The sequence below is a fragment of the Pseudoalteromonas sp. S3776 genome (genome assembly GCF_005886915.1).
Classification (GTDB): Bacteria; Pseudomonadota; Gammaproteobacteria; order Enterobacterales; family Alteromonadaceae; genus Pseudoalteromonas.
In genome coordinates this window covers 1-57,064 of sequence record NZ_PNCU01000014.1, presented here as the reverse complement: position 1 = coordinate 57,064, position 57,064 = coordinate 1, and the positions used below count along the sequence as shown (strand labels likewise).

The window sequence follows — 57,064 nt, the reverse complement described above, 5'->3', positions numbered from 1 at the left end:
CTGATTTTTAATAGTAAAAGGAAAGGTAAGCGTACCGTTTATAGTGTCTTGTACATGCCCACGTGAGCTTGCTTGCTCAAATAAAATACCTATACCGCCGTTTACATCAGGGTAGGTTGAACCCTTGCCGTAATAAAAGTCGTCAAAGCTTTCTTCGGTAAAATAAAGGGCATTATTTTTGTCTAAGGTTTTAGCATGGTAATTGGCTATAGCTTTAGTAAGCGTTACGTTTTCATCTGGGGTGATTGGGTGCTTGCGACTAGCAATACCTGGTTGAAAAAAGTAGCTGCTGTTAGGGCCCATTTCATGAAAGTCGGTAAGGATATTTGGCTTCCATTGATGAAATTTAGCAATGCGTGCTCGCGACTCTGGGTGTTGTAGCAATAACCAATCGCGGTTTAAATCAAACCAATAGTGGTTTGTACGGCTACTTGGCCAGCTTTCTACGTGTTCACGCGTTTTTGGGTCGCTTGATAAGCTCATCCCCCGATTACTATTAGCCCAATTGGCAAAGCGAGCCAAGCCATCGGGGTTAAGTGAAGGGTCGAGCAAAATAACGGTATTATTTAATAGCTTTTCTATTTCTGGGCCTTGCGCTGCAGCAAGGTAATACGCAACCAATAAAGCGGCATTGCTGCCTGATGACTCATTGCCGTGCACACTGTATCCCATCCAAACTACAGCAGGCTCATTTTGTGTGTTTTTAGCTTGCTCACTGTTTGCTAAACGGGCTAAATGCGCTTGGCGAATTTGCTCTAAATTAGCGAGTTTTTCAGCGCTGCTAATACTTAGCATCACAAGCGGACGTTGCTCGTGTGTGCGCCCTATTACTTCAAAATTTATACGATTACTTTTTTGCGCTAATATTTCCATATAACGCACAAGTTGGTCGTGCCTTACATGCCACTCACCTACTTCGTAACCAAGTACGTCTTGTGGGGTGGGTATTGTTTTATCAAACTCTACATCTTGTTCAAAATAATACGAAAGTGGTTTTGCCATACTTGAAAAGCTAAGCATTGCCACCATTATAGTTACTATCCAGCGCATATAAATCACTCTAAAAATGTTTGTTATTTGCACGCTAGCATTGCTTAAAATAGATGCCAACTTTTTACGCTCAACACTAGCCGCAACACGATGAGCGGAGTATGATATGCAGTATCCGAGTAATTTAGTCAAGTATAGACGGTTTTATGATTTCTATTTCCGAAACAGCACAAGCGCATTTTGCTAAACTTTTAGCAGATCAAGCACAACAAACTAATATTCGTGTGTTTGTTGTAAACCCTGGTACATCACAAGCGGAATGTGGTGTTTCTTATTGCCCAGAAGACGCCGTAGAAGACAGCGATATTCGTCTTAACTTTAATGGTTTTGATGCCGTAGTAGATACAGAAAGCGCCCCTTTTTTAGAGGAAGCTGAAATTGATTTTGTTACCGACAAAATGGGCACTCAGTTAACGTTAAAAGCGCCTAATGCAAAGGCACGTAAACTAGGCGATAACGCATCGCTAAATGAGCGTGTTCAACACATGCTTGAAACCGAAGTAAACCCACAGCTAGCTAACCATGGTGGCCAAGTTAGCTTAGTTGAAGTAACCGCTGAAGGTATTGCTGTACTTCAATTTGGTGGTGGCTGTAATGGCTGTTCTATGATCGATGTAACCCTAAAAGAGGGCATCGAGAAAGAAATGGTTGCTAAATTTGATGAAATCACCGGTGTTGCCGATATTACCGAGCACCAAGCGGGCGATCACTCTTATTACTAAGCAATAATGTTAAAGCCGCTTATTTATCGCTTAGGGAGCAACCCTAAGTTGAGTTTAACGCGCTTTTTTCGCGGCTTAGCACTGTTTGTGCTAGCCGTGATATTTATTGCCCTTGGCTACTACACTCATTTTAGTTTGCAAATTATAGGCGTGGTTATTTTAATCCCTGCATTATTTTTTGCTGCATGGGGGTATAGCGGTATTTTTGCCAATCGTTTCTCACAAGTTTTAAAAGATATGGGGCCAAAAAATCACGACCCCGACCTATGGAAATGACGCGTTCGCTTAATCGAGTAGCTGATTCGTTGCTTTTAACTGCAAGTACTTAATAATTAACGTAACGCCGCGCATAAACATAAAGCAACTCATAGCCAGCCATAATGCATTATTTTGCCACTCTATAAACACCCAAAACACCCCAAAAAAGCCAACAGCAGCCGAAAGAATCATACTGTTACGCATATTTTTTGCCCGTGTAAGCCCTACAAATACGCCATCAAACAAAAAGCAGCTCATTGCTAACATAGGCAATACGATTACCCATGGTAAGTAATTTGTCGCCGCTTCTATTACTTCGGGCACATCAGTTAAAAGCTTAATAATAGCACTGCCAAACACAGCAAAAAATACGCTGTACAACACGCCAAAAAGCATTCCCCAAAACACACTTATTTTTACCCATAACCTGATATTATTAACGCTTTGCTGGCCTTTTGCTTGGCCAACTTTGGCTTCGCTAGCATAGGCAATGCCATCAAGCGCAAAGCTTACTAACATTAAAAAGTTAAGTAATACTGCATTTGCTGCAAGCGTTGTTTCGCCTAAGCGCGCACCATAAAAAGTCATAAAGCTAAAGCACAGTTGCAAAATTAAAGAGCGAATAAATATATCTCTATTTAAACTAAGTAGCTCTGTCATTTTGCTGATACTAAGCCAGTTTGGCACGCTTAGCGCCACGCCTTGCCTTTTAGCGAGCTTAATCACTAGTAACAACGCAAAAGCCAACGCGCAGTAATCTGCAATTAACGACGCCCATGCTGCTCCCGCTACTGCCCAGTCTAAATACACCACAAAATATATATCGAGCACTATGTTGGTAATATTGGTCACTAACAGCAAGTAAAATGGCCCACGTCCATAATGTACGCCAAGCATCCACCCTAGCAGCACTAAATTACACAGTGCGGCAGGGGCACTAAATATACGAATACTAAAATACTGATATGCTTGCGCTAAAACCTCGCTATTTGCGCCTGACAAAAAAGCGATTGCTTGTTTTATCAAGGGGGAGAAAGCAATAAGCGCTAACGCCACACACACAGCCAGCAATAAGCTACGTTTTAAAAGCGCAGCCAACTGTGTTAAGTTATTTTGCCCGTATGCTTGGGCTACTAACCCTGTGGTACTCATACGCAGAAAACCGGCGAGCCAAAATAAAATAGAAATAACAGTTGAGCCAAGTGCAATGCCCGCTAAGTAATGTGCACTACCTAAGTGGCCGATAACAGCAGTATCAACAATTCCTAACAGTGGGACAGTAATATTTGATAATATCATTGGTCCCGCTAGCAACAGCAAGCTTTTATGGTGTGCCTTATTATGTTTAAGAAATTGTTTCATTTAGTTTTAATTACTCTCATTTGTTTTTCAGTACGCGCTCATGCGGCGGTTATTCTACAGTATCACCATGTAAGCGAAACCCTTCCGGCTGTGACCAGTGTAAGCGCAAATACCTTTACCAAGCACATGAGCTATTTAAAAGAACACAATTTTAATGTTATAGCGCTAAATGAGCTAATAAACGCTATACAACAGGGCAAAAACTTACCTGAAAAAACAGTCGCTATCACCTTTGATGATGGCTATAACAACAACTACGAACAAGCAGCGCCAATTTTAGAAAAATTTGGCTACCCCTATACTATTTTTGTAAACCCTACCCTTATTGATGAAGGCAAAGGCTACGTAATGGGGTGGGAAAAATTAAAAGAGCTCGCTGGCAAGGGAGCGTTAATTGCAAATCATACCGCCCAACATGACTACCTGCATATCAAGCTAAAAAATGAGAGCGATGCGCAATGGCGGGCACGTATAAAACAAGATATTTTGCACTCGCAACAACGCATTAAAGAAGAAATAGGTCACGACTACAAATACCTTGCTTACCCGTATGGCGAGTTTAACAACACACTACAAGGGCTTGTAAAAGAACTTGGTTTTGTTGGTATAGGCCAACACTCAGGCGCGGTTAATAGTAATTCTAATTTTACACGTTTGCCCCGTTTTCCAGCCTCAGGCTTTTATAGTAAATTAGATACGTTAATCACAAAATTAAACTCACGAGCGTTTAATATAAAAAATCTAGACTACCAAGACAGTGTAACCTCGCAAAATCCTCCAACACTGAATATTGAGTTTGAAATGGGCGATTTTCATAAAAGCCAGTTTGCGTGCTATGTATCAAGTGTAGGGCAGGCTAAATTAACGTGGATAAACGACAGGACTGTAAAAATTGACTCGCCAAAGGCGCTAAATAAAGGTCGCTCACGCTTTAATTGTACCGCGCCTTCTATCAAGCATGCTGGTAGTTACTATTGGTTTTCACAGCCGTGGGTTATTCAGTAGTAATTACAACCTATATTTAAAACGGTACGTAACAAGCTATAACTCGTCTTACACCTTTATAGCTTGATGCAATAAGCGCTGCGTTACTTTATCAAGCGCAACAATTTCATTAGCGGCACCTAAATCTACTGCCGCTTTGGGCATTCCCCACACCACAGAAGAAAACTCATCCTGGGCAATGGTGTAACCCCCCGCTTGTTTAATACTTAGTAAGCCCTTTGCGCCATCGCTTCCCATACCGGTGAGCAGCGCTGCCACAATGTTTTTTGCGCCACACTCAAGTAACGAGTTAAATAATACATCTACCGCCGGTTTATGGCGGTTCACCGGTTCAGAATCATCAAGTTCGCAATATAAACTCACCCCTCTTTTTTTTATGCTTAAATGCAAACCGCCTGGGGCTATATACGCACACCCTGCACTAAGCTTGTCACCGTGCTGCGCTTCTTTTACGTTAATGGCACAAGTGCGGTCCATACGCTGGGCAAACGAGGTACTAAATACCGGAGGAATATGCTGAGTGATCACAATTGGCGGGCTATTTACTGGCATTTTTATAAGGACTTCTTTTATTGCTTCTGTGCCCCCTGTCGAAGCCCCAATAGCAATAACCTTGTTTAATAAAAATTGTGCATTGGTGGGCAAAGGCTCGCTCACTGTCGTGGCTTTTTTAAAGCTTCTTACCCTAGCACCTGCCGCCACACGCACTTTTTGCTGCACGACATACGCATATTGACTCATTTGCTGCTTAACATTCACAGTCGGCTTGGCAATAAAGTCCACCGCACCAAGCTCAAGCGCTTCTAAGGTGATAGGTGAGCCTTGCTGGGTTAATGTAGAAATCATCACAACGGGCATAGGTCTTAAGCGCATTAGGTTTCTTAAAAAACTAATGCCGTCCATTTTTGGCATTTCTACATCGAGGGTAAGCACATCTGGATTGAGCAATTTAATCATTTCTCGTGCTTGGTAAGGGTCTTCGGCACAGCCAACAACCTCGATATCGCTCGCCTGAGATAGTATTTCGCTCAACAAACGCCTTATCAGTGGTGAATCATCAATTATCAGAACTTTAACCATGAGGGCTCCTAAAACAGCTCTATGTTAGTCTCGGTGGCTTTATCTTGTTGCTTAAGGTTTTGCAGGTAGCGCACTTCGCGTTTTTCAATTGTATTGTTATGCAAATTCTTCAGCTTTTTTACGTGAACCTTGCCCGTATGCGGATGAAAAAAAATTTTCCGTGGCCACGGCCCTCCCATATCTTGTGCTACAAGATTAAGCGACTCTTCCTGAATATACGCATTGGCAAAGCTAATATTACCTATCCCAATGTCGGTCATGGCGCTAATTATTTTTCCGCCACCAAAGAGCTTTATTTTTAAATTTTTTCGTGCAGCGCCACCTTTTAACACTTCGTTGATCAGGTATTCCATTGCCCAATTTCCGTAGCGACAACTTAAACTATGTGCACTGTTTAACTCTAAACCTTTTTTTACCGGCAGCATAAAATGATTTACGCCTCCTATACCGGCTTTTTCATCATATACACACGCGGCTATACATGAGCCTAGTACTGTAGAAATAAGCTCATCATTTTTAGAGACATAAAATTCGCCAGGTAATATTTTTGCCACCACGCTTGTGCGCCCTGCATCCCAGTAACGTTTTATATGTTCAAACCCTGGGAGCACCGGCCTAAACTGTGCGTGCATTGTGTTGCTTTTGATACATAGTTTTCCCTAAATTTTTAAACTCAGAATGCTCTTTTCCCATACTCTCTGAGTGCCCTAAAAACAGATACCCATCACGATTAAGTGCATTTGCATAACGTTTAAACAAGGTGTCTTTTGTTTCTTTATCAAAATAAATAACCACGTTACGGCACAAAATTACATCAAAATGCCCTTTCATGGGCCACTCTTGTAAAAGGTTAAGGCGTTTAAAAAAAATGTGTTTATTTAGTTGTGGTTTCACTTTATATGTTTGCCCATCTTTGCTTTTTAAAAACCACTTTTTAAGTACATTGTTTTCTAAGCCATTTACATTAGCCGCGGTATAAATACCCGCTTGTGCTTTGGCTAATACATTAGAATCTAAATCGGTTGCTAAAATTTTTACATCCCACGAACTTGGGAATAAATCGGCAAGGGTTATTGCTAAGCTGTAAGGCTCTTCGCCTGTAGAGCAACCCGCTGACCATACGCGTACTCGTTTTGTTACTTTATTACTGCTAAGTAACTGCGGCACTATGGTGTTTTTTAAAAACTCAAAGTGGTGGGGTTCTCTAAAAAAGGAGGTTAAGTTAGTGGTAATAGCATTAATAAATGCGTCAAACTCAGCCTCTTTATTATTGTTTAAGTACTCTAAATACTGCGAAAAGTTTTTAAGTTTATGCTCTCTTACCCTTCTTGCTAAGCGGGAATACACCATTTCGCGTTTATGATCGCCAAGCACAATTCCGCATGCGTTATAAACCAACGTGGCAATATCTTTAAAATCTTTATCGGTACATAAAAATTCTTTCATTGTTATACCATCCCTTGTAAAGCAGGCTTGCTGGCATCTTAACTAGCAAGCCAATAGTGACTAAAACTCTTCCCACTCATCTGCTGAGTCTATAAAGTTTTCGCCTTTGGGTTGGGTATTTTTTAAATAGCCACTAGGTTGACGCGCTGGGGGCGCTGAGCGTTCAAAGTGCGTATTTGGCAATGTATTCATACCTTGCTGCCCGAGAGAGAAAAAGTGCAGTAATTGGCGCATCTCATTGGCTTGCTCAGCCATGGACTCACCGGCAGCAGAGGCTTCTTCTACAAGTGCCGCATTTTGCTGGGTCATTTCATCCATTTGCGCAACGGCTTTATTAACTTGCTCAATGCCTGCGCTTTGCTCTTCAGAGGCCTCGGTTATATCCGAAATCATTTGCGTAACACGTTGTACGCTTGAAACAATTTCTCTAAGGGTTTCGCCCGACTCATTTACAAGCACAGAGCCATCGGTGACTTTTGCAACGCTGTCTCTAATGAGCTCTTTAATTTCTTTGGCCGCTCCTGCTGAGCGCTGCGCTAGGTTGCGCACCTCGCCAGCAACCACAGCAAAACCTCTGCCTTGCTCACCCGCTCTAGCTGCCTCTACAGCCGCGTTAAGCGCCAGTAAATTAGTTTGAAAGGCAATTTCGTCAATAACACCTATAATGTCAGCAATTTTTTTGCTCGATTCGTTAATAGCCGACATACTCGTTACTGCTCTATTAACCACTTCTCCGCCTTGAATTGCTTTGTCGCAGGTTTCTTCGGCCAAATCGTTAGCAACTTTTGCGTTATCTGCATTTTGCCTTACGGTACTGGTCATCTCTTCCATACTCGATGCAGTCTCTTCAAGCGATGAAGCTTGCTCCTCGGTACGCTGACTTAAATCCGCATTACCTTGTGAAATCTCCTCTGCACCACTGGCAACAAGTGTGGCTGAGGAGTTTATGCGATTTATAACATCAGTGAGTTTATCTGCCGTGGTATTAGCATCTTGCTTGAGCTTATCAAACGAGCCTTGATACTCTTTCTCTATGCGCTTTGACAGATCGCCATTGGCCATTGCATCAAGCATTTGAGCGGTATCGCTAACGGCATCATCCACAATTTCCACTAAGCTATTTAAACCCTGCGCCAAGCGTAAGAAAAAGCCTTCTTTACCTGTTTCATCTACACGCGTATCTAAATCGCCTTTACCAGCATTACTCACTAACTGCGCAATTTCTTTTTCTATGGCGACTTCACTTGTTCTATCTTCCCACTCAACTACGGTGCCTATGCGTTCTTGCTCTGGTGTGAAAATAGGGCTTGCCACTAACCCAAAGGTTCGTCCACCTACTTTTATTTCAGCGCGATATGTTGTTGTAAGCTTAGCTAATAAGTTTTGCTGGTGGGCCGGGTTTTTGTGGAATATATCTATATTTTGCTTAATTAAATTAGTGCTATCAAAGTTTGGCAGCTCTTTTTTCAAATCATCTTCAGCAATACTCATCATCGATTTAACCGCGTTGTTCATATAAACAATCACATTTGAGGCATCGGCTATCATGGTGTTTGTTGCTACGGTATCAAGCGCCTGTTTTACTCTTAAGTTTTCTTGAGCTTCAGCGCGCTCTTGCTCTGCTTTTGCTACGCTATCGGTAATATCTTCCCACTCAACAATGGTGCCTAAGTGTTTACCTTCATGATTTATCCATGGTGTGGCAATCAAACTAAAAATAAGCCCTGCTAAACGTAACTCAGTTTTGTAAGGTTGCTTTAAGTTTTTTAATAGCTCGCGTTGATGAGCTGGGTGCTTATGAAAATCATCTACACAGGTGCCGATTAAATTATCGACAGAAAAACTAGGTAGCACACTTTGCAAGGCCGTTTCACGTGCTTTGAGCATTGACTTAACTTGATCGTTTACAAATACAATATTGAGATCTTTATCGGCAATCATTACATTGGCTTGGCAAACGGTTAACGCACTTGCTAAGTCCGCAGCCTTTTTAGACTCACGCTCTAGCTGTTTTTGCGCGGTGATATCACTTGCGTATTTAATCACTTTATAAGGCTTGCCATTTAAATCAAATATCGGGTTATAAGAGGCTTGAATCCATATTTCTTGTCCTTGTTTACCTATGCGCATGTACTCGCCCGAGTCGTATTCTCCACGCCCAAGCTTTTCCCAAAACTGTTTATACTCGTTTGTATTAGCGTATTCTGGGTCCACAAATAATTTATGATGTTGGCCTTTTATTTCGCTAAGTTGATAGCCTAAACCATTTAAAAAATTGTCATTGGCAGTAATAATTGTGCCATCAAGATTAAACTCAATCACCGCCTGAGATTTACTAATTGCCTCAAGCTGACCTTGCGCTTCAGCGGCCTGTTTTTTTTGCTTGGTAACATCTGTGGCAAATTTAATTACTTTTAGCACTTGGCCTTGGCTATCAATAATCGGGTTATAGGTCGCTTGAATCCATACCTCACGACCTCCATTTGCAAGGCGTTTAAACTCGTCAGAAATGAACTCACCGCCGCGTAAACGTTGCCAAAAATTTTTATACTCGCTGCTTTGTGCTTCGTCTGGTTCAACAAACATAGAGTGGTGCTGGCCTTGCACTTCTTCTAAGCGATACCCCATTGCATTTAAAAAGTTTGAATTGGCGGTAATTATTCTGCCACTCGGTTCAAACTCAATAACTGCTAATGATTTATTTAATGCATTAACGATTAAGTCATTACTTGATTCTGATTGCTTCGGATTACTAAACCATCCCATGCCCATCACCACCTTTATGTTTGTTTTTGTTGCTACATAGCACTGCGGCTATATATCCATTGTTCTTTGTAAGTCAATTAACGAGACCATTTTTTCACCTACGTTTACCAGCCCTGCCACATACTCACAATTACTCGAATCAGACAGGCTAGGGACGGGCTTGGCGTCTTGCTCTGCAATGCTGTAAACATCAGAAACCGCATCTACTGCGATGCCCATTACTTTTGAATCGTTTTCAAAAGTAACTTTTACAACAATAACAACCGTTAATGGCCCATATTCAGTACTTGGCAAACCAAAACGTAAGCGCAAATCTATTATTGGCACTATGGTGCCGCGAAGGTTTATCACTCCTTTAACAAAATCGGGAGCGTTAGGCAGTACGGTAATTTCTTCCCAGCTTCTGATTTCTTGCACGGTTAATATATCTACACCGTACTCTTCATCAGCCATAATAAAGGTTAGAAATTGCTTAACGCCTTGCTGTTGCTCTAAATCAATTTTGTTATTTAACTCGCTTTGTGCGCTAATCATGAAGCCTCCAGAGGTGTTTTAGAGTCTATGATTAGCTCTTGGCTACCTGGTTTTTTAAGCCCAGATAATTTTATTAAGCCGCTAATATCAACAATTAACGAGACACGCCCGTCGCCTAAAATAGTTGCTCCAGACACGCCATCCACTTTTTGATAATTCGCCTCTAAACTTTTTATTACTACCTGCTGCTGTGAAAGTAAGTCATCAACCAGCAAGCCCACTTTTTGGTTGTCGGTTTCAACAACCACCAGCAAGGTTTTGTCTAATGACTCTATGGCGTTTTGATGATTAAAAATTTGATACAAGCGTAAAATAGGGATGTATTCGTCACGAAGCCTTAGTACATCTAAGTCTTTACCCACTCGGCTTACTTTAGTGATATCAATCTGTAGCGATTCAACAATAGAAATAAGCGGAATAATATAAGTATGCTGGGCAACTTTAACTAATTGGCCATCTAAAATGGCAAGCGTAAGGGGCAGCCTAATTGTAAAGGTAGAGCCAACGCCAGGCGCTGAAGAAACCTCAACAGAGCCATTTAAAGATTGAATATTGCGCTTAACAACATCCATTCCTACACCACGCCCAGATAAGTCGCTAACCGCATCGGCGGTAGAAAAGCCAGGCATAAAAATAAGCTCGTTAATTTCATCATCGGTTAAATTACAGTCAGCGGTAATTAGCTCATTAGCAATGGCTTTTTCTTTTATTTTTTGCGTATTTAAGCCTTGTCCATCGTCCATTATTTCTATCACGATATTACCGCCTTGATGAAAGGCATTTAAGGTCACGGTGCCCACGGGGTCTTTACCTGCGGCAACCCGCTGTTCAATTGTTTCAAGGCCATGGTCGAGCGAGTTTCTGACAAGATGCACCATGGGGTCGGATATTTTTTCCATTACCGTTTTATCAAGCTCGGTTTGCTCGCCTAATAATTTTAACTCCACCTGCTTATTTAGTTTTTGCGCTATATCGCGCACTAAGCGCGGAAACCGGCTAAATACAAAGTTAATCGGTAACATACGAATACGCATAACATTTTCTTGCAGGTCTCGGGTATTGTGCGCCAGCTGCGCAAGGCCTTCTTGTAATGACGTAATGGTCGATTCGCTAATTTCTTGTTCGCTCAACTGATTTAACATGGCTTGTGTTATCACCAGCTCACCGACCATGTTTATTAATGAGTCTACTTTGTCTATTCCTACTCTTATGGATGTAGACTCCGGTGCTGATGTTGGCTTTTTATCGGCTATGGGTTTGCTTTTAGGTTTATCGGGTGCTTTTTTGGCATCGCTAATAGGCTGTGTTTGAGCTGTGCTGTGGTTGCTCTTTTCGTCCGTGTTTGCGGTGTGAGAACTGTCTTCATCAAATAACCCGCCACAGAGCTCTATTTTTATATCGGCATCATCCTCTACCCACTCAAACACCTCTTTAATGGCGGCTTCTTTTTCGCTGGTATTTAAAAAAAAGCGCCAGTGCAAGTAGCACTCGTCACTGCTTAAATCTTTAATATCTGGGATATCGTCTAAAAATGCCTGCGTTTCAAGCTCGCCGAGTTCAGCTAACTCGCTGATCATAAATAAAGGCTCGTTGCCTGTTTTAAAAAGGTGATGATGCGGTTTAAAATCAATTTGAAAAGTATTTACCTCAGCAGCAGCCGTCACTTCGCTTGCCTCGGTTGGGGCTGAATCGGCTTGCATTTCGAGTACAATTTCAAACTGTTTTTTTAAGGTCGTAGCGTGTGATAAATCAGGCTCTTGCTCAGCTTGCAGCTCACCAAGTAACCCGCGCAAGCAATCAACAGCTTTAAGCAATAAATTAACATGTTCGGTGGTTAGCTCGCGCTCGCCTTGGCGTATTTGATCGAGTAAGGTCTCAAGCACATGAGTAAACTCAGCGACAGAGTTAAAGCCAAAGGTGCCACTGCCCCCTTTAATTGAGTGCGCAGCTCTAAAAATAGTATTTATTGTTTCTAAGTCTTCTTCGCCGGGCTCTAAATTTAATAGCTCGGCCTCCATTGTATCTAGGCCTTCAAAACTTTCTTCAAAGAACACTTCAAAAAATTGACTTAAATCTATACTCACGCCGCACTCCTCAGTTAACGAATTACTTTTTTAAGCACCGCTAGTAACTGATCCGGGTTGAATGGCTTTACAATCCAGCCTGTTGCGCCAGCTGCTTTGCCTTCTACTTTTTTATCCAATCCTGACTCGGTAGTTAACATTAGCAGCGGCGTAAATTTATAATTAGGAAGACCTCTGAGTTCTCTGATAAGCGTAATACCATCCATAATGGGCATATTTACATCTGAAATGACCGCATCAAAACTTTGCTGCTTGGCAATCGCAAGAGCCTCGCTGCCATCTTTTGCTTCGGTAACATCAAAACCTGCGGTTTTAAGCGTAAAGCTCACCATTTGACGCATTGACGCAGAATCATCAACCGCTAAAATTTTCTTCATATAAACCTCTACCCTTTACTATCAAGTATTAAATATTGACTTAAGCCAAGTTGATTAATGGCGTTTTGAAGTGCATCACTGTTACCTACCCATACAATTTTATGATGTATGGTAAGTAGGTGTTTTTGCAAAGCACACAAAAGTTGAATTGACGCGGTATCGGCTGAAACAACCTCACTGACATCTAAACAAATATCGTTGTTGCTATTGAGTTCTTGTAATAAATCTTGGTGAAGAGTCTCTACTTGCATAATCGCAAGTTCGCTTGGAAGTTTTAGCATTTTTTCAGGACTTTCCCTGTCAATTCAATTCATAACAAAAGCTTAGCCTTAGTTATTAAAATTGCCATAAAAGGCTCAAAAAAATTAATAAAACTTTTAAAAGTGGCGCTAAAAAGCAAAAAAGGAGCCTAAGCTCCTTTTAAAATGCGTGAAAAGTTTAAAACTAGTTTTTATAGTAATCCGCTATTTGTTTAAATTCGCTAATGAGTTGAGTGGTATTAATAAGGGGCACATTTCCTTGTTGGAACTCAGGCTTAAATATGGCTCTTACCGCTCCATTTGCATCAACTAAAGCCACCGAAGCACTATGATCGACCGCATATTCTGATTCTTGTGAGTCACTAATGGCATAAATTAGGCCAAGCTCTCTCACCACCGGGAATAGGTTTTTGTGCTCACCCGAAACAGCTAAAAATTCAGGGTTAAAATAATCAATATACGCTTTGCGTTTTACCGGCGTATCGCGTTGAGGATCTACCGACATAAACCAAATTTGCAGTGGGTATTCGTTATGTAACTTTTTATACACACTATTTAGCTTCGCAAGCGTTAATGGGCAAATATCAGGGCAACTGGTATAGCCTAAAAACACTAAGTTCCACTGCCCCAAAAATTGCGCTTTGGTTACTAACTCACCGTTTTGGTCGTTAAGTGTAAAATCAGAAAGAGGCTTGGCTTGCTCATACACTAAGGCTTGCACATCGGGTGCACTATTTTGCTCTGAGCAAGCGACTAATAAAAACGAAAAAATTACAACTAAGCTAATCCGTAACTGCTTCATAAAGGGAGCCATTTATCTATAAATAAGATCACGAAGAGTACCATTAAATGCACAATTGAAAAGCGAAATAAGTCCATGGCATTACTATTATCAGGGGCTAGCTTTAGCTTAACCGCTTTATATAAAAAGAGTGCATTGAGCACACATGCGCCGACTAAATAAATACCGCCCGACATACCAATTAAATACGGTAACACGCATACAAGCGCCAGTAATATGGTGTAAGCCACAACACACGTTTTGCAAAAATCGATACCATGAGTCACTGGCAACATAGGAATTTTAGCGCGTTCGTAATCGCTTTTGCGTGCTATTGCCAGTGCCCAAAAATGCGGAGGGGTCCACGTAAATATAATCATTACAAGTAACCATGGTGCGGCTGCCATTTGATTTGTTTCAGAAACCCAACCCAATAAAGGCGGCATTGCGCCAGCTAAACCACCAATCACAATGTTTTGCGGTGTGGCACGCTTTAAAAAAGAGGTGTAAATAAAAGCATATCCCACTAATGCAAACAACGTAAGTACGGCCGTTAGGGTGTTGGCCCAAAGCATTAGCATTATAAAACCGGCAACCCCTATCACACCTGCAAAGCTTAATGCATGGGTTTTACTAAGCCGGCCTTTGGCTACAGGGCGGTGGCGTGTTCGCGCCATTTTTGTATCTATTTCGCTATCAACAACATGGTTTATTACCGCCGCAGCGCCAGAGAGCAACCCAATGCCTAATAAACTAATAAATTGTACTGCAATGCCTCGCCCTACATCAGGCGCCAGTGCCAAGCCAACCCAGGCAGTAAGTACCAACATAGCCACTACTTTAAACTTGCTAATAGCTAAGTAATCTTGCAGTAAATTATAAGCACGTTGAATAAAAGGGTGTGCGCTAATAACTTGTAGTTCTTTTTTGTCGAGTGTGAGTGCCATAATTATTCCCCTTTAAGTGCGTGCTTTTAGGTAGTAACACAACCTAACCATAGTCAATAACAAGATAGCTGCCATTAAATTGTGTGCCAGCGCCACTCCTAGCGGAAAATGCCAATGCACCACCGCAAGCCCCAAACTAATTTGGCACAGTAGCGCAACGAGCACGCTGACAGTACAGTGTTTTATTTTTGCAGATTGCGCCTGACTGTATATACGCCACATAATTAGCGCCAATACAACACATGTAACTAGCGCCCAAATTCTGTGTAGTAGGTGAATAGACATACGCGCCTGTTGCGATAATACTCCGTACTCATAGTTACTGTGCTCAAGCGGTAGCTGAAACACACTACTGAGTGAAAATGGCTGCGCATAACTACACAGCGGTAAGCCATTACAGTGTGGCGCTGCATAATTTGCTGCAAGCCAACCACCTAATGCAATTTGAATAACCAATACAGCCAATGCAACTAAGCTCAATGAAAAGTAGCGTTTAGCGCTACTATCTCCGCCCTCTATGGGTTTACTGGTTAAACGCAGATATAAAAGAGTGATTAGCGATAAAATACTAAACCCCCCCAGTAAATGCCCCATTACAATGAGCGGTTGCAAGTTCATAGTAACGGTCCACATACCCAGCGCTGCCTGAAATATAACTAACAACAATAATGCTAGCGGTAATTTAACCGGCGTGTTTGAGTTATGGCGCTTTACAAAAGCCAACCCAAATAGCGCTAAAATAAGTAACCCCAGCGCACCTGCAAAGTAACGGTGGATCATTTCTTTCCACGCTTTGGCGGTTTCAAACATCATATCTGGGTAACTTTGGGTAGCCAGTGCGATATCGGCTTCATGTTTTGGTACAGTTAAAAAGCCATAGCAACCTGGCCAGTCAGGACAACCAAGCCCTGCGTCACTCAAACGTGTATATGCGCCTAGCCCTACCACTAATAATGCGAGCAACCCTGTTGCAAGTACCCAGTGTTTATAATTTTTATACATAGGAATCTCCCATTAACAATGCGCTATTAGTTAGCTTGAACGAGAATAATTAAGTAGTTTTTTTAAATCTTTTAATAACCCTTTTTGTACTAAGCGGTTTTCTTGAGGCTGCTCTTTAAAGGGATACTCAAGCACCACTAACCCCCTATGATCAATTAAATATAAGCTAGCGGGCTGTAAATTCTGTTGCGCGTTAAAGGTTTTCCAAGGCATGTTCTTAACATTAGGCGCCCCCATTACAGCCATATCAACCTTGCCTTGGTTTTTTCCTAAGGCGATATATAAGTTATCAAGCGCATTGAGCTGCTCATTACACGATGCACTACATTTATTGGAGTAATTAAGTGCAATTGTCCATTGCTTAGGGTTATGTTGCTGCCAGTTTTCAAGCTTTACTTCGTGCTGTAAAAAATCGCCATTATTGGTAATAGCGCTTGGCAACCAGTCTAGTTTTAGCGCACCGTATGCGAGTACGAGTGGTACAGCGCAACATACAACAAACAAAACTAAGGGATTATTTTTCATTGTTAGTCCTCTTTTTACTGGCAAAAATGGCCACCACCACACAGGCTAAGGCTATTAAAAACCATTGCACTGCATACGCTTGGTGCTTTTGCGGACTCATCACCACCGCTGTATAATGCGGTATTGCTAGCGCATCTCCAGTACCTTGACGATAAGCCATAAAGTTAAATAACGATTGATTACTCTGCTCACTTAGCTTTTGTAAATCTATTGATTGAATTCGTTTTTGAAAGTCTTGTTTTGTCGAATTGGTTTGTAAGTTAAAGCTCGCTAAGTTTTGCTCTTTTATTTGCGCTTTAAACGTAAGAGTACTTTTAGGAAGTTGGATGTTCGGTAATTCGCTGCGTGAAATAGGCGCTTTTACCCATCCTAAGTTAACGAGTAAAGCGCCGCTTGCTTGGCTTGGCTTAAATAAAACCAATAAATCGTAACCCACTTGCCCTTGGTAAACTTGGTTATCTAAAAGCCAGTATTGCTGATTTATTATTTTTCCAACAAGCTCAACCACTACACCTGTTTTATTCCACTTTGAAGGCATGGCCTGTAATTGCTGCCAGCTCATTACGCCTTGGGTTTGCATGTTAGCTATAGCTGTTAACTGTTGCTGCTTTTGCTCAGCCCTTGCTAATTGCCAATACCCTAAACGTACACATACCAGCACCACAGCTACCACAACGCAAAGTGCGATAAATGAGCTAAGCTTTTGTTTACGCCTTAAAATTAACTGCATAAAGGGTCAACCCAGTGATTATTAAAATTATTATTGTGCTGCTGTTACTATTTATACTTTTCAACTTGTTTAGAGCGCTATTTATTATGGTGACCGATAAATCTGGCAATCGGCCTATGTCGCATTTTTTAGGCCGTCGCGTACTGTTCTCTGTGGTGGTTTTGGTGATGGTGATAGCCGCTGTAAAACTTGGTTTTATAAAGGCTAATCACTCACCAATCGCCGTTACAACACATACACAAAAACAAATAAACACAGCCATACCACATCAACAAAATGCCAATACCAAGCCGCTGCTTGAAACGCAAAGTGTTTATCTTTCGTAAAATGGCCTTTTAAAATACGCACAAATACAACAAACAAAATAATGGCGCCAAGGGTCACATGCATGCCATGAAAACCTGTCAGCAAAAAGAATGTGTTCCCGTAAATGCCTGCATCTAGTGTTAAGTTTAAGTCGTTGTAGGCATAAATATATTCTTCCACCTGCAATGCTAAAAAGCACACACCCAATAAAATGGTTGCCCCCAACATCACTTTTAGCGGTTTACGTTTATTGTTTTCAATGGCTACGTGAGCAAAGTGCAAAGTAACCGAAGACGCTAATAAAATAAGCGTATTAATAAGGGGTAAGCCTTGCCATCCCATTGCTTGCGTGGTTTCACCTGCTGGTGTGGTTAGTAGTGGCCATACGGCCTCAAAGGAAGGCCAAAGCACCTCGTTGGTCATCGCATTATTCCCAGCGCCGCCAAGCCAAGGCACAGACAAAACACGGGCGTAAAATAATGCGCCAAAAAAGGCCATAAAAAACATAACTTCAGAGAATATAAACCAGCTCATGCCCTGTCTGAACGAGCGGTCCATTTGCGCTGAATATAAGCCCTGGTCTGATTCGCTAATTACATTTTTAAACCAGCTAAAAATCATATACAGCAGCACTGCAATGCCTGCATATAGCAAATACACACCGCTGCCCCCTGCACTTTCTAAATTCATGACTGTTAACGCCGCACCCACTGCAATAAAAAATAACGCCACCGCGCCCACTATGGGCCAAGGGCTTTGCTCGGGTACGTAGTAGTTTTCATAATCTTGATTCATGTTACTTGCTCCTAGTTTTACACTAGACATGCAGGCTAGTTATTACTTGCTACTAGCTGCTCACTAATATCAAATACGGTGTACGATAAAGTTAGCTCTTCTACATCGCTCGGCAATGCGGTATCAACATAAAAAAGCAGCTTAAACTCAAGTTCTTCACCCGCTTTAAGGGGTTGTTTATCAAAGCAAAAGCACGCTATTTTATGTAAGTACTTGGCTGCCTTTCCGGGCGATACAGAAGGTACCGCTTGCATTACTTTATCGATATCACTGGTGTTTTTTGCGCTAAACATTACCTCACGCATAGCACCCGGTTTCACATCAACACTGTATTCTTTAGATTTAACAATAAACGGCGCACCACTTTGCGCATGGGTTGTAAAGCTCACACCTATTTCTCGGTTTTCAGTGATTTGTGTACTTTGTTCAGCTTGCTCAAGCGACGGCTTGCCATTAAGCCCAGTTATGTCGCAAAACACGTCATATAAGGGCACTAAGGCAAATGCAAAAGCAAACATACCTATACAAATAAGAATTAGGCGCTTTAATAGCGGTGCGTGTGTCATTATTTAATTTCCGGCGGTGTAGAAAAAGTATGATACGGCGCAGGAGAGTCTACTTCCCACTCTAAACCTTCAGCACCATCCCATACTTTTGCAGGGACTTTATCGCCCCCTCGAGCACATTTAATTACCACAGCCACAAAGAGTAACTGCGATAAACCAAAGGCAAACCCACCTATGCTTATAATCGCGTTAAAATCAGCAAACTGCAGAGCGTAATCGGGAATGCGGCGCGGCATACCTGCCAACCCTACAAAATGCATAGGGAAAAACAGCACATTAACGCTTACCAACGATAACCAAAAATGCCACTTAGCCAAGGCAATGTTGTACATATTGCCCGTCCATTTAGGCAGCCAATAATAAGCCCCTGCCATAATAGAAAATATTGCTCCCGTAACTAACACGTAATGAAAGTGCGCCACCACAAAGTAAGTATCGTGATACTGAAAATCAGCTGGTGTTATAGCCAACATCAAGCCCGAAAAGCCCCCTAAGGTAAACAGCACAATAAAAGCAATACTAAATAGCATGGGTACTTCAAAACTTATTGAACCTCGCCACATAGTGGCCACCCAGTTAAAAACTTTTACCCCTGTAGGTACCGATATGAGCATGGTCGCGTACATAAAAAATAGCTCGCCAGCAACGGGCATACCGGTCGTAAACATATGATGCGCCCACACTATAAAGCTTAGTAATGCGATAGAAGAAGTGGCGTATACCATGGAGGCATAACCAAATAGTTTTTTACGAGAGAACGTAGGCACGATAGTCGAAATAATACCAAAGGCGGGTAAAATCATGATGTACACTTCGGGATGGCCAAAAAACCAAAATATGTGCTGAAACATTACCGGATCGCCGCCACCTGCTGCATCAAAAAAGCTGGTTCCAAAGTATTTATCGGTCAACACCATAGTAACCGCTCCGGCCAATACAGGCATAACAGCAATTAATAAAAATGCGGTTATTAGCCATGTCCAAACAAATAATGGTAGCTTCATCCATGTCATGCCTGGGGCACGTAAGTTAACAATGGTCACAATCACGTTTATTGCGCCCATAATTGAGCTAATCCCCATAATGTGCACTGCAAACACAAACATTGCGGTGTTATCGTTACTGTACGTTGTAGAAAGCGGCGCATAGAACGTCCAGCCAAATGCGGGGCCGCCTCCAGGCATTAATAACGATGCCAATAAAATTAAAAAAGCGAAGGGTAAAATCCAAAAGCTCCAATTGTTCATTCTGGGCAGTGCCATATCTGGCGCACCAATCATGAGCGGTACCATCCAGTTAGCAAGCCCCGTAAAGGCTGGCATTACAGCACCAAACACCATAATTAAGCCGTGTACTGTGGTCATTTGGTTAAAAAAGTGAGGATCTACCAATTGTAATCCTGGCTGAAATAACTCAGCCCGAATAACCATAGCCATTGCACCACCAATTAAAAACATCGCCAGCGAAAAAATTAAGTACATGCTGCCAATATCTTTATGGTTTGTTGTATATAACCAGCGTTTAAAACCTTTGGCTGGATGGTGGCCGTGGTGAGCGTCATTGGCGTGTGGTTGTTCTACTATGCTACTCATTAGTTCGCCTCCCCATCAGCATCAAGTGCTGCCTGAATTTCACTAGGTTGGATAACATCACCCGTATCGTTACCCCACGCATTGCGTTTGTAGGTAATTACTGCCGCAAGTTGCTTTATAGATAACTGCTTTGCAAATGCCTGCATTGCGGTGCCAGGACGGCCATGAATTACAATATCTATATGATCTTTTATATCACCAAGCACAATGGGGCTGCCTTTAAGCGCTGGAAACACACCCGGTAACCCCATACCTGTTGGCTGATGACACGCAGCGCAACTTGCCATATACACTTGCTCACCTAGCGTCATTAACTCTTCTTTAGGAATCGTTTTCTCAAGTAGGGCTGCATCGGCTAATGCCGCTTTCTGCTTAGCTTGCTTAGCATCTGCAAGCCACGCGTTAAAATCCTCTTGTGACTTAGCTTCAACTACCACGGGCATAAAACCATGATCTTTACCGCACAGTTCGGCGCACTGGCCACGGTAAATACCCTCTTCGTTGATGTTGGTCCACGTTTCATTAATAAACCCCGGGTTGGCATCTTTTTTAACGGCAAAATCAGGTACCCACCAAGAGTGAATAACATCATCAGAGGTCATTAAAAAACGCACCTTTTGATTAATTGGCAGTACTAAAGGTTTATCAACCTCAAGTAAGTAATTAGGGTTTTTATTAGCAAGGTTGGCTATTTCGTCTTGAGGGGTAGACAAAATAGAATAAAACTCCACGTCTTCGCCCATATATTCATAATGCCACTTCCACTGTGATCCAGTGATTTTAATGGTTAAGTCGGCCTTACTGGCATCTTCCATTGCAATCAAGGTTTTAGTGGCAGGGATTGCCATGGCAATTAAAATAACAAACGGAATGGCAGTCCAAAGAATTTCTACTTTGGTACTTTCATGAAATTGGGCAGGAACTGCCCCTTTAGATTTACGGTGATGAATTAGTGCCCAAAACATAATTGCGAACACTATCACCCCAATCACACAACATATTAAAAATATTGTCATGTGTAGCTGATATACATTATTACTTATATCGGTTACGCCCTTGCGCATATTGTATTGGCTATTAGCCAGCACTTGCTGCGGGAACATAATCAATACAAGCCACAAGGCAGAGGTCAGTTTACCCATGTGACGGCTCCTTTGATGCTATTGCGAATGCAAAGCGAAGAGGCATACGGCTTAAACGCCAATTCGTTATTTTTATTATTTAACCAACCTAATTTGTTTTGATTGGTATAGCTGCGTCAACAATGAATGTGTATTTGTGTGTTCTCAAAACCAAAAAGCTGTGAGTTATTGTTAGCCCAGCACATTAATGATTAGCTAAAAAACGTACAACAAGCAAGTTTTAGTATAAAAAACAAACAAGTTGTATTTTAAAATAAGCTTTAATTACGCCAGCTTAAACACAAGTTAGTTGCTAAATAGCGAGTAAAACTAGGGGTGCATCATATAAAAGAGGAGTTAAGTGCGAGTGCAAAAAAGTTTACAGGCTAAATAATTTTAGGGCGCTTTGAGGTAGCGGAAGGTCTTTCTTAAAACAAAAATGCACACTTAAAAGTGCGCATTTATAAAAAGTTACTTAAAAATAGTTAAAAATTACATCCAGTCGGCATTTCTTATTACGCCAACAGCTAAACCTTCAATATTAAAAGATTCGTTTTCAAGGTCTACCTCTATAGGCGTAAACTCTTCGTTTTCGGCGTGTAATAATACTTTTCGGCCTGCTTTTTCGAGGCGCTTTACGGTTACGTCTTCATCTACCCGCGCAACCACAACTTGGCCGTTTTCAGCTGTTTGAGTACGGTGTACAGCAAGTAAGTCGCCGTCCATAATGCCTATATCTTTCATACTCATACCGTTAACACGCAGTAAAAAGTCAGCGGCAGGTTTAAACATAAGTGGGTCTATTTTGCAGTGGCTCTCAACATGTTCTTGCGCCAAAATAGGCGAACCCGCTGCAACTCGACCTATTAATGGCAGACCTAGTTGCTCTGGCTCTTCTTCTTCAACCAATTGAATACCACGGCTTGCGCCTGGCTTCATTTTAATAACACCTTTTTTGGCAAGCGCTTTTAAGTGCTCTTCTGCGGCATTAGCACTTTTAAAACCTAGTGTTTGCGCAATTTCGGCACGTGTAGGAGGCATACCAGTGTCTTTAATAAAAACTTTTATTAGTTCGAGTATTTGAGCTTGGCGTTTAGTTAATGGTCGCATACAACTGGTTTTCCATACAGTACATTTAACTGTGAGTATATACAGTTAAATAAAAATCGCAAATTTAAATTGCGCTTTAAAATAGCTAAACACACCGCACTTGGATATATTTTAGGTAATTACAGACGTTCAGTATTTAAAATGCTATAAATTTGCTTTCAACATAAAGGAGTAATTATGAGTATTTGGCACCAACCCATCACTTTAGAGCTTTGCAAACAGTTAGAGGAAGGCATTGACGGCCAAGGCACATTAATGAAAACCATGGGTATTGAAGTCACAGAAATTGGTGACGATTACCTAGTTGCCACAATGCCAGCAATTCCTGAGCATCATAACCCTATGGGGATGGTACATGGTGGTGCAAATGTAGTACTTGCCGAAACAGTAGCAAGCTATGCTGCTAATTTTGTTGTCGATTTTACAAAGTTTTATTGTGTAGGGCAGGAAATTAGCGCAAGCCATTTAAAAGCATCTCGCAATGGTACTTTAACTGCAACCGCTAGGGCTTTTCATATTGGTAAGCGTAGTTCTGTGTGGGAAATAAAAATAACAAATAGCCGCAATGAGCTGTGCTGCGTATCAAAAATGACCGCAGCAGTTGTAGAGCGCAGATAATTACTTATTGTTATTTTTCGATAGGATAAATAGTAATTTCCATACCTGCACCAATCGCAGATATACGTAGCAGTGTGTCTGCATGTAAGGCTTGGTTAAAACATTTAGGCGACGTGCCCGATTCAAAGCCAATATCAAACGTTCTTCGCGAGCAGCTGAGCCATTGTTTAAGCGCATTACGTGAACACGACTCAATAAGCTCGCACAAATGGTTAATCGCTTTATCTGGTGTTGATATTTCACCTGAGGCTTCAATACGCGCAAGTTGACGATATTCGTCTTTGTCATAATGCAAAACCGTCGCGTTTTTCTTTAAGTCTGCCACTAAGGCGCTAATATCATGTTTAGACTCAAGCTCTAGATCTACATTTAAAAATTGAATTTCCGACATTGTCTGCTTTTTACCCTCTTATAGTTTCATCGCAAACTTTAACGCAGTTTTACTTTTATACCAAATCAACTAAGCGGTAAACATGGCTTTATTAATAGAAAATACCTATTTAAACGCCATTGGCACCTAATTTGCCTTATTAAACGGGTTAGGCTAGTTAAGCACAAATTTAGCGTTTATGTATGAAAGTTATACACACACTGTGTAATTAAAAGCTGTAGGAGAACAATAATGGTAGATCATGGTCCGCAAATTAAAAATGATGAACAGTACGATGCACTTCGCGATGAAGGCATGAGCAAACAAAAAGCCGCGCGAATTGCTAATAGTAATACTCATAAAACCGCAGTTAAAGGCGGCAAAGCCTCAAAGTATGAGAAGCGCACTAAAAAACAGTTATACGATCAAGCAAAAGAGGTAGGCATTAGTGGCCGCTCAAAAATGAGCAAACAAGAGCTAATAGATGCCCTGCGTGAGCATTAAACGCAGCCTCACTGATTTTTTATCGCTCCTTTTTATTATTTTTATAAAGTTAGAGTAAGCTTATGAATAACTGCGACAAAATGTCGCAGTAAAAGCATGGGCAGCTGTAATACACTAACGCTAAAAATAATAAGAAGCACAAAATGAGAAAACAACTCTTTAAGCGCGCACGAAAACTTCATAAGTGGCTAGGCTATTTACTTGCCTTACAAATTTTAGCTTGGCTTTTAGGTGGCTTAGTAATGAGCGCGATACCACTTGAATACGTACATGGTAAGCACCTTGCAAAACGCACACTTACAAACCCATTTACACAAGCAGACTACTCCACATCACTCGATAATATTACGTCACAAGTGGCTAACCCCACTCAAATAATATTTGAGCACTTTTTAACTACCCCGCTTATTACTGTTATTAACAGCACCGAGCAGCAAAGCTTTAATGGCTTAACGGGCCGCCCTTTTAAGCCACCCACTAAAATACAAATCACCGCTAATGCGCAGGCTCATTTGCTCATCGACGCTAAACCAGTAAGTACCACATTTTTAAAACAAGGGACTCGAGAGGTCGGATACAAAACAAATGTGTGGCAAGTACAATTTAAAGACACCTTTAATACCACGCTGTATTTAAATGCAATTAACGGCAAAGTAATTACTGTTCGCAGCACTCTATGGCGTATATTCGACTTTTTTTGGATGCTGCACATAATGGATTACGACGAGCGAGAAGATTTTAACAACCCATTACTAATCAGCTTTGCAGCCACCAGCGTGCTATTTTGTTTATGCGGCATGTTGCTACTTTTGCAAAATTTAAGGCTTAAAAGGATTTTTAAATAGGTTTATATTTTAATTTCAAGGCCTTAAACTAGCGCCTCCTGTAGTTCACGTATGTGATGGATATGCTTAAATTTATTTTAGCCTTTGTGGCTTGTTGTATTTGTTTTTCGGCATCGAGTGAGGAATTTACCCGTTTTTCAACGGCTAAAAGGCACTTAATTAAAACCCTGCCTAATAACGCCAAAAGCCTCTACTGCGGCTGCGACATTAAAAAACAAGGTAAAAAACTAGTGCCAGATCCAGCGGGTTGTGGTTATGTGCCTCGTAATACATTTACCCGCTCAGGCAAAGTAAACCAGCGCGCTTTACGTATTGAATGGGAGCACATAGTGCCCGCATGGGAATTTGGCCACCAGCTACAATGCTGGCAAAACGGCGGACGTAAAAACTGTCGAAAGGTCAGTGCCAAATTTAGAAAAATGGAAGCCGACATAAACAACTTAGCCCCCGCTATTGGCGAAATTAACGCCGATCGCTCTAACTACCGCTTTGGAATGCTGAGCGAAAATGCCACTCAATATGGCCGCTGCCAGGTAAAGGTTAACTTTAGACAACGCGTAGTAGAGCCGCCATTTTATGCCCGCAAACGCATTGCCGACACCTACGCTTATATGCAAAAAACATATGGCTTAAAAATATCAGCCAAACAACAAAAGCTATTTGATGCGTGGAAAAAACAAGCATTTGCAGATAAAAGCAGCGCAAGCAAGCTTTAACACAAGCGAAATGTTATACACTCATTTACATAATTTAGAGTCTAATACGTTGAATAAATGAGCGGGTGTTGTAGTATTTTAAACAACTTATTTACAAAAAGTAGTTCTGTATGTTTAAAAATAACAAAGCATCACTCGCTATTATTGCTGCACTCTCAAGCCTAACACTTGCTGGCTGTGGCGGTGGTAGCAGCATGAATGAAACGCCCGCTCCAGTCATCACACCTCCTGCAAGCACAGCCCCAACATGGACGGCAGGTGTATTTGAGCCATCGGATGAGTTAAAAAACTTTTGCGAAAACCCACGCACAGGTAACGATCCGTTTAATAATAATGAGCCTTACCCAGACCAAGCCGGTTCAGCACTTTACGAAAAGCTTTGGCTTCGCTCGTGGAGCAATGAAACCTACCTTTGGTATGATGAAATAGCCGATAACGACCCTGAAAACTTTGCTACAGTGGCCAGTTATTTTGCCCAACTAAAAACCGAAGAACTAACCGACTCTGGTGATAAAAAAGATAACTTTCATTTTTCAGAGCCCTCCGAGGACTACTTTCAAGAAGCACAATCAGGTGTAACCTCAGGCTATGGCATAAACTGGGCATTTATAGGCGACCCAGCTGATAGAATTTTGCGTGTTGCCTACCTAGAAGATGACTCACCAGCAAGCCAAATTGGTTTTCAACGTGGCGATACGGTGCTCGAAGTTGATGGCGTAAGCATTAATACCAGCACACAAGCAGGCGTAGATACCCTAAACGAAGGCTTATTTAGCCCCACTAATGGCGACTCGCACACCATCGTTGTGCGCAGTAACGATGGCGCTGAAAAAACCTTTAACGTAACGGCTGGCAACATAGAACAAACGCCTGTACAAAACGTAAAAACCATTACCACCGAAAATGGCACTAGCGTAGGGTACATGCAGTTTAATAGTCATATAAGTATTGCTCAAGAAGGCTTAATTGCGGCGGTTAATAAATTTAAAACCGATAACGTAGAAGAACTTGTTATTGATTTTAGATACAACGGAGGCGGTTTATTAGCGCTTTCTTCGCAGCTTGCCTACATGGTAGCCGGCAGTGCTAATATCCAAAACCGTATTTATTACCAAACTCAGCGAAACGACAAGCAACCTGTAGAGTCACCTTTCCCGTTCATAGATGAAGAAATTGATTACTCAACCTTTTTTAGCACCGGTGATAACCTACCCGACTTAAACTTATCTAAAGTGTATGTGCTTAGCACATCAGGCACCTGTTCGGCATCGGAAGCCTTTATTAATGGTCTAAAAGGCATTGACGCCGAGGTAATACTCATTGGCGACACGACCTGCGGTAAACCATACGGTTTTACTCCAACACATAACTGTGGCACCACTTATTACACCATTCAATTTAGTGGCGTAAACAGTAAAGGGTTTGGTGAATATGCAGCAGGGTTTACGCCTACGCCAACACCGCAGTTTGATGCGGATGTGAAAGGTTGTGTAGTGAGTGATGACTTCGACAATCAATTAGGCGATCCAAACGAAGGGATACTCTCTACTGCGCTTTACCATATAGATAATAACGGCACGTGCCCTATTAGCACCGCCTCTGCGAGTATCAAAACGCAAATACAAAGCGCGGCTGGCGATAGCAAGCAACTATTACCTCTAAACGCACCTAATGACTTTAACCGTGGCAATATGGATTTAACATGGCCTACGTTAAATAAGGATAAGTAATGGCTAAACTACTGGCAATATTAACCTTATTATTTATTGGAGGCTGTAACAGTATGAATACTGCCACTGCCAAGCCTGCACTACTTACCGAGGTAAACCCAGGCGTTATAGCCACGCTCCAGCAAGCGATTATAAAAGCGAAAGGCGGCACACTAGTTACACTGGCCGACACCGTTTTTACCAAACGCAGTGAGCTTTTACTAAGCCATGGTACAAGTAAAGATTCAAATGGCATGCCCATAATGGGCGCGCATAATATAAAGTCTGAAAAATTTGTTTTACAAATAATTGCCGAGCAGTGCGTGCTTTATTATCCTAAAAAAGATCTTACTATTGAGCTTAAAAACGTAAGTTGTAAAGCGCAATAAAATACTATTAACAAGGCACACAGCATTAATACTGTGTGCCTTTATCATTTTTCACTTGGTTTATAAGTCTTGATGCGGACCAAACACTTCGTAATGAATATGCTCGTTTTTAACGCCTAGTGCCAATAACTGGCTTTTCACAAACGCCATAAAACCAGCGGGGCCACATAAGTAAAAATCGCCATTTTTAAGAGGTAACTGTGTTTTTATGGCCGTTAAATCCATTAGCCCAGTAAAATCAGCCCCATCACTGCTTTGATTAAACCACGTTATAGTTTGCAAGCTGTTATAAGCCGTACTTAACTCATTTAAATAGCGTGCAAACGCGTGCTGCTGAGTATTTTCGCACGCATGTAAATACATAATATTTTGCTTAGGGTTATCGCTTAATAACGTTTCGAGCATTGCAAGCATTGGCGTTTGCCCAACACCTGCTGAAATAAGTACTGCTGGGTTTGTGTTATTACGTAAAAAGAAATCTCCTGCAGGCGGGTATAGTTCAACTATGTCACCTTGTGTTAGTGAGTGTAAATAATTAGATACCACACCAGGCTTTGGCTGTAGCTCTTTTTTAACACTAATACGGTAGTTTTTACCGTTACTTTTTTGCGAAATAGAATACTGGCGAATTTCTTCATATTCAGCGCCCTCTGGCTTAACTTTAATACCTAAATATTGACCAGGTTTATGGGTAATAACGGCCTCGCCATCGACCGGCGTAAATGTAAAGCTTGTAACCAATTCTGATTCAGTTTGCTTGCTGGTTATTTCAAATTGGCGAGTACCCGCCCAGCCACCGAGTGTGTTTTTACTATGCTCATATAAAGCCGCTTCTTCGGTAATACAAATATCAGCAAGCAGTGCGTAAGCTTCACGCCATGCGTATTCTACATCTGGCGTAAACTGCTCTGGTATTAGCTCTTTTAAGGTGCCAATTAAATGAGCACCAACAATGGGATAGTGCTCTGGTAAAATATTTAAACTGGTGTGTTTATGGTTAATGCGCGCTAATGCCTCTTTTAACACCGCTAAATTATCAATATTTTGGGCGTATGCCGCTAAGGCGTTAAACAAAGCAAATTGCTGGCGGCCGGTGTCCTGGTTGGTCATATTAAAAATATTTTTAAGCTCTGGGTTATGGCTAAATAGTCGCTTATAAAAATGATCGGTCACAACCGTGCCAGCCTGTGCTAACAGCGGAACAGTGCTTTTAACAATTTCAATGGTTTTATCAGATAACATAAAATAGTCCTATAGGTAAGCTAACCACGACGCCCATCAACACGACGCCGCGTTAATATAGGTGTGCAGTAAATTAAAAATAATAAAAAAGCCACTAACCACAGCAAGGCACTTATTTGCCAAGCAAAGTGTGGCCAAATAATTAAGGGGAGTATTGAGCGCGTAATCGCTGCTACCAGCACTAGCAAAAAAGCAACAGATATATATTTAGGAGTATTAAGCGTGCGCCCTGTATGACCAAGCGATACACGGGTCATCATAGATAAAATCATCATCCCTATTGTGCCAATAGTGATAAGGTGGAGCGCGTCTTTGAAGGGGATTACGCTTGTGTAAAAGCTCAGCGCAATTAGCAATAGACCAACACCTAAAGCAAGATAAGAAAAATGCAAAGACCATAATAAAGGCACTTTTAGCACGTTTGCATGCCACCAAATCTTTGCACGAATTAAGTGAAGCACTGCCACTATTGCAACAATGAATGCAGGGCTAATTGAGCTTAAAAATAACTTGCTGATAAAAAATAAAGTTATTGCCAGTATTGATAAATACAGCAGTGCTTTATCAATTTTAGGAGTGCGTATTTGCTCACTAAATGCTAAGCCCCTAGCAGTAAAAAAGGGAAGCACCCTTCCTGCAACAATGCCGACCAGTAAGCTAATAACGAGTACAGCGGTGTCAACCACAGCCAATGCAAGCTGCATGTTGTTATTTAAAACAAGGAGTAAATAAAGTGTATTGAGGACGCACAACACGCTTAAAATAGCTAAAAACTGATAGTTATTTTTACTGCGTGCTGTAAATAGCATATTAGCCAGTGCCGCAATTGCACCTAGCCACCATGCTAGCTGTAGCAAAATGACAAGCCATAAATTAGCGTTAGCAAAATTTGGCATCTCTATAAAAAACGCTAAACGCGCACTTACCCATATTAAAGTAAGTAGCATAAGTGCTTTACCACTTATGCTTTCAACGCCTGTCCACGTTTGTGCCGCCGTAAGTAAAAAGCCTACAGCTACTACGCCAGCAAAGCCAAATAGCATTTCGTGCGCGTGCCAAAGTGTGGCTGGTATTGTTAAATGCCAATTAGCATGGCCTGTTAAAATAAGTAACCAATAACCTATTGATAAAAATGCCAGCAAACCGCCTGCTAAAAAGTAAGGTCTAAATGCAAGCATCCATAACGGCCATTTAGTTACTTGATAAATAGCTATGCGCGCCGGCACTGGCTCTGTTAAGTTTAGTGGGCGCATTAGCGTACTTCCTGCCCTAAACCATGCTGGGCAACACAACGCAGTACATAACTAACTTTTAAAATAGCTGCCACTACAATAGTGCCAATATGCGCTGATATTTGTACCTGCATCGAAAAGTACTCTGCATATGGGTAGCTAATTAAAATGCTCACAACCATACAAACAGCGCTAAGCCCTAATACGGCATTAGCAGTAAATAAAAGCGATTCAAAAAATGAGCCTAACTCAATATTGTTGCTTACATTATTTATTGTAAGTGTGTTCATAACGACCCCGTAACTATTAACGTTACTTAGCTATTACACATACTGTGCCAACAAAATAAAGTTATACTATTCAGTGCTTTAAATAAAAACGCTTTACAATTTGAGTCTTTATGACACACTTCAATTTAATTCATAAAAACACGAATAGGTCATTTTGACATGAACCAACAGTTCAACCTTACCCAAGTGGCTTTAGAGCTTGCCCAAAGCACCCTGCACGAGCACAGCTTTGATCAATTATTGGCAACGGTTGAACGTGTAATACCTAGCGATGCCAGTGCATTACTTGTCATCCAGGGCGAGCAGCTTAAGCCCTTAGCTATTAAAGGTCTGATGCCCGACAGCCTTGGCAGACGCTTTAAAATAGCAGAGCACCCACGATTAGCAGCCATTTGTAGCGCAAGCCACGCATTACAATTTGCACACGACTGCCCACTGCCCGACCCATACGACGGCTTACTGCTGGCTAAAACGGGCGATATTCCTGTGCATGCCTGTTTAGGCTTACCCCTTTATGATAAAAATGCTCTACTTGGCGTACTCACGTTTGATAGCCTTAACGCACATGCCTTTAGCAGTATCAGCACAGATACGCTAAGCACCTTACAAACGCTGTGTAGTGCACATTTTAAAACGGCTCTAGAGCTTGCCCATTACAAACACCATGCGCAGCATTCAAGTGCACTTGTGCAAGAGTTAACGCGTGACGCGCTTACTCGCGATGGCGGTGAAATAATTGGCCAAAGCCCAGTAATGCAAACGCTTAAAAACGAAATAAAACTTGTTGCGGCCTCTAACTTTAGTGTGCTGGTGTTAGGAGAAACGGGCGTAGGAAAAGAGCTAGTAGCGCGTAATATTCACTTAAATTCTGCCCGTAAAGATCAGCCACTCATTCATTTAAATTGTGCATCACTTCCCGAAAACCTTGCAGAGAGTGAGTTTTTTGGCCACGCCAAAGGCGCTTTTACTGGCGCACAAAATGCCCGCCAAGGTAAGTTTCAGCTAGCTGATGGCGGCACATTATTTTTAGACGAAATTGGCGAGCTGCCATTGGCTATGCAAAGCAAATTATTACGTGTGTTACAAAGTGGTGAAATTCAAACCGTTGGTGAAGACACACCAAAATACGTAGATGTTCGAGTAGTGGCTGCCACTAATCGTGATTTAAAGCATGAGGTAGCACAAGGCCGCTTTAGAGCCGACTTATATCACCGGCTAAGTGTTTATCCTATTACCGTACCGCCACTTAATAAACGTGAGCACGACATAACCCTACTCGCGGGTTATTTTATTGAGCAAACAGCCCGTAAATTAGGTATTAAACAATTAAAGCTAAGCACTGAAGCGCAAGTATTGCTCAACCAATACAGTTGGCCTGGTAATGTACGCGAGCTTGAACATGTTATTAGCCGCAGCGCATTAAAAGCTAAGCAAAGCCAATGGCAAAACCCTATAGTTACAATTACCAGCAAGCACTGCGATTTAACCCCACAGTTAAGTAATACAGAGCAAGTTAGCTCCCAAAGCACCGTTAACTCTGCCTTCAATCAGCCATTAAAGCAGGCCGTTGAATCTTTACAGTTTAAAATTATAACCGAACAGCTAAAGCTACATAATTATAACTGGGCAGCCACTGCACGCATGCTTGAGCTCGACAGAGCCAACCTTGTACGCCTTGCCAAACGTTTAGGTATTAAGGTTAAAAAAACTATTTAACCTGAATTCTGGTTAAGAGATTTAAAAACGCTATAAATAATAACGATATTTAAGCTTGTTTCTCTCTAGCTAGAAATTTTTGGTGAAAACAAGGCGAATTTACGCGTCAATAGCTGGCTTATTGCAAGTAAATTCAACGCAGTTAGCGCTAAAAATAGCTGCTTGAGATAGATTTATTATCCAGAACTCAGGTTATTCAAAGGTCTGGGATTTATTAAAGTGCGCTTTTAATAAGCTTGCAAATGCTTGTACTTTTGCAGTGCGATGCACTAAATGGTGTGTTACAAGCCATACATCAGTTTGCCAACTCAGTTCACTATGTAAAATAGGTACTAAATCAGTATATTGGGCTGCTACCCCGTGCTGTAAACCGCCTATACCTAAGCCTTTAATTATGGCCCGTGTTGCTTCGGAGGTTTCTGAAACCCGTAACTTTATTTGCTGCGCCGGAATGTGCTTATCAGCCCACTCAAAATAAGGAACACGTGCATTAAAACCCGCCACACCCGATACAAAGTTATGATGCTGTAAGTCATTTAATGTTTTAGGCATACCATACTTGTTTATATAGCGTTTGTTGGCGTAAAGGCTCGATGTAAGCTTAGTTAAATGCTGAGCGATATAATCCCCCTCATCTGGCCTTGGCCCTGCGCGCACTGCAATATGTGCTTGGCCATGATCTAGCCTTAACCGCTTTTGTTCTAAAATAACTTCAAGCTGCACCTGAGGGTGTAAAGCCTGAAACTTTTCGCACACATCGCCCAGCACATCCATAAACCCACTTACCGTAGTAAGTAATAAACCTCCACGTAACGTACTGTCGGCAGCGGCAATATCGTTATGTAATTGCTCAAGTGATGAATCTATAGTTTGCGCTGTAGTAAATAATTTAGCGCCAATTTCAGTTACTTTATAACCCCGAGCATGGCGATGAAATAAACGCGTATCTAAGTTTTTTTCAAGGCTATTAATACGCCTAAGTACTGTACTGTGGTGCACATTTAAAACCTCTGCAGCAGCTGTAAGCGTACCAAGCCTTGCCACCTCAAAGGCAACTTTTATGTCTTGCCAATCATCAAACTTTATTACCATGCTACCCGCCTTCTACTTATGTGCATATACGCACACAAGTGTTGCGTTTATTCGGGTTTTCTACAAGTTAAAGTTTGCTACATTAGTGTCACATCCAGCAAATAAAAGGTCTCAATTATGTCAGCACCAAAAATTATCGCGCTCGCGGGTAGTCTGCGCAAAGATAGCTTTAACCAAAAACTCATTAACGAAGCAGCACGTTTTGCTCTGCAAACAGGTGCCGAAGTAGAAGTAATTAAACTCGCCGATTTAAATTTGCCGTTATTTAGCGAAGACATTGAAGGGCAAGGCACCCCAGCCGATGCACAACATTTAAAAGACAAGTTACGCGCTGCTGATGGTATTTTACTGGCAAGCCCAGAGTATAACGGCTCCATTACTGCTGCACTTAAAAATGCAATTGATTGGGCATCACGTACTGAGCAAGGCGCTCTGCCTGCATTTCGCAACAAAGTAGTGGCATTATTTGCTACATCACCTGGTGGGCTTGGTGGCTTGCGCGGCCTAAACCATGTACGCGATATTTTAAGTGGTATTGGCTCATTAGTACTTGCCGATCAGCTTGCTGTGCCTTCGGCATTTACTGTATTTGACGAAGATGGAAAAATCACTGATCCAGCCACTGCTGAAAAAGTTAGCGTATTAACGCAGCAGCTCGTTTCTGTTGCTAGTAAATTAAGTTAATTTTTACGATTGTGTCGCTGCTAATTTAGCAGCGATAAAATCAGTGTGCGCTACATATAAAAGCCCAGCCACTTTGCGTATTACATACTCTTCTTGGGGATCTATCTCCCCATCGGCATACGCCAATCGCCATAATAGCTCAATAATTTCAATGCGCTGCGCCGCACTGCAGTGATCGTTAATCTGCTTAGAAAATTGAAAGTAATCAATTGCCCCATCTAAGCTGCCTGCGGCATTCGTGGTCAGCTCATCAACTTCTGAATCTGTTAAATTAAAGTATTTTTTTAAGGTTACAGTCAGGGTGTGTTGTTCATTATGGTCGAGCTTAGAATCAGCACGCATTACTTCAATAAGCAGCGCAGCAACCGCTGTTTTTAGATCATGCTGCTCTATGCTTGGCTGCTGCTCGTCAAAAGCGGCAAACAGTTGTTTTATTTGTTTGAACATCACATATTCTCTTTTTGGGTGTTAGACTTAACTTAAATACATCGCACTTAATGCTTTATTAATGGGTATTAAGTTCGCAAATTAAAGGATACATTTTTATGAAAGGCTTATACACACCGCATTTAGTTGTTGGCGCTGCATTGCTAGCCTTTTCTGGTATAGGGAGCGCCTTTGCAGAAGTGGGCGAAAAAGAAAAGTCATACGACTTTGATAACAAAGTACATTACTACCAAACCAAAATTGGTGAAGACAACTATAAAATAGAAATACAATCAGACGATTACAAACACTTTGCTAATCAAAGTATGTTTTTACTGCGCCACGCAGACAGATTATGCCGCGGCAGAACCTTTATGTTAAAAGTGCTTGAAGGCGTGCAAGAGTACGAACGTTTTCCTACTAAACCACGCGCTTATCAACCACCATTAAACGTTTTACTACAATGTGACGCACCCGAGAAAAAATAAAAATAGTTTATTTTTCGTAGCCCCACGGCGCAACGGGTGGAGTAATTGGTTTAGTTAAATTAAAGTCCACCTTAAACTCGCGCCCTTGGCGAATTAGCCTATAAGTAAATACCTCAGGATAAATATACATTTGCCATGTATTACCTGCCGACTGTGCAATACCTTGTGCTACAAATAACTCTTTAGAGTATTGATCGGCTGGAAACGACTGCATTTGTGCAAAACCCGCATCAAGTGTGTGACCGCCATACATAGTTGAAGCATCGTCGCTGCCATCTTTATGGCGATGATCGTGCTTTAAGCTCAAACCACTGCCCGTTTTAGTAATGATCCACGTACGTGATGCATCATCTCCCACATGAAATGGCACTTGCAGCTCGCTATCTGTACATTTACGTACATGCATAATTAATTTTTTATTTTCAAATGAGCTCGGGCCTTTTGCGTTATCTACGCTTACTTTGCCCTCAAACGCTTTACCACAATGCGCTGCAATATTATTAAAAAACGCATCATGTGTAGGTATAGACACCAAAGGCGCTGGGCGCGCAAAAGCTGCTGATGAGGCAAGTAATAAGGTTGCTGCCGTTAATAATTTCATAAAGTACTCTTATAATAGTTTTTTAATACCATAGCGGTTTAAGCTAATAATGGGAAATAGCTGCGGTGAGTGGCTTTTCTGCTCTGTTTTTCATTAATGTTAAAAGTGAATGATGGAAGTCTTGAAAAATTACCTCACCCCATATTCGCGAATAAACACCAAAATTTGTATTATCTTGCACGGTTGTTTTTAAGGTTAAAATGGTATTGCCGCTTTTATCTTCACTTAACCCATACCCACCGTAAAGAGGTGAGAAGTATTCGCCGCCTAGCTTTACGTGTTTATCGAGTGCGTCATCGGGAATGGCATCAGGGTCTATCTCAAATCTATAAAGCATCTGTTTATTTGGCTGCCAATCCGTAATCACTTCCTTAAATATAACCCCTTTTTGCCATTTACTGGTTCTAACAGCCCCAACACCCGTAGCATTCATATTTGCCTCTAAAGGTTTAGGTACACCTATTAATTGAGTGAGTGAAAATGGTAATTCTTGTGGCTCTATCTTGCTTACATTTGCAAGCTGCTGCCATACACGATTTATAGGCGCTTCAATAACTATAGAGTTGGTGACTTCATATGTTTTTGATAAGTGTAAATAATTCACCTCAATAGGTGAGAGCAATACAGGAAGCAAAGCAATTGAAAGTAAAGAGCGGTTAGCGTTTTTTGTTTTACGGTGTTTAATAAAGCCTGCCAGTAAACCGCCCATACTTGCAAAGAGCATAAAGGCAGGTAATGCCATTGCCACGCAAATACTGCCTTCCAGTAGTGTAATAACGCTTACAAGTAAAAAAACAAAAATTGGCTGCCAAGCAATTGTCACCATTTGCCTTTTAGTTAATGTTTTTGAGCTTTTAAATTCAAAATGAATACGAATATAGCCAATTGCAACGGGCACTAAAAGCATAAAGGAAATAGACACAAGGCTGCTTAAATTGTATGTATCAAGTAGATCTACAAACAGCCGCATAAATATGCCGTAAAGCGTACCGAGTAAAATACCAATTGATTTAGGGGATTGAATTTGCATTATATTTCTTATTATTTGAGTAACCATTGAACGTAGCAGATGCGCTATATCAGTTCAATTAAAATACACAGACCACTACTTAGACTAAAGGATAGCAGCCCTACTTTTATAATGCTTCATCTAATTAGAACAAGCATAAAAAATATAAGCACTTGATTTAAAATAAAATAAAGTTAAGTTCATTTTCTTGCTGAGAAATTCAACTCGCAGGTTTAGCGTTAAATAATGCCATACACGACCTTTTGCCTATACATTCCTAAGTAAAAGCTGATCTACCCTGCTCCTTCACTATTCATTTGCTTTAACAAAAGCCGTATTAATAAATAAGCAACGAGTAACAGGAGGGACTATGTCAGTAACCCCAAAGGGTCACAATTCAGATCACAAAGATACATTGCACGACAATACCAACAGCTATCAAAACAACCATAAACCCAGCTCAGAGTTTAGTACTCGCGACGAGTATCTCGAACATGAATTACAAATTATGCAGCCTAAGCGCTGGCGGCCTAATTTACCATTTAAAGACTACCGCTTTGAATTTGAAGACACCATTCCAGCCATGGCGGGCACCATTGGTAAAGTGGTTATGGTGGGGGCTATTGCCGCTACTTTTGCAGCGCCACTGGGTTTAAGCGATGCGTTTGTGTTGGAAAATGTACGCTATGAATTACTGATTGTTTCTATTTTTATTATTTTGTTTTCGGGCTTTATTTTACCCACGGCTAACTTAGCCGGTACTCACGGCCCACTTATTCCGTTAATCCCCATCGTTGTTGCCGCTGGCGGCCATCCTATGGCATTTGGCTTACTCATTGGTGCCTTTGGCTTTATTTTAGCCATAACCAAAGGAGGAAGTTTGCTCGCACGCTTAACCAGTAAAGGGGTGTGCGGAGGCTTACTCATATACTTAGGCTTTATTGGTACTATTTCGCAAGTTAAAAAGCTGTTTGCATGGGCTGAGGCCATTGATATGGCACACATCGCATTTATTGTTATTTTGGCGACCATTTTATTGTATGCGTTACTTGAGCATTTTAAAAAGCGCTGGCTAGCTGTGCCGCTTAGCTGCCTTATTGGCGGTGGAGTTGCCTTTGCACTCGGTGCGCCGTTTGAATTTAATACCGCGCCGGGCTTACCTAATATGAACCCAGCTTATTGGTGGGGCGAAAACACGGGTTGGATGCTTGGCCTACCAACACTTGAAAGCTTTGTGGTTGTGCTGCCGTTTGCGGTACTGGCTGTAGCTATGTGGTCGCCGGATTTTTTAGGACATCAAGTTTTTCAAAAAATTAGTTACCCACAACGTACTGAAAAAGTACAAATGAACATAGACGACACCATGCTAAGTGCATCGGTTAGGCAAACCTTTGGCTCGCTTGCCGGTGGTGCTAACTTTACCTCATCGTGGGGAACCTACATTGTCCCTGCCGCTATTGCTAAACGCCCTATCCCGGCAGGCGCCATTTTAACAGCCGTATTTTGTATTATTGCGGGTTTATGGGGCTACCCGATGGATTTAGCCATTTGGCAACCTGTGCTGTGTGTTGCGCTTATTGTTGGTGTGTTTATTCCGCTGCTTGAGGCAGGTATGGAAATGACACGCGAAGGTAAAACAACGCAATCGGCCGCAATTGTTGTGTTTGCGTCAAGCTTGGTTAACCCTGCGTTTGGTTGGTCACTAACTATGCTGCTTGATAACTTAGGCCTAATTGGCTGTAAAGAGCGCAGTGCTAATTTAACTAAAATGAGCCGCTGGGTTATTCCGCTCATTATGTTTGTGGTTTTAACCACAGTAATGGCTATTGTTGGTATGCTGCCAGGCATACCTGCGCTAATGGCAGATTTTAGACACTAATAATTAGAAGAGTTAAACATAAAAAAGCGCGGCTTATATACTCAGCCGCGCTTTGTTTTCATATGTAATTAATTGCTTTTCGTTACTGCCAAGGGCGCTCAACAGCAAGTTGTTTTTCAAACGCATCAATTTGTGGGTTTAGCGTTTCGGTCACACCAATAAAGTCTAAGCCACTTAATAAACGCTCTTTTACGTCTTTACGAATATCAAAACTAATTGGCGCAAACTTATCGCTTGTTAGTGTTTGGTTTTCAAGATCAATTTGAATGTTTATATCGTCGTACTGCTCACTAAGTACAAACAATTGCTCAAGCGTGTCAGCTGGTAGCGCAATGGCTAGCATTTGGTTGTTGCCACAGTTATTAAAGAAAATATCAGCAAAGCTTTCCGCTAAAATTACTTCAAAACCATATTGCTTAAGTGCCCACGGCGCATGCTCGCGTGATGAGCCACACCCAAAGTTGTCGCGCGTTAATAATATTTGCGCGCCTTGGTAGCATGGGCGGTTTAAAATAAAATCAGGGTTTGGCTCGCCGTTTTCTAGGTAACGCCAATCGTAAAACAGTGCTGCATCAAAGCCATCACGGCTAGTTGATGTTAAAAACTGCTTTGGAATAATTTGGTCAGTATCTACATTGTTTTTATCAAGTGGGGCCATTAAGCCACTAAAAAATACGCTCATTAGGCTTCTCCTCTAATATCAACAAAGTGACCATGTATTGCAGCAGCGGCAGCCATTGTAGGGCTTACTAAGTGCGTACGCCCACCACGGCCTTGGCGGCCTTCAAAGTTACGGTTAGACGTAGATGCACAGCGCTTACCCGCTTCTAATCGGTCGTCGTTCATTGCTAAACACATTGAACAGCCCGGTTCGCGCCACTCAAAACCTGCCGCTTTAAAAATATCGGCTAAGCCTTCGTCTTCTGCTTGCTTTTTAACAAGGCCAGAACCCGGTACGATTAGCGCTTCTATGCCAGCCACTACCTGTTTGCCTTCAACAATTTTTGCCGCGGCACGTAAATCTTCAATACGGCTATTAGTACACGAACCAATAAAGACCGTATCTACTTTTGCGCTTGATAATTTATCGCCCGCTTTTAAGTCCATGTATTTAAGAGCACTGCGTATAGCATCAGCTTTAATTAAATCAGGTTCTTGATCAGGGTCGGGTATGCATTCATCAACGCCAATTACTTGCTCTGGGCTGGTGCCCCACGTAATTTGTGGCTGAATGTCGTCGGCTTCAAGCTCCACACTTAAGTCAAACTCAGCGCCTTCATCTGTTTTTAAAGTTTCCCAATATTCAACTGCGGCATCAAAGTCAGCACCTTTTGGCGCAAATGGGCGACCTTTTAAATAATCATAGGTAATTTGATCTGGTGCTATTAAACCTGCTTTTGCACCCATTTCTATACTCATGTTACATAGCGTCATACGGGCTTCCATTGAAAGTGCTTCAATGCCTTCACCACAAAATTCAGCAACATAGCCTGTACCACCAGCAGTACCTAATTTACCAATAACCGCCATAATTAAGTCTTTAGAGGTGACAGTTGGGCGAAGCACCCCGTTAATTTGAATTTTTAGCGACTTTGCCTTTTTTTGCTGAAGCGTTTGCGTTGCTAATACGTGCTCAACCTCAGACGTACCAATACCGTGCGCTAGTGCGCCAAACGCGCCATGCGTAGAGGTATGGCTATCACCACATACAATGGTAGTCCCAGGCAAGGTAATACCTTGTTCAGGCCCCATTACATGCACTATGCCTTGGTTAATTGAGTTTAGATCGTAAAGTACAATACCAAACTCTTTACAGTTTGCATCTAATGCCATTAATTGGTTTTTAGATACTTCGCTTGCGGCATCAAGCGATCGGCTTTTAGTCGATACGTTATGATCCATCGTTGCAAAGGTTTTTTCTGGGCAACGTACTTTACGGTTTTTTTCACGTAAGCCTGCAAAGGCCTGCGGTGATGTCACCTCGTGTACTAAATGACGGTCAATATAAAGTAAATCAGTTTGCTCGTTTATGCTGGCAACCGTATGTGCTTGCCAAATTTTGTCGTATAACGTTTGGGCCACTTGCTAATTCCCTACTCTGTTAAGTCGCAGCATAACGGTGCTGCGGCTTTAATAATTAAATACGTGAAACGATGGCGGCTGCCACATCACTTGTGCTGTATCCACCTTGTGGGTAGATATCTGGCGTACCAACACCTGCTTCAACGGCTTCGGCTACGGCTTTTTCAATGGTGCGCGCTGCTTCGTCTTGCCCTAATGAGTAACGTAGCATAAGTGCAGCACTTAAAATTTGTGCAATCGGGTTTGCAACGCCTTTACCAGCAATATCTGGCGCTGAGCCACCAGCAGGCTCGTACAAACCAAAGCCCGATTGATTCAAGCTTGCCGATGGTAATAAGCCCATAGAGCCTGTGATCATTGCACACTCATCTGACAAAATATCACCAAATAAATTATCGCAAAGTAGTACGTCAAACTGGCTAGGCTGTTTAACTAACTGCATTGCGGCGTTATCTACGTATATGTAATCTAGGCTTACTTCTGGGTAGTCTTTGCTCACTTCGGTAACTACTTCACGCCATAATACGCTTGATGCAAGTACGTTTGCTTTATCTACCGAGGTTACGTGGTTACTACGTAATTTTGCCGCTTCAAAGGCAAAGCGGGCAATGCGTTCAATTTCTTTACGCGAGTAAGTTTGTGTATCAAATGCTGCTTCCTCAGCGCCTTCGCCACTTCGGCCTTTTTCACCAAAGTAAATGCCGCCAGTAAGTTCGCGCACACATAAAATATCAAAGCCTTTTTCGCTAATATCTGCACGTAATGGCGATGCAGCGCTAAGTGCTGGTAAAAGTTGTGCTGGGCGTAAGTTACAAAATAAACCAAAGTGCTTACGAAGTGGTAAAAGCGATGCACGCTCAGGTTGCTCGTTAGGGGGTAGGTTTTCCCATTTTGGGCCACCTACTGAGCCAAATAAAATGGCATCGGCGTTTTCACACGCGCTTAGCGTTTTTGGTGGTAATGCCTCACCAAATTCGTCAATGGCTGCGCCACCAATAGCATGATGCTGACGGTTCAGGGTAAAACCAAACTTATTGCTTACAGCATCAAGTACTTGCTCTGCTGCTGCCATTACTTCTGGGCCAATACCGTCGCCTGCTAATACGGCAACGCTGTAGTTTGTTTTACTCATCCTGCTTTCCTTTGTTGTTTTAAATCAGACACTTTTTGTGCACGATAAATTAAGTTGTAAACACGGATCATGGCGCGTACCGACGCCTCTACCACATCCGCAGCAATACCCGCACCGTGATAAGGGCGGCCATCGTATTTAGCAATAATGTTTACTTGACCAAGCGAACTTGCGCCTTGACCTGTGGCTTCTAGGTTATATTCAATCATTTCAACGCTCATACCTGTTAAGCGCTCAATAGCCGCAAACGACGCTTCAACAGGGCCATTACCTGTGGCTGCTTCTTGCTTTGCTTCGCCATCAATTAACATTCCAATGGTAGAGCTGGCTACCGACTGTGAGTTAGACGCTGAGTTTACAAACTCTAACTGGTATTTTTCGTCTTTGTCGTTAATTTGATTAAAGTAAATCATGGCTTCAAGGTCGTAATCGTATACGGTACCTTTTTGATCAGCTAACGCTAAAAAGCTCTCGTATAAGCTGTCCATGTCGTAATCAGCTTTTTGGTAACCTAACTCTTCTAAGCGATGCTCAATAACATGACGACCCGAACGCGAAGTCATATTTAATTGGTTATTTGGCACACCGACGCTTTCTGGCGACATAATCTCATAAGTATTTTGCGCTTTTAATACGCCATCTTGGTGAATGCCCGAGCTATGTGCAAAGGCGTTTTCGCCCACAATGGCTTTATTTGGCTGTACCGGCATATTACAAATTTTTGCCACTTGGCGAGATGCGCGATAAATTTCTTCGCTTTTAATATCGGTGTGTACATTTAAGTGGTCTTTGCGCATTTTCATGATCATTGCCACTTCTTCAAGCGAACAGTTACCCGCACGCTCACCAATACCATTTATTGTACATTCTATTTGGCGAGCACCCGCTTGTACCGCAGCTACCGAGTTTGCCACAGCTAAACCTAAATCGTTGTGGCAATGCACACTTAAGCGTGCTTTATCAATATTTGGCACGTTATTCATTAAATGGCGGATCATCGCAGCGTATTCGTCTGGCGTTACAAAGCCAACGGTATCGGGTAAGTTAATAGTAGAGGCACCTGCATTAATTGCCTGCTCAACAATTTTACATAAATCCCAATGCGGCGTACGCCCAGCATCTTCACACGAAAACTCAACATCATCTGTGTAGTTACGCGCTAATTTAATTGATTTAACCGCCATTGCCGTTGCGTCATCTAGGCTCATGCGTAATTTGTGTTCAAGGTGCAAAGGGCTTGTGGCAATAAAAGTATGAATACGGCTTTGCTGTGCTGTGCGAAGCGCCTCACCACAGGCTTCAATATCTTTTGCTACTGAACGTGCTAAACCACAAATAATAGGGCCTTTAACCTCGGTTGCAATACGTTGCACCGAGCGAAAATCAGCGGGGCTCGAAACTGGAAAACCCACTTCCATCACATCCACGTTCAAGCGGCTAATAGTATGCGCTAGCTGAATTTTATCGTCTTCAGTAAGGCTTGCTTTAAGTGCCTGCTCGCCATCACGTAAGGTGGTATCAAAAATCCATACTTTATCTTTGTCTTGCATAACTGCCCCTCATTCCTCGATTACCCAAATTTCAATTTATCCCAGCCGCGAGATAATAAAAAACCCCGCAATTGCGGGGTTTTTAGTGTTTAACTCGATGCAAACACACTAATCCCCGCCTACTTGCCATAGCAGTAAGAGGTTAAGTTTTAGTGTAATTAAACGAATATTTTGCATCTTGTTTCTTGTGTGTGTTCAGTGAGGCCTATTTTTATCATTACAGCGCAGTGGGTGCAAGCATAAATATTCCAAACCAAGGAGTAAAAACCCCACATTAAAGAAATTTATATACCTAAAAATAGCACATTAAGGTTTTATAAATCACACAACTGCACTTTTTAGCTTAAATTAATGTGTTGAGTAAACTTGCGTGCTTAGATTAACTTATTGCTAATTTTTTAAGCTAAACCTGATTATTTGTTTCACGAATATAATGCCCTGCACCGCGGGTGATATAACGCAGCTGCCAAATAACACGCTCAATTAATTCATCACGTTGCTGACCTTCAATGTCGAGTGCTTCAGCACCGGCATTAAATACCAGCGTTACCATGGCTTCGGCCTGAATATAAGCATGAATTGAATCGCACTTGGTTTCGCTTTCTAAATAATGCGCAAGCTCTAAAATAAAGTGTTTTACCTCACGTGCAACAGCAGCTCTAAAGGCTTTTGAGGTGCCAGAACGTTCTCGCAGCAGTAATCTAAATTGGTTGCTTGAGTTATCAATAAACTCCATAAAGGTAACAACCGAGGTATTTATTACGCTACCACCACTGGCTATTCGTCTGCGAGCTTGGCGCATAAGCTGACGAAGGGTTAAGCCGGCTTCGTCGACCATGGTTAAACCTAGCTCGTTCATGTCTTTAAAGTGGCGATAAAAAGAGGTGGGGGCAATACCTGCTTCGCGGGCAACTTCGCGTAAGCTTAAATTAGAAAAACTATGATCAGCACTTAGCTGATTAAATGCCGCCTCAATTAAGGCTTGTCGTGTTTTTTGTTTCTGTTGTGCTCTAACACCCGACATCCACAGCTCCCTGAGTAATTTTATATGAAGTTTTAATGATAATTAGCCGAATTGTCTAGTCTAATACTTGACGCCAAGAGATTGAAACACTATTTTAGCTTACAGTTGTACGCTGAGAGTAAAAACGATGAATAAACCACCGATTATTTGGACAAACGTCCTATTTTTTAGCCTAACCTTTTTGGCGGCTGTCACCCTTGTACCTTGGTACGGCATTAGTTACGGATTTACCAGCGCGCATTGGATTGCATTTATAGGCTGCATGTTTTACGCAGGCCTATCTATTACTGCCGGATACCACCGATTATGGGCGCATAAAGCCTATAACGTTCACCCTGCGATAGAATTTATTTTTGCACTTGGTGGCGCATTTGCTTTGCAAAACAGTGCGTTGCACTGGAGTAGCGATCACCGTATACACCACGGTCAAGTAGATGACCCAGTAAAAGACCCTTACGCCGCAACTAACGGTTTTTGGTACAGCCACATTGGCTGGATGCTTCGTGATTACCAAGGTGACAGCTACGGTGATTACAGTAACTGTCGCGATTTACAACGCAATAAAATAGTTATGTGGCAACACAAGCATTACTTGAAACTTGTTATAGCTATGAATGTAGGCCTTCCGCTTGTGCTTGGTTTATTGGTAGGTGATGTGTGGGGCATGCTACTCCTTGCCGGTTTACTGCGTTTAGTATTGAGCCAGCACTTTACCTTTTTTATAAATTCATTGGCTCATATTTGGGGTTCACGCCCATACACTGAAAAAAATACCGCGCGCGATAATGGCTTTTTAGCATTATTTACTTATGGCGAGGGTTACCATAACTTTCATCATATTTTTGCAAGCGACTACCGTAACGGTATTAAATGGTTTCATTACGACCCAACTAAATGGATGATTCGCTCTTTAGCAGCGCTCGGTTTAGCCAGTAAATTAAAACGCACTCCGGTTGAACGTATAGAAAAAGCAAAGGCCGAAACGCTCATGAGTAAAACCCAAACTCGCCTTGCAAAATTGCCTTTAGCCCAAGATAAGCTTACATTATTACAACAAGAGTACGATTTATTGCTGAAAAAACTGCAAAATTATTGTTCACTACAAAAACAAGTGTTAGAAGTTAAAAAAAATAACATGGCAAAGCAGTGTGAACAATCAGCATTAATGGCACAATACCATGAGTTGGAAGCCGCCTGGGAAAATCAAAAACAGGCATGGCTAGCACTTAATGCGAGGTTATTAAAAGCCTCTTTTAATTAATTTAGGAGTGGCTGTGGCCAAACAACCAGAACAAAAAAAAGTACCCGTGACATACCAATATGACGCAATAATTATTGGCACGGGTCCTGGCGGTGAAGGTACCGCCATGAACCTATCTAAAAACGATAAAAAAGTAGCGGTAATTGAACGCCAACAAGCTGTTGGCGGTGGCTGCGTACATTGGGGGACAATTCCTTCAAAAGCATTACGCCACTCGGTTAGCCGGTATATTGAATACAAAGCTAACCCATTATTTAATGTTGGCGAGCGCCCTAGTCGCTTAACATTTCCTGATATTTTAAGCCATGCAAGTTCTGTTATTTCTAAGCAGTCAAACTTACGTAGCAGCTTTTACGACCGTAATCGTATTCATATGTACCAAGGCGATGCGAGTTTTGTAGATAAACACACGGTTGAGATTAAGCGCCTTGATGGCTCAGCAGAGCGTATAACAGCAAAAACGATTGTGATTGCTACCGGCTCGCGCCCATATCGCCCACCTGAGGTAGACTTTAGCCATTCACGTATTTACGACAGCGACACTATTTTAGGCCTAGAGCACGACCCACAACGCGTACTTATATATGGTGCCGGTGTTATTGGCTGTGAATACGCTTCAATATTTAAAGGCTTAGGCGCGAAGGTAGATTTAGTAAATACCCGCGACCGCTTATTGGCCTTTATGGATGCAGAAATCTCTGACGCGCTTAGCTACCACTTTTGGAATAGCGGTATTGTTATTCGCCATAACGAAGAGTTTGATCGTGTAGAAACACGGGACGATTGTGTTGTTATGCATTTAAAATCGGGCAAGCGTGTAAAAGCCGACTGTATTTTATTTGCTAACGGCCGCACAGGTAATACCGATACACTAAATCTTGAAGCTATTGGCTTAAAAGCCGATGGTCGAGGCCAGCTTAAAGTCAACGAAATGTACCAAACTGAGGTAGACAACGTTTACGCAGTAGGTGATGTTATTGGCTATCCGAGCTTAGCTAGTGCAGCGTTTGATCAGGGCCGTATAGCTGCCGATGCGATTGCCTGCGGTAATTGCGAAGATAAGCTGATTATAGATATTCCAGCAGGTATTTATACCATTCCTGAAATGAGCTCAGTAGGTAAAACAGAGCAACAGCTAACCGCTGCAAAGGTACCGTATGAAGTGGGCCGTGCACAGTTTAAGCACTTGGCTCGTGCGCAAATTGCGGGCACAGAAGTTGGTAGTTTAAAAATACTGTTCCACAGTGAAACCAAAGAAGTACTTGGCGTGCATTGCTTTGGCGAACGTGCCTCGGAAATTGTTCACATTGGCCAAGCCATTATGGAGCAAAAAGGCGCTGGCAATACAGTTGATTACTTTGTAAATACCACATTTAACTACCCAACTATGGCAGAAGCCTACCGAGTTGCGGCGTTAAATGGATTAAATAGGTTATTTACTTAATCCAATTACTACACAGCAAAAAGCCCGCTAATTAGCGGGCTTTTTAGTAGCTATTAATACCACTGCTGTTATTTGTGGTATTGCGCGCTTAGCTCATGTACTGCGTTAATAAATACACCGGCGTTTTCTGGGTCTACATCTGGTGTAATGCCGTGGCCTAGGTTAAATACGTGGCCATTTCCTGTGCCAAAATCTTCTAAAATAGTGCCTACTTCCTGGCGGATACGATCAGGCGTACCGTGAAGCATTGACGGGTCCATATTACCTTGCAATGCAACTTTATCGCCTACACGGCGCTTAGCGTCGCCAATATTAATAGTCCAATCAAGACCTACTGCATCACAGCCTGTGGCTGCAATTGCTTCAATCCACTGGCCACCATTTTTGGTAAATAGCGTTACCGGCACTTTACGACCGTCGTATTCGCGAATTAAACCATCAACAATTTTATGCATGTATTGCAGTGAGAACTCGTTGTAATCGCGCGGGCTTAATACTCCGCCCCATGAGTCAAATAACATTAGTGATTGCGCACCGGCTTTTACTTGCGCGTTTAAATAATCAATAACCGAATCAGCGAGTTTATCGAGTAATAAATGCAGTGTTTGCGGCTCTGCAAACGCCATTTTTTTAATTTTACCAAATACTTTACTGCTGCCACCTTCAACCATGTAAGTTGCTAGTGTCCATGGTGAACCCGAAAAACCAATAAGTGGTACTTCGCCCTTTAACTCACGGCGAATTGTGCTTACTGCGTTCATTACATAGCCAAGCTCGTCAGTTGGGTCTAGCTTTGGAATTTTTTTAACATCAGCAAGTGACGAGATAGGGTTTTCGAACTTAGGGCCTTCACCGGTTTCAAAGTACAAACCTAAACCCATTGCATCGGGAATCGTTAAAATGTCACTAAATAAAATAGCGGCATCTAATGGGTAGCGACGAAGGGGTTGTAGTGTTACTTCACACGCTAGCTCAGCATTACGGCACAGGCTCATAAAATCGCCCGCTTGTGCACGTGTAGCACGGTACTCTGGTAAATAGCGTCCTGCTTGGCGCATCATCCATACCGGTGTTACATCAACGGGTTGTTTTGCAAGTGCACGTAAATAACGGTCATTTTTTAATTCGCTCATAGCTTAATAATCCTGAGGCTTATAGAAATTGTTCAAGATTGTACCACCATATTCTTCGGCTCTCTATCGCTATGCTTGTAAAACATGTGTTATAGCTAACCGGCCCTACTTTGTTGCTTATTTAGTCACGTTTGTGCACTAAATAATCAAAAAGAACTAACAATAAAAACTTTTTGTTAATATGTTTGCAACATTACAAAAACCTTGGTATTGTTTGTCCCGCGTTAACAAGAACAATAATAAAAATCTTAAACAACAATAACAAAAAATTTATAATAAAAATAACAAAAATCTTCTATAACAATAAGAAAGCTTGTATTAACAGGCCAAAACAAGAAATTAAGCCACCTTAACCGGTGGTTTTTTCTTGCCTGCAATAAAATAATAAATTACCTACAATAAATACACGTATACCCCAGCTCATACCTTTTACTTGTTGATATACACTTAAATAAAATATATCTTGATGTATAAGAAGATTTAAATTTAACCATAAAAGTGACCCAGCTTAGGAGAACAGTAATGCTGACGCGCGTAGAGAAAGCTCAACAAAAATGGGGTGGTAGCCATACTGTCATTGATAAATGGTTAAACGAGCGCCAAGAATTAATCGTACTTTATTGTAAAATGGCTGGGTTTTCGCCATACGATAAAAAAGATCACGCCTTACCAGAGCCAGAGCAGATTCAATCATTTTGCCAAATTTTAATGGATTACTTATCTGCCGGCCATTTTGAAGTGTACGATGACATTGCTAAAGCCTGTGAGAGCAAGGGCCTTGAAAGCCAACAGCTGGCAAATACAATTTACCCGCGCATTTCAAGCACAACAGATATTGCTTTAGATTTTAACGATAAATACGCAGAAGTAGATAAAGAGGACTTATTAGCAGAGTTTGATAATGATTTGTCGGTACTTGGCGAAACGTTAGAAGCGCGTTTTGAACTAGAAGATGAGCTAATAGATAATTTGTTTTCTAACCACACAGATTAATAAAATAGCCTACAAAAAAGGGACCGTTATGGTCCCTTTTTGCGTTATAAGTTACTGCTTATTGCGCTGGTGCTTCGTCATCTTGTATTTCAAGTAGTTCTACTTCAAAAACAAGCGTTGAGTTAGCTGGAATTTTACCTAGGTCACGATCGCCGTAAGCAAGTTCAGAAGGAATAGTAAACTTATACTTAGACCCTACAGACATAAGCTGTAAACCTTCAGTCCAACCCGCAATTACACGGTTAAGAGGGAACGTAGTTGGCTCGTTACGCGCATAAGAGCTATCAAACTCAGTGCCATCTAATAAAGTACCTTTGTAATGTACTTTAACTACGTCTGTTGCTTCAGGCTTTTCGCCTTCCCCTTCGCTAAGTACTTCGTACTGTAAGCCTGACTCAGTGACTGTTACGCCTTCTTTTTTAGCATTTTCTTCTAGGTATTTTTTACCTGCTTCTTTGCTTTTTTCAGACTCAACTTTAGCTTTAGCTTCTTGCTTAGCACGCACTGATGTATCTAATTCAGTAAGTACTTCACGGATTTTTTCTTCATCGATTTTTGCATTACCAGCAAGCGCGTCTTCAAAACCACGAATTAACAGTGCTTGGTCTAGCTCAATACCAATCTCTGATTTATCAGCTAGGTCTTTATTTAAAAAGTTACCAACTGATGCACCAATACCGTATGCTTGTTGCTGCTCTACAGTGTCTAATTTAACTTCAGCTTTTTCTTGTTTTGCTTCTTGATTACAAGCTGTAAGCGCTAAAACCGACGCTGCAATCAATGACAATCTAATCGTCTTTTTCATTTTAAATCTCCGACACACTTTGCAGTTGTCATTTATTGTATTATTACTAGTTAAAGATTAACGGCCTACATGATAGGCTGCTTGTTTAATAACTAACTAAATTAAAACCTAACCTATTATAGTGATTAGACAAACACCCTAGGCCTTCAACGTGACCTAGTCTAACCTCTCAGTCACTAAGAGTTAAGAGGAAATACCTGTAATATGTCGATATTTCGTACTTTTTTAATCGCTTTTAGCTGTTTATTAGCCCTAGCTTGTAGCGATCAAAAACAGCAAGCTGCACAACGCTTTGAACACGCAGCACAGGGTGCGTTTTCCTCGGCAGTATCTAACGATGGTAAATACAGCTTAGTCTCCTCCATTCACCATGGGGTCGCCCTGTGGGATAATCAACAGCAGGTGCTAAAATATCAATGGTTTCAACAACAATCACAAGAAAGCCTAGTGTATGCTGTGGCTATTGCCTTTGATAATAGCGTGGCCGTTACCGCAGAAAAAACCACCTTTGCCGTGTGGGATATTAACAGCGGCGAAAACCGTGGCTATTATAAAATTCAACAAGCCACTATTCGCGATATTGCGATAAGCAACCAAGGCCGCAGTGTTTTATACGGCAGAAGCGACGGTGTAGTGGTCTTTTTAAACCTAGAAACCGGACGCCGCATTGAGTTTTTAGGCCACCAAGACAAAGTAAACACCGTTGATTTATCACCTAACGGGCGCTATGCCCTAAGCGGCTCGAACGATTACGTTGCCTATTTTTGGGATACACGCACAGGACAAGTAATTCATCGCTTTAATCACCCTACGCGAGTTACCCAAGTAACTCTAGACCCACAAGGTCGCTACGCATTTACCGCAGATAGTATGAAGCAAGCACATGTATGGAAGCTGACTACAGGTGATCTTGTGAGTAAACTGGCGTATATTGCGCGTCAGAAAATTTTTACTGCGGTACGCTTTAACGAACAAGGCACATTGCTGGCAACAGGCTCGCCCAATAAGCGCGTTGATTTATGGCAGTTGCCCAGCGGCGAGAAAATTCAAACTTGGCAAGTCACACCACGTAAAGGCAGTAAGCCTAAATCGGCTGTGGTGCTAGATGTAACGTTTATAGATAACGGCAAGTCGATATTAACCGAGAGCTCGAGCGGAATTGCAGAGCACTTTACAATACGAGAAGCAAATGAACACAATTGAACATCGTTTAATGGAGCTTGAGGCAAAAGTTGCTTTTCAAGACGAAACAATAGAAATATTAAATGACGAGCTAAAAGCACACCAACAGCAGCTTGCAAAAATGAAGCGCCAAACTGAGCTACTAGCAGAAAAGCTTAAAGAAGCGCAGCAGCCGTCGCTAATGTCACAAATGCAAGAGCCACCTCCACCACATTACTAAAATAAAAACCGGGTTAATCGCCCGGTTTAAATACACCAATAACTTGTTCAAATTGGCGAGTAGATGCCTGAACTGCGTTATCTGGCTGCGCCATTTTGTGGCCGCACTCTACGCACTCTACTTTTTCAACATCATGTTCTCTGTATAGCATCATGGTATCCATGGCTTTACATTCAGGGCACGATGCACCAGCAATAAATCGCTTCTTTTGTCTCACAACATTTTTCCTGTGGTTTGAACTGCACATATTTTATCGTATAACTTCCTAGGTTGATACGCTTGATAAGAGCAATACGTTCTATGGTATGATAGCGCCAACTTAACAAGGGCACAGCAAAGTAACGTATTCATGATCCAAATCTCAGAAATAGAACTACTTCGTGGCGGAAAAGCCTTATTAAAAAATGCTTCGGCTACTTTATTTCCACAACACAAAGTAGGACTTGTAGGCGCTAATGGCTGTGGTAAATCTACGTTATTTAGTTTATTAAAGTCTGAGCTACAGTTAGATGCTGGTGATTGCAGTATTCCTAAAGATTGGTCTATTGCCTCTGTAAAACAAGAAACTCCCGCCCTTGAAATAAGCGCCATTGATTACGTACTACAAGGCCACCCTGAGTACTATTCATTGCGCATTGCCCTGCGTGAAGCCGAGCAAACAAACGATGGTGACACCCAAGCCAAAGTACATATTCAGCTTGAGAATATTAAAGGCTACAGCATAGAGTCAAAAGCGGGCGAATTGCTGCACGGCCTAGGCTTTGCTAATCACCAAATAGAAAACCCTGTAAGCGCGTTTTCTGGTGGTTGGCGTATGCGTTTAAACCTTGCACAAGCACTTATTCGCGATGCCGATTTACTGCTACTCGATGAACCAACAAACCACCTCGATTTAGACGCAGTGTATTGGCTTGAGCGTTTTTTACGCGCCTACACAGGGACCTTGGTACTTATATCTCATGACCGCGAGTTTTTAGACGCCGTGGTTGATCAAATTTGGCATGTCGATAAACAGCTCATTAATGTGTACAAAGGTAACTACTCACAGTTTGAGCGCCAAAAAGCAGAGCGCTTGTTACAACAACAAGCAATGTTTGAAAAACAACAAGAGCAAATTGCCCATCTTGAGCAGTTTATAACTCGCTTTAAAGCCAAAGCCAGTAAGGCCAAACAGGCACAAAGCCGTGTTAAAGCACTCGAACGTATGGAAAAACTGGCTCCTGCACATGCCGACTCACCATTTGACTTTGAATTTGCCGAGCCAACAGCCCTGCCTAACCCGCTAATGACCCTAGATAAAGCAAAAGCAGGTTATGGCGATGTCACTATTTTAAATAATATCGCGCTAAACCTAGTTCCTGGCAGCCGTATTGCGTTACTCGGTCGTAATGGCGCGGGTAAATCAACGCTTATAAAGCTATTAGCGGGCGAGCTTGAGCCGCAAGCAGGTAAAGTGGTTCAACACCATGGCTTAAATATTGGTTACTTTGCGCAGCACCAACTTGAATCGCTTGATTTAAAAGCCAGCGCAGTGACCCATATTCAACGTTTAAACCCACAAGCCACTGAGCAATCATTGCGTGACTTTTTAGGCGGCTTTGCATTTATTGGCGATAAAGCACTTGAACCCGTGGCGCCGTTTTCGGGCGGTGAAAAAGCCCGCTTAGTGCTTGCCATGCTAGTATATCAAAAGCCTAACTTACTACTGCTTGATGAGCCGACTAACCACCTTGATTTAGAAATGCGCCACGCACTAGTGATGGCACTGCAAGGCTTTGAAGGCGCCATGGTTACCGTATCGCACGACCGCCATATGCTCAAAAACACCGCTGATGAATTTTATTTAGTCGATGACGGCAAGGTGACTCAGTTTGGTTACGACTTAGACGCCTATTACCAGTGGCTACTTAACGCAAATAAAGAAGCCGCCAAAAGCGAGCTGTCAGACCAGCCTAAAGCGAATTCTGGCATTAACCGTAAAGAGCAAAAACGTTTAGAGGCCGAGTTTAGAAAAACCATTCAACCGCTTAAGAAGCAAATTGAAAAGCTTGAAAAGCAACTAGACAAATACTCTGCAGAGCTTAGCGAGGTCGAAGTCGCCCTTGGTGATAACGAACTCTACAACGACGATAATAAAGCCCAGCTAAAAGAGTTAATTGCTAAGCAAGCCACGCTTACCCCTAAAGTAAACGACACCGAAGAAGCGCTCCTAATGGCGCTTGAAGAGATGGAAGAAAAAGAACAGGCCTTTGCTGATGAACTTGCTCAATAGCGACGACTTTTGGCAATTTGCGTGCACCTTGTACGCAAAGCCTGGGCAACAACAAACCTTGCTGACTCTTCAAAACCAGCAAGGTAAAAACGTAAATCTGTGCTTATTTTTATTGTACTTAGATTCACTTAAGCTAAGCATTAACACCGAGCAACTCAGTGCGTTAATAGAATCAATTGACGAATTTGATACACAGGCACTTAAGCCTCTGCGTGCTACTCGCAAGTATTTAAAAGCCAACCAGCATACTATTAGCGACTATACAAAAATACGTGAAGAGTTACTAAGCGCAGAGCTAAAGCTTGAAAAGCAGCAACAGCAAATACTTGTTGATACAGCGAATAAACTTAGCTTTTTAGAAGCTGTAAAGCCAAACAATATTGAGCTGTATGTGAAAGCCACTTAGGCTGTCAGTTTTTATACCCTCTTCTAATGCCCATTCTCTTCTCTTAGTGCAAAAAACCTTTAAGTAATTTACTCACAAAGAGAACTAGAGACGCTGCGCTTTTAGAAAAAATAAAGGCCAAGCTAATATCGCTAAAAATATGAGTCTAGCCTCTGCTGGCTCGTGGCTACCTTTCTCATTTGCTCCTCATTCTCTTCTCTTTGTGCAAAAAAAACCTTTATGTAATTTATTCACAAAGAGGATTAGAGACGCGGCGCTTTTAGAGGAAAATAAAAACAAAGTTATTATCGCTAGCAATATAAGTCTAGCCTCTGCTGGCTCATGGCTACCTTTCTCATTCCCTTCTCTTTGTGCAAAAGATCTTTAAGCAAATTGATTATTCAAAGCCTATACGTGCTGCAGTAACTTGCTAGCCTCTAAAACATGATCTACATCAACTTTAGTTGATTACTTTTTCCACGCACGGAAATAGTTTGATCTCGATCACATTATGCTTTGCAAAGTCACTTTATGATGTCTCCATCAACTGAACGAGGAGATTAATCATGAACGTATTCTTTAGAGACTTTTTTAGCGACCCTGTTTTATTTATGTCTTTTGGGATTTTAGGCGTAGTGATTTCTCTTTGCCTATTTTACGCTTTTTACTTTATTAAAAAGATTAGCGAGGCTGAAGTTCCCGAGCATCATTAAGCACGACGCACAAAGCGCCTACTCAGGTTACTGATTAGGCGCTTTTTATTTTATAAAGCGAAAAATTTGGTACACTATCGTTTCGTTTTTTTCATAGTGCGTAGTACAAACATGATCAATAAGTTTAAACCAGCATGGTGGATGACCAATCGTCACGTTCAAACCATAATGCCGCGTTTTTTCCGCCCATTTCACAATACGTCCTACGAACTTGAGCAACTTGATACGCCCGACGGCGATTTTATTGAACTTGCATGGTCGCTGCCCCATAACGAAAACGCCCCTCTTGCTGTGGTTTTACATGGCCTTGAAGGCAACATAAATAGCTTTTATGCCAAAGGCATGATGAAAGCCTTAAAAAAGCAAGGTTATGCCGTAGTACTTATGCACTTTAGAAACTGCTCAAGCGAAGTTAACCGCTTACCGCGTGCTTATCATAGTGGTGATACCGCCGACTTAGCTTTTTTTATAAATCATTTAAGGGGGCAATTCCCCAGCCGCCCTATTATGGCTGTTGGTTTTTCGTTAGGGGGCAATGTACTGGCTAAATACCTAGGCGAAGAGCGAGAAAACTGCCCGTTAAGCGCCGCTGCAGTGGTTTCGGCTCCTTATGATTTATCCTCATCAAGCGATGTTATTCGTAAAAGCTTAGGCAAAATTTACCAAAAGTATTTGCTCGATAGAATGAAAAAATCAATGCAGCGTAAATTGCCACAAATTAAGCAGCAAATACCTATTACCTCTGAGCAGTTAATGAAAATTGACGATTTGCTGGAGTTTGATAATCAACTAACCGCTCCACTGCATGGCTTTGAAAACGCGCACGATTACTATCGCCAAGCCAGCGCAATGCCTTACTTAAAGCATATTGCGATTCCTACGTTAATAATTCATGCCAAAGACGACCCAATGTTGTCGATTAAAGCCGTGCCAAGTAGGCAAGATGTGAGTGAGCATGTTACCCTGAGCGTCTCTGAAAAAGGCGGCCACGTAGGGTTTATTAGCGGTAATAATCCGTTTAGGCCGGTATTTTGGCTTGAGCAAGCCGTTCCTCACTATTTTGGCCAGCACGTCCCCACTAAAGCGAGCAGTAAGCAGTTATGATTATCCCTTTTGAACAACTTGATAAAGACACCCTCTATAACCTAATTGAAAGCTACGTGCTTCGTGAAGGCACTGATTACGGTGAGCAAGAAGTGAGTATTCAAAGTAAAGTAGCGCAGGTTAATCAGCAGCTTAAAAATGGTGAAGCCATGGTGTTTTTTTCTGAGCTACATGAGTCAGTCACTATTATTTCAAAAAATGAATTTAAAGCACTGCAAAGTGAAGCGCATGAAGCACAGTCGTTTGATTAGCGCCTAACACTTGTAACTTTTGAGCTGAACGTACACAATGGCTTTTTACCCAAAGAGCCAAAACATGATAAAACTCAGCACTCTAGTGGTAGCCATATCACTAGCTTTAACACCACAAGCCTTTGCAGAGCAAGTAAAAAGCCCGTCAGACAAAGCAGTAAAACTAGCAAAAGACACTATTTTAATCGACACCCATATTGATGTACCTTATCGTATCCACGAAAAATGGGTTGATGTCACTAAAGCTACCGATGGCGGCGACTTTGACTACCCTCGCGCAGTTAAGGGCGGTTTAAACGCGCCATTTATGTCTATTTATATTCCTGCTCACTTAGAATTTGAAGGCAAAGGTAAAAGTTATCAGCTAGCCAATCAAATGATTGATAGCATGGAAGCCATTGCACTGCGCGCTCCCGATAAATTTGCCATTGCCAGCTCAACTGCAGATATAGAAGCGCAATTTGAGCAAGGTAAACTGTCAATTGCGATGGGCATGGAAAATGGCTCGCCAATTGAAGGTAAAATGGAAAACCTACAGCACTTTTATGACCGCGGTGTGCGCTACATCACGCTTGCGCACTCACAAAGCAACCATATTTCTGACTCGTCATACGATATTCGCCGTAAATGGAAAGGCTTAAGCCCATTTGGTAAAAAGCTGATAACTGAAATGAACAACATCGGTATGCTCATTGACGTATCGCATATATCAGATGATGCGTTTTATCAGGTAATGGAGCTATCTAAAACACCGGTTATTGCCTCACACTCTTCATTACGCAAATACACGCCGGGCTTTGAGCGTAATATGAATGATGACATGTTGCTAGCGCTGAAAAAGAATGGCGGAGTTATCCAAATTAACTTTGGCTCAAGCTTTGTAACCTCTCGAGCAGGTTCATGGTACAAAGACCTGAAAAGTACAAAGGAGGCCGTTAAAAAAGAAGGCACTAAGCCAGGCAAAGACTTTGACGCAGCGTACCGTGCTAAAAACCCATTCCCGTTCGCAAGTCTTGAGCAAGTCCTTGATCACATTGACCATGTAGTTGAATTAATTGGTATTGATTACGTAGGTATTGGCTCTGACTACGACGGTGTAGGGGATTCATTACCGATTGGCCTAAAAGATGTAGCGAGCTACCCTAACCTAGTGCAAGGGTTAATAGACAGAGGCTATAGCGATGCCGACATTAAAAAGATTTTAAGCGAAAATACGCTAAGGGTTTGGAAGCAAGCTGAAGCATATGCGAAAAAGCACTAGCGTGTAAGCTGTAAGCTGTAAGC

General features: G+C 41.9%; 61 protein-coding genes (1 of these 61 cut by a window edge). 25 read left to right on the top strand and 36 right to left on the bottom strand.

Features of this window, described 5'->3' with window-relative positions; translation table 11 throughout:
- Positions 1-1,050: the beginning of a M14 metallopeptidase family protein gene (locus CWC16_RS06890; protein ID WP_171037634.1), read on the bottom strand. 1,506 nt of this gene lie to the left of the window's left edge; the window shows 1,050 of its 2,556 coding nt (coding positions 1-1,050); it begins with the start codon at positions 1,048-1,050; the stop codon falls past the left edge of the window.
- 146 nt (positions 1,051-1,196) lie between these two features.
- Here CWC16_RS06890 and nfuA point away from each other — a divergent pair, with 146 nt between their 5' ends.
- Together nfuA and CWC16_RS06880 are read left to right on the top strand one after the other, a co-directional pair.
- Positions 1,197-1,772 (top strand): Fe-S biogenesis protein NfuA, encoded by a 576-nt coding sequence (nfuA, locus tag CWC16_RS06885; protein WP_055015452.1) that lies wholly within the window; start codon positions 1,197-1,199, stop codon positions 1,770-1,772.
- A gap of 6 nt (positions 1,773-1,778) precedes the next feature.
- Positions 1,779-2,048: a hypothetical protein gene (locus tag CWC16_RS06880; protein ID WP_138541002.1), complete on the top strand. Its 270-nt coding sequence runs from the start codon at positions 1,779-1,781 to the stop codon at positions 2,046-2,048.
- 9 nt (positions 2,049-2,057) lie between these two features.
- On the opposite strand, the gene dinF is transcribed toward CWC16_RS06880, so the two are convergent.
- The gene (dinF, locus tag CWC16_RS06875; protein WP_138541001.1) at positions 2,058-3,392 is read right to left on the bottom strand and encodes an MATE family efflux transporter DinF; all 1,335 of its coding nucleotides are present in this window, start codon (positions 3,390-3,392) and stop codon (positions 2,058-2,060) included.
- Between dinF and CWC16_RS06870 the strand changes: the two genes are divergently transcribed.
- Positions 3,372-4,397, top strand: a complete 1,026-nt coding sequence (locus CWC16_RS06870; RefSeq protein WP_138541000.1) for a polysaccharide deacetylase family protein — start codon at positions 3,372-3,374, stop codon at positions 4,395-4,397. The genes dinF and CWC16_RS06870 overlap by 21 nt on opposite strands.
- A gap of 48 nt (positions 4,398-4,445) precedes the next feature.
- Here the strand turns inward: CWC16_RS06870 and CWC16_RS06865 are convergent, their stop codons facing one another.
- The 13 genes from CWC16_RS06865 to CWC16_RS06805 form a co-directional block, all read right to left on the bottom strand.
- Positions 4,446-5,477, bottom strand: coding sequence for a protein-glutamate methylesterase/protein-glutamine glutaminase (locus CWC16_RS06865; protein ID WP_055017969.1), 1,032 nt, complete (start codon positions 5,475-5,477; stop codon positions 4,446-4,448).
- Positions 5,478-5,485: 8 nt separating this feature from the next.
- A complete protein-coding gene (cheD, locus tag CWC16_RS06860; protein WP_029774194.1) occupies positions 5,486-6,109 on the bottom strand; it encodes a chemoreceptor glutamine deamidase CheD in 624 nt (207 codons plus the stop codon).
- Positions 6,093-6,923: a CheR family methyltransferase gene (locus CWC16_RS06855; RefSeq protein WP_138540999.1), complete on the bottom strand. Its 831-nt coding sequence runs from the start codon at positions 6,921-6,923 to the stop codon at positions 6,093-6,095. The genes cheD and CWC16_RS06855 overlap by 17 nt, the downstream gene beginning before the upstream one ends.
- A gap of 60 nt (positions 6,924-6,983) precedes the next feature.
- Positions 6,984-9,689, bottom strand: a complete 2,706-nt coding sequence (locus tag CWC16_RS06850; protein ID WP_138540998.1) for a methyl-accepting chemotaxis protein — start codon at positions 9,687-9,689, stop codon at positions 6,984-6,986.
- A gap of 48 nt (positions 9,690-9,737) precedes the next feature.
- Positions 9,738-10,223 (bottom strand): chemotaxis protein CheW, encoded by a 486-nt coding sequence (locus tag CWC16_RS06845; RefSeq protein ID WP_055015456.1) that lies wholly within the window; start codon positions 10,221-10,223, stop codon positions 9,738-9,740.
- Positions 10,220-12,307: a chemotaxis protein CheA gene (locus tag CWC16_RS06840; protein ID WP_138540997.1), complete on the bottom strand. Its 2,088-nt coding sequence runs from the start codon at positions 12,305-12,307 to the stop codon at positions 10,220-10,222. The genes CWC16_RS06845 and CWC16_RS06840 overlap by 4 nt, the downstream gene beginning before the upstream one ends.
- Before the next feature lie 14 nt (positions 12,308-12,321).
- On the bottom strand, positions 12,322-12,684 hold the full coding sequence (locus tag CWC16_RS06835) for a response regulator (RefSeq protein WP_138540996.1): 363 nt from the start codon (positions 12,682-12,684) through the stop codon (positions 12,322-12,324).
- A gap of 8 nt (positions 12,685-12,692) precedes the next feature.
- A complete protein-coding gene (locus tag CWC16_RS06830) occupies positions 12,693-12,989 on the bottom strand; it encodes an STAS domain-containing protein (RefSeq protein ID WP_502705072.1) in 297 nt (98 codons plus the stop codon).
- A gap of 139 nt (positions 12,990-13,128) precedes the next feature.
- Positions 13,129-13,746 carry an SCO family protein gene (locus CWC16_RS06825; protein ID WP_138540994.1) on the bottom strand — a complete coding sequence of 206 codons (618 nt, stop codon included), beginning with the start codon at positions 13,744-13,746 and terminating at the stop codon, positions 13,129-13,131.
- Positions 13,743-14,672 carry a heme o synthase gene (gene cyoE / locus CWC16_RS06820; protein ID WP_138540993.1) on the bottom strand — a complete coding sequence of 310 codons (930 nt, stop codon included), beginning with the start codon at positions 14,670-14,672 and terminating at the stop codon, positions 13,743-13,745. Before cyoE ends, CWC16_RS06825 begins: the two co-directional genes overlap by 4 nt.
- A gap of 12 nt (positions 14,673-14,684) precedes the next feature.
- A complete protein-coding gene (locus CWC16_RS06815) occupies positions 14,685-15,674 on the bottom strand; it encodes a COX15/CtaA family protein (protein ID WP_138540992.1) in 990 nt (329 codons plus the stop codon).
- A 30-nt stretch (positions 15,675-15,704) separates the two neighbouring features.
- On the bottom strand, positions 15,705-16,199 hold the full coding sequence (locus CWC16_RS06810; RefSeq protein ID WP_055015462.1) for a hypothetical protein: 495 nt from the start codon (positions 16,197-16,199) through the stop codon (positions 15,705-15,707).
- The gene (locus CWC16_RS06805; RefSeq protein WP_138540991.1) at positions 16,189-16,929 is read right to left on the bottom strand and encodes an SURF1 family protein; all 741 of its coding nucleotides are present in this window, start codon (positions 16,927-16,929) and stop codon (positions 16,189-16,191) included. The genes CWC16_RS06810 and CWC16_RS06805 overlap by 11 nt, the downstream gene beginning before the upstream one ends.
- A gap of 14 nt (positions 16,930-16,943) precedes the next feature.
- On the opposite strand from CWC16_RS06805, the gene CWC16_RS20385 reads away from it, so the two are divergent.
- Entirely contained in the window at positions 16,944-17,255 is a 312-nt protein-coding gene (locus CWC16_RS20385) for a DUF2909 domain-containing protein (protein ID WP_138540990.1), read from the top strand.
- On the opposite strand, the gene CWC16_RS06795 is transcribed toward CWC16_RS20385, so the two are convergent.
- From CWC16_RS06795 to lexA, 5 genes are all read right to left on the bottom strand, one after another.
- Positions 17,155-18,030 (bottom strand): cytochrome c oxidase subunit 3, encoded by an 876-nt coding sequence (locus CWC16_RS06795; RefSeq protein WP_138540989.1) that lies wholly within the window; start codon positions 18,028-18,030, stop codon positions 17,155-17,157. The two genes, CWC16_RS20385 and CWC16_RS06795, sit on opposite strands and share 101 nt — an antisense overlap.
- Before the next feature lie 35 nt (positions 18,031-18,065).
- Positions 18,066-18,596 (bottom strand): cytochrome c oxidase assembly protein, encoded by a 531-nt coding sequence (locus CWC16_RS06790; protein ID WP_138540988.1) that lies wholly within the window; start codon positions 18,594-18,596, stop codon positions 18,066-18,068.
- The gene (ctaD, locus tag CWC16_RS06785; protein ID WP_138540987.1) at positions 18,596-20,188 is read right to left on the bottom strand and encodes a cytochrome c oxidase subunit I; all 1,593 of its coding nucleotides are present in this window, start codon (positions 20,186-20,188) and stop codon (positions 18,596-18,598) included. The genes CWC16_RS06790 and ctaD overlap by 1 nt, the downstream gene beginning before the upstream one ends.
- A complete protein-coding gene (coxB, locus tag CWC16_RS06780; RefSeq protein ID WP_138540986.1) occupies positions 20,188-21,330 on the bottom strand; it encodes a cytochrome c oxidase subunit II in 1,143 nt (380 codons plus the stop codon). Before coxB ends, ctaD begins: the two co-directional genes overlap by 1 nt.
- A 471-nt stretch (positions 21,331-21,801) precedes the next feature.
- Complete coding sequence (gene lexA / locus CWC16_RS06775; RefSeq protein ID WP_004588213.1) at positions 21,802-22,419, bottom strand: transcriptional repressor LexA; 618 nt, start codon at positions 22,417-22,419, stop codon at positions 21,802-21,804.
- A gap of 177 nt (positions 22,420-22,596) precedes the next feature.
- Here lexA and CWC16_RS06770 point away from each other — a divergent pair, with 177 nt between their 5' ends.
- Positions 22,597-23,037, top strand: a complete 441-nt coding sequence (locus tag CWC16_RS06770; RefSeq protein WP_138540985.1) for a PaaI family thioesterase — start codon at positions 22,597-22,599, stop codon at positions 23,035-23,037.
- Between the two features lie 10 nt (positions 23,038-23,047).
- On the opposite strand, the gene CWC16_RS06765 is transcribed toward CWC16_RS06770, so the two are convergent.
- Entirely contained in the window at positions 23,048-23,428 is a 381-nt protein-coding gene (locus CWC16_RS06765; RefSeq protein WP_058547956.1) for a hypothetical protein, read from the bottom strand.
- 231 nt (positions 23,429-23,659) lie between these two features.
- Between CWC16_RS06765 and CWC16_RS06760 the strand changes: the two genes are divergently transcribed.
- From CWC16_RS06760 to CWC16_RS06740, 5 genes are all read left to right on the top strand, one after another.
- Positions 23,660-23,911, top strand: a complete 252-nt coding sequence (locus CWC16_RS06760) for a DUF7218 family protein (protein ID WP_249929189.1) — start codon at positions 23,660-23,662, stop codon at positions 23,909-23,911.
- A 143-nt stretch (positions 23,912-24,054) separates the two neighbouring features.
- Entirely contained in the window at positions 24,055-24,756 is a 702-nt protein-coding gene (locus CWC16_RS06755) for a hypothetical protein (protein WP_138540983.1), read from the top strand.
- 56 nt (positions 24,757-24,812) lie between these two features.
- Positions 24,813-25,472, top strand: a complete 660-nt coding sequence (locus CWC16_RS06750) for an endonuclease (protein WP_138540982.1) — start codon at positions 24,813-24,815, stop codon at positions 25,470-25,472.
- Positions 25,473-25,582: 110 nt separating this feature from the next.
- On the top strand, positions 25,583-27,202 hold the full coding sequence (locus tag CWC16_RS06745) for a S41 family peptidase (protein ID WP_138540981.1): 1,620 nt from the start codon (positions 25,583-25,585) through the stop codon (positions 27,200-27,202).
- On the top strand, positions 27,202-27,570 hold the full coding sequence (locus tag CWC16_RS06740; protein WP_138540980.1) for a hypothetical protein: 369 nt from the start codon (positions 27,202-27,204) through the stop codon (positions 27,568-27,570). Before CWC16_RS06745 ends, CWC16_RS06740 begins: the two co-directional genes overlap by 1 nt.
- Before the next feature lie 60 nt (positions 27,571-27,630).
- On the opposite strand, the gene hmpA is transcribed toward CWC16_RS06740, so the two are convergent.
- From hmpA to CWC16_RS06725, 3 genes are read right to left on the bottom strand one after another with little or no spacing between them, the layout of a single operon-like run.
- Positions 27,631-28,812 carry an NO-inducible flavohemoprotein gene (gene hmpA, locus CWC16_RS06735; RefSeq protein WP_138540979.1) on the bottom strand — a complete coding sequence of 394 codons (1,182 nt, stop codon included), beginning with the start codon at positions 28,810-28,812 and terminating at the stop codon, positions 27,631-27,633.
- 20 nt (positions 28,813-28,832) lie between these two features.
- The gene (locus CWC16_RS06730) at positions 28,833-30,065 is read right to left on the bottom strand and encodes an NnrS family protein (RefSeq protein ID WP_138540978.1); all 1,233 of its coding nucleotides are present in this window, start codon (positions 30,063-30,065) and stop codon (positions 28,833-28,835) included.
- Positions 30,065-30,334 carry a hypothetical protein gene (locus CWC16_RS06725; protein ID WP_138540977.1) on the bottom strand — a complete coding sequence of 90 codons (270 nt, stop codon included), beginning with the start codon at positions 30,332-30,334 and terminating at the stop codon, positions 30,065-30,067. The genes CWC16_RS06730 and CWC16_RS06725 overlap by 1 nt, the downstream gene beginning before the upstream one ends.
- A 159-nt stretch (positions 30,335-30,493) precedes the next feature.
- On the opposite strand from CWC16_RS06725, the gene norR reads away from it, so the two are divergent.
- Complete coding sequence (gene norR / locus CWC16_RS06720) at positions 30,494-32,050, top strand: nitric oxide reductase transcriptional regulator NorR (protein ID WP_138540976.1); 1,557 nt, start codon at positions 30,494-30,496, stop codon at positions 32,048-32,050.
- A gap of 192 nt (positions 32,051-32,242) precedes the next feature.
- On the opposite strand, the gene CWC16_RS06715 is transcribed toward norR, so the two are convergent.
- On the bottom strand, positions 32,243-33,142 hold the full coding sequence (locus tag CWC16_RS06715) for a LysR family transcriptional regulator (protein WP_138540975.1): 900 nt from the start codon (positions 33,140-33,142) through the stop codon (positions 32,243-32,245).
- A gap of 117 nt (positions 33,143-33,259) precedes the next feature.
- Between CWC16_RS06715 and CWC16_RS06710 the strand changes: the two genes are divergently transcribed.
- Entirely contained in the window at positions 33,260-33,826 is a 567-nt protein-coding gene (locus tag CWC16_RS06710) for an NADPH-dependent FMN reductase (RefSeq protein WP_138540974.1), read from the top strand.
- A 3-nt stretch (positions 33,827-33,829) separates the two neighbouring features.
- On the opposite strand, the gene CWC16_RS06705 is transcribed toward CWC16_RS06710, so the two are convergent.
- The gene (locus tag CWC16_RS06705; RefSeq protein ID WP_138540973.1) at positions 33,830-34,273 is read right to left on the bottom strand and encodes a tellurite resistance TerB family protein; all 444 of its coding nucleotides are present in this window, start codon (positions 34,271-34,273) and stop codon (positions 33,830-33,832) included.
- 98 nt (positions 34,274-34,371) lie between these two features.
- Here CWC16_RS06705 and CWC16_RS06700 point away from each other — a divergent pair, with 98 nt between their 5' ends.
- Entirely contained in the window at positions 34,372-34,740 is a 369-nt protein-coding gene (locus CWC16_RS06700; RefSeq protein ID WP_138540972.1) for a hypothetical protein, read from the top strand.
- A 7-nt stretch (positions 34,741-34,747) separates the two neighbouring features.
- On the opposite strand, the gene CWC16_RS06695 is transcribed toward CWC16_RS06700, so the two are convergent.
- Positions 34,748-35,341 (bottom strand): hypothetical protein, encoded by a 594-nt coding sequence (locus tag CWC16_RS06695; RefSeq protein WP_138540971.1) that lies wholly within the window; start codon positions 35,339-35,341, stop codon positions 34,748-34,750.
- Positions 35,342-35,384: 43 nt separating this feature from the next.
- Positions 35,385-36,371 (bottom strand): SRPBCC family protein, encoded by a 987-nt coding sequence (locus CWC16_RS06690; RefSeq protein ID WP_138540970.1) that lies wholly within the window; start codon positions 36,369-36,371, stop codon positions 35,385-35,387.
- Positions 36,372-36,720: 349 nt separating this feature from the next.
- Here CWC16_RS06690 and CWC16_RS06685 point away from each other — a divergent pair, with 349 nt between their 5' ends.
- The gene (locus tag CWC16_RS06685; protein WP_138540969.1) at positions 36,721-38,229 is read left to right on the top strand and encodes a DUF3360 family protein; all 1,509 of its coding nucleotides are present in this window, start codon (positions 36,721-36,723) and stop codon (positions 38,227-38,229) included.
- An 82-nt stretch (positions 38,230-38,311) separates the two neighbouring features.
- On the opposite strand, the gene leuD is transcribed toward CWC16_RS06685, so the two are convergent.
- The 5 genes from leuD to fabR all read right to left on the bottom strand — a co-directional run bounded on the left by leuD (position 38,312) and on the right by fabR (position 44,017).
- Positions 38,312-38,911: a 3-isopropylmalate dehydratase small subunit gene (gene leuD / locus CWC16_RS06680; protein WP_138540968.1), complete on the bottom strand. Its 600-nt coding sequence runs from the start codon at positions 38,909-38,911 to the stop codon at positions 38,312-38,314.
- Positions 38,911-40,311 (bottom strand): 3-isopropylmalate dehydratase large subunit, encoded by a 1,401-nt coding sequence (gene leuC, locus CWC16_RS06675; RefSeq protein ID WP_138540967.1) that lies wholly within the window; start codon positions 40,309-40,311, stop codon positions 38,911-38,913. Before leuC ends, leuD begins: the two co-directional genes overlap by 1 nt.
- A 55-nt stretch (positions 40,312-40,366) precedes the next feature.
- Positions 40,367-41,443, bottom strand: coding sequence for a 3-isopropylmalate dehydrogenase (leuB, locus tag CWC16_RS06670; protein WP_004589388.1), 1,077 nt, complete (start codon positions 41,441-41,443; stop codon positions 40,367-40,369).
- On the bottom strand, positions 41,440-42,993 hold the full coding sequence (leuA, locus tag CWC16_RS06665; protein WP_004589389.1) for a 2-isopropylmalate synthase: 1,554 nt from the start codon (positions 42,991-42,993) through the stop codon (positions 41,440-41,442). Before leuA ends, leuB begins: the two co-directional genes overlap by 4 nt.
- Positions 42,994-43,396: 403 nt before the next feature.
- Positions 43,397-44,017 carry an HTH-type transcriptional repressor FabR gene (gene fabR / locus CWC16_RS06660; protein WP_055015493.1) on the bottom strand — a complete coding sequence of 207 codons (621 nt, stop codon included), beginning with the start codon at positions 44,015-44,017 and terminating at the stop codon, positions 43,397-43,399.
- Between the two features lie 127 nt (positions 44,018-44,144).
- On the opposite strand from fabR, the gene CWC16_RS06655 reads away from it, so the two are divergent.
- Both CWC16_RS06655 and sthA read left to right on the top strand, forming a co-directional pair.
- On the top strand, positions 44,145-45,278 hold the full coding sequence (locus tag CWC16_RS06655) for an acyl-CoA desaturase (RefSeq protein ID WP_138540966.1): 1,134 nt from the start codon (positions 44,145-44,147) through the stop codon (positions 45,276-45,278).
- Positions 45,279-45,291: 13 nt separating this feature from the next.
- Positions 45,292-46,722 (top strand): Si-specific NAD(P)(+) transhydrogenase, encoded by a 1,431-nt coding sequence (gene sthA, locus CWC16_RS06650; RefSeq protein ID WP_171037633.1) that lies wholly within the window; start codon positions 45,292-45,294, stop codon positions 46,720-46,722.
- Between the two features lie 68 nt (positions 46,723-46,790).
- Here sthA and hemE read toward each other — a convergent pair whose 3' ends face one another.
- The gene (gene hemE, locus CWC16_RS06645; protein WP_138540965.1) at positions 46,791-47,855 is read right to left on the bottom strand and encodes a uroporphyrinogen decarboxylase; all 1,065 of its coding nucleotides are present in this window, start codon (positions 47,853-47,855) and stop codon (positions 46,791-46,793) included.
- Between the two features lie 522 nt (positions 47,856-48,377).
- Here hemE and CWC16_RS06640 point away from each other — a divergent pair.
- Positions 48,378-48,848, top strand: coding sequence for an Rsd/AlgQ family anti-sigma factor (locus tag CWC16_RS06640; protein WP_055015497.1), 471 nt, complete (start codon positions 48,378-48,380; stop codon positions 48,846-48,848).
- 58 nt (positions 48,849-48,906) lie between these two features.
- On the opposite strand, the gene fkpA is transcribed toward CWC16_RS06640, so the two are convergent.
- Positions 48,907-49,653, bottom strand: a complete 747-nt coding sequence (gene fkpA / locus CWC16_RS06635) for an FKBP-type peptidyl-prolyl cis-trans isomerase (protein WP_055015498.1) — start codon at positions 49,651-49,653, stop codon at positions 48,907-48,909.
- A gap of 204 nt (positions 49,654-49,857) precedes the next feature.
- Here fkpA and CWC16_RS06630 point away from each other — a divergent pair, with 204 nt between their 5' ends.
- Positions 49,858-50,856 (top strand): WD40 repeat domain-containing protein, encoded by a 999-nt coding sequence (locus CWC16_RS06630; protein WP_138540964.1) that lies wholly within the window; start codon positions 49,858-49,860, stop codon positions 50,854-50,856.
- Entirely contained in the window at positions 50,843-51,055 is a 213-nt protein-coding gene (locus tag CWC16_RS06625) for a SlyX family protein (protein WP_055015500.1), read from the top strand. The genes CWC16_RS06630 and CWC16_RS06625 overlap by 14 nt, the downstream gene beginning before the upstream one ends.
- Before the next feature lie 13 nt (positions 51,056-51,068).
- Here CWC16_RS06625 and CWC16_RS06620 read toward each other — a convergent pair whose 3' ends face one another.
- The gene (locus CWC16_RS06620) at positions 51,069-51,272 is read right to left on the bottom strand and encodes a YheV family putative zinc ribbon protein (protein ID WP_004589620.1); all 204 of its coding nucleotides are present in this window, start codon (positions 51,270-51,272) and stop codon (positions 51,069-51,071) included.
- Between the two features lie 132 nt (positions 51,273-51,404).
- Between CWC16_RS06620 and CWC16_RS06615 the strand changes: the two genes are divergently transcribed.
- From CWC16_RS06615 to CWC16_RS06595, 6 genes are all read left to right on the top strand, one after another.
- Positions 51,405-53,327: an ATP-binding cassette domain-containing protein gene (locus CWC16_RS06615; protein WP_138540963.1), complete on the top strand. Its 1,923-nt coding sequence runs from the start codon at positions 51,405-51,407 to the stop codon at positions 53,325-53,327.
- Positions 53,311-53,733 carry a TIGR02444 family protein gene (locus CWC16_RS06610; RefSeq protein ID WP_138540962.1) on the top strand — a complete coding sequence of 141 codons (423 nt, stop codon included), beginning with the start codon at positions 53,311-53,313 and terminating at the stop codon, positions 53,731-53,733. The genes CWC16_RS06615 and CWC16_RS06610 overlap by 17 nt, the downstream gene beginning before the upstream one ends.
- 545 nt (positions 53,734-54,278) lie before the next feature.
- Complete coding sequence (locus CWC16_RS19855) at positions 54,279-54,425, top strand: hypothetical protein (protein WP_004589623.1); 147 nt, start codon at positions 54,279-54,281, stop codon at positions 54,423-54,425.
- 111 nt (positions 54,426-54,536) lie between these two features.
- Entirely contained in the window at positions 54,537-55,529 is a 993-nt protein-coding gene (locus CWC16_RS06605; protein WP_138540961.1) for a hydrolase, read from the top strand.
- Positions 55,526-55,780: a YheU family protein gene (locus CWC16_RS06600; protein WP_138540960.1), complete on the top strand. Its 255-nt coding sequence runs from the start codon at positions 55,526-55,528 to the stop codon at positions 55,778-55,780. Before CWC16_RS06605 ends, CWC16_RS06600 begins: the two co-directional genes overlap by 4 nt.
- Positions 55,781-55,844: 64 nt before the next feature.
- Positions 55,845-57,041 (top strand): dipeptidase, encoded by a 1,197-nt coding sequence (locus CWC16_RS06595; RefSeq protein WP_138540959.1) that lies wholly within the window; start codon positions 55,845-55,847, stop codon positions 57,039-57,041.
- Positions 57,042-57,064 lie beyond the last annotated feature (23 nt).

Coding starts and splice junctions, on each gene's coding strand:
- CWC16_RS06755 (WP_138540983.1), top strand. CDS start 24,055: ATGAGAAAACAACTCTTTAAGCGCGCACGAAAACTTCATAAGTGGCTA.
- CWC16_RS06640 (WP_055015497.1), top strand. CDS start 48,378: ATGCTGACGCGCGTAGAGAAAGCTCAACAAAAATGGGGTGGTAGCCAT.
- nfuA (WP_055015452.1), top strand. CDS start 1,197: ATGATTTCTATTTCCGAAACAGCACAAGCGCATTTTGCTAAACTTTTA.
- hemE (WP_138540965.1), bottom strand. CDS start 47,855: ATGAGCGAATTAAAAAATGACCGTTATTTACGTGCACTTGCAAAACAA.
- CWC16_RS06760 (WP_249929189.1), top strand. CDS start 23,660: ATGGTAGATCATGGTCCGCAAATTAAAAATGATGAACAGTACGATGCA.
- lexA (WP_004588213.1), bottom strand. CDS start 22,419: ATGCGACCATTAACTAAACGCCAAGCTCAAATACTCGAACTAATAAAA.
- dinF (WP_138541001.1), bottom strand. CDS start 3,392: ATGAAACAATTTCTTAAACATAATAAGGCACACCATAAAAGCTTGCTG.
- CWC16_RS06725 (WP_138540977.1), bottom strand. CDS start 30,334: ATGAACACACTTACAATAAATAATGTAAGCAACAATATTGAGTTAGGC.
- CWC16_RS06695 (WP_138540971.1), bottom strand. CDS start 35,341: ATGAAATTATTAACGGCAGCAACCTTATTACTTGCCTCATCAGCAGCT.
- CWC16_RS06845 (WP_055015456.1), bottom strand. CDS start 10,223: ATGATTAGCGCACAAAGCGAGTTAAATAACAAAATTGATTTAGAGCAA.
- CWC16_RS06750 (WP_138540982.1), top strand. CDS start 24,813: ATGGATATGCTTAAATTTATTTTAGCCTTTGTGGCTTGTTGTATTTGT.
- CWC16_RS06705 (WP_138540973.1), bottom strand. CDS start 34,273: ATGTTCAAACAAATAAAACAACTGTTTGCCGCTTTTGACGAGCAGCAG.
- cheD (WP_029774194.1), bottom strand. CDS start 6,109: ATGCACGCACAGTTTAGGCCGGTGCTCCCAGGGTTTGAACATATAAAA.
- CWC16_RS19855 (WP_004589623.1), top strand. CDS start 54,279: ATGAACGTATTCTTTAGAGACTTTTTTAGCGACCCTGTTTTATTTATG.
- CWC16_RS06595 (WP_138540959.1), top strand. CDS start 55,845: ATGATAAAACTCAGCACTCTAGTGGTAGCCATATCACTAGCTTTAACA.
- fabR (WP_055015493.1), bottom strand. CDS start 44,017: ATGTCGGGTGTTAGAGCACAACAGAAACAAAAAACACGACAAGCCTTA.
- CWC16_RS06605 (WP_138540961.1), top strand. CDS start 54,537: ATGATCAATAAGTTTAAACCAGCATGGTGGATGACCAATCGTCACGTT.
- CWC16_RS06765 (WP_058547956.1), bottom strand. CDS start 23,428: ATGTCGGAAATTCAATTTTTAAATGTAGATCTAGAGCTTGAGTCTAAA.
- CWC16_RS06825 (WP_138540994.1), bottom strand. CDS start 13,746: ATGAAGCAGTTACGGATTAGCTTAGTTGTAATTTTTTCGTTTTTATTA.
- CWC16_RS06790 (WP_138540988.1), bottom strand. CDS start 18,596: ATGACACACGCACCGCTATTAAAGCGCCTAATTCTTATTTGTATAGGT.
- norR (WP_138540976.1), top strand. CDS start 30,494: ATGAACCAACAGTTCAACCTTACCCAAGTGGCTTTAGAGCTTGCCCAA.
- leuA (WP_004589389.1), bottom strand. CDS start 42,993: ATGCAAGACAAAGATAAAGTATGGATTTTTGATACCACCTTACGTGAT.
- CWC16_RS06850 (WP_138540998.1), bottom strand. CDS start 9,689: ATGGGATGGTTTAGTAATCCGAAGCAATCAGAATCAAGTAATGACTTA.
- coxB (WP_138540986.1), bottom strand. CDS start 21,330: ATGGGTAAACTGACCTCTGCCTTGTGGCTTGTATTGATTATGTTCCCG.
- CWC16_RS06795 (WP_138540989.1), bottom strand. CDS start 18,030: ATGAATCAAGATTATGAAAACTACTACGTACCCGAGCAAAGCCCTTGG.
- CWC16_RS06835 (WP_138540996.1), bottom strand. CDS start 12,684: ATGAAGAAAATTTTAGCGGTTGATGATTCTGCGTCAATGCGTCAAATG.
- cyoE (WP_138540993.1), bottom strand. CDS start 14,672: ATGGCACTCACACTCGACAAAAAAGAACTACAAGTTATTAGCGCACAC.
- CWC16_RS06655 (WP_138540966.1), top strand. CDS start 44,145: ATGAATAAACCACCGATTATTTGGACAAACGTCCTATTTTTTAGCCTA.
- CWC16_RS06715 (WP_138540975.1), bottom strand. CDS start 33,142: ATGGTAATAAAGTTTGATGATTGGCAAGACATAAAAGTTGCCTTTGAG.
- fkpA (WP_055015498.1), bottom strand. CDS start 49,653: ATGAAAAAGACGATTAGATTGTCATTGATTGCAGCGTCGGTTTTAGCG.
- leuB (WP_004589388.1), bottom strand. CDS start 41,443: ATGAGTAAAACAAACTACAGCGTTGCCGTATTAGCAGGCGACGGTATT.
- CWC16_RS06610 (WP_138540962.1), top strand. CDS start 53,311: ATGAACTTGCTCAATAGCGACGACTTTTGGCAATTTGCGTGCACCTTG.
- ctaD (WP_138540987.1), bottom strand. CDS start 20,188: ATGAGTAGCATAGTAGAACAACCACACGCCAATGACGCTCACCACGGC.
- CWC16_RS06710 (WP_138540974.1), top strand. CDS start 33,260: ATGTCAGCACCAAAAATTATCGCGCTCGCGGGTAGTCTGCGCAAAGAT.
- CWC16_RS06615 (WP_138540963.1), top strand. CDS start 51,405: ATGATCCAAATCTCAGAAATAGAACTACTTCGTGGCGGAAAAGCCTTA.
- hmpA (WP_138540979.1), bottom strand. CDS start 28,812: ATGTTATCTGATAAAACCATTGAAATTGTTAAAAGCACTGTTCCGCTG.
- CWC16_RS06810 (WP_055015462.1), bottom strand. CDS start 16,199: ATGAAAAATAATCCCTTAGTTTTGTTTGTTGTATGTTGCGCTGTACCA.
- CWC16_RS06700 (WP_138540972.1), top strand. CDS start 34,372: ATGAAAGGCTTATACACACCGCATTTAGTTGTTGGCGCTGCATTGCTA.
- CWC16_RS06625 (WP_055015500.1), top strand. CDS start 50,843: ATGAACACAATTGAACATCGTTTAATGGAGCTTGAGGCAAAAGTTGCT.
- CWC16_RS06855 (WP_138540999.1), bottom strand. CDS start 6,923: ATGAAAGAATTTTTATGTACCGATAAAGATTTTAAAGATATTGCCACG.
- CWC16_RS06865 (WP_055017969.1), bottom strand. CDS start 5,477: ATGGTTAAAGTTCTGATAATTGATGATTCACCACTGATAAGGCGTTTG.
- leuD (WP_138540968.1), bottom strand. CDS start 38,911: ATGAGCGTATTTTTTAGTGGCTTAATGGCCCCACTTGATAAAAACAAT.
- CWC16_RS06730 (WP_138540978.1), bottom strand. CDS start 30,065: ATGCGCCCACTAAACTTAACAGAGCCAGTGCCGGCGCGCATAGCTATT.
- CWC16_RS06870 (WP_138541000.1), top strand. CDS start 3,372: ATGTTTAAGAAATTGTTTCATTTAGTTTTAATTACTCTCATTTGTTTT.
- CWC16_RS06685 (WP_138540969.1), top strand. CDS start 36,721: ATGTCAGTAACCCCAAAGGGTCACAATTCAGATCACAAAGATACATTG.
- CWC16_RS06630 (WP_138540964.1), top strand. CDS start 49,858: ATGTCGATATTTCGTACTTTTTTAATCGCTTTTAGCTGTTTATTAGCC.
- CWC16_RS06600 (WP_138540960.1), top strand. CDS start 55,526: ATGATTATCCCTTTTGAACAACTTGATAAAGACACCCTCTATAACCTA.
- CWC16_RS06880 (WP_138541002.1), top strand. CDS start 1,779: ATGTTAAAGCCGCTTATTTATCGCTTAGGGAGCAACCCTAAGTTGAGT.
- CWC16_RS06690 (WP_138540970.1), bottom strand. CDS start 36,371: ATGCAAATTCAATCCCCTAAATCAATTGGTATTTTACTCGGTACGCTT.
- CWC16_RS06740 (WP_138540980.1), top strand. CDS start 27,202: ATGGCTAAACTACTGGCAATATTAACCTTATTATTTATTGGAGGCTGT.
- CWC16_RS06805 (WP_138540991.1), bottom strand. CDS start 16,929: ATGCAGTTAATTTTAAGGCGTAAACAAAAGCTTAGCTCATTTATCGCA.
- CWC16_RS06770 (WP_138540985.1), top strand. CDS start 22,597: ATGAGTATTTGGCACCAACCCATCACTTTAGAGCTTTGCAAACAGTTA.
- CWC16_RS06745 (WP_138540981.1), top strand. CDS start 25,583: ATGTTTAAAAATAACAAAGCATCACTCGCTATTATTGCTGCACTCTCA.
- CWC16_RS06815 (WP_138540992.1), bottom strand. CDS start 15,674: ATGTATAAAAATTATAAACACTGGGTACTTGCAACAGGGTTGCTCGCA.